Below are 55286 nucleotides of genomic sequence, written 5' to 3' on the forward strand. Positions count from 1 at the left end.
GGCTCGACACCCGGATGTCGATCGCCGGGAGGGCGGCGAAAATCGCCTGACACACCGCGAGCGCGCCAAGCAGCCAGAGGAGCCAGTCGCGGGGCTTCAAGGTTCGAACGCCGCCGTCGCGCATGTGCCATCCCGTGCCGTGACATGCATTGGAGGGGGTGACGGGCGGCGGACGCCTCGGTTCCCGCCATCTGGAGCGGCGTCTTCGATCTCTTCGCGGAGCGCCGGAAGTGCGCGGGTGGCCCGCCGGGGCGGGAACCGCGAAGGCGCGCGATCGGAGTCGCGCCGGATAACCGCTCCAGCGAAGCCATGGCGGCCTCCTCGGTCGCAATCGCGATGAGCCGGGGGCGCCGGAGCGCCGCGAAAGCAGGTGAGCCCGGATCATTGCCCGGAAAACCCGCCTGGCGCCGGAGCGCCGCGAGCAGGTCATCCGGTCGTTCTCGATCAGCGGGATTCGCATGCATGCTATTCGGCGGCGTCGGGCAGCCGGGCGCGGCCGGTCTCCGGCGGGGGGAACATCAGCCGGACCGGGGTTCCGCCTTCCGGGCCATCGTCGATTTCCACCGCGCCGCCATGCAGCTGCATCGTGGCGGCGACGATCGCGAGGCCGAGCCCGACGCCGTCGGAGCCGCTCCGGTCCAGTTTCCGGAAGCGCCGGAGTACCGCGGCGCTCCGGTCGGCCGGAATGCCCGGGCCACGGTCGCGCACGCTGATCTCGGGGCCGGGTCCTGCGGTCACCGTCACCACCTCGCCGGCGGGGGAATGCGAGAGGGCGTTCTCGATGACGTTTCGCAGCGCCCGTCCGAGCGCCTCGGCATGGCCATGCACCGGGACCGCCGCCGCGTCCTCGAAGGCGATCCGGCGGTTCCGGTTGAGGGCGAGGGGTGTCAGCTCCGCGACGAGCGCGCGTGCGACCTCGCCGAGGTCGACCCGGGCCTCGGGACCGAATTCGAGCGCGGTCGCCTGGGACATGTCGAGCATCTGGTTGACGAGCCGCCGCATCTTCTCGGCGTCCACCTCGAGCCTCGCCTTCTCGGGACTGTCGGGCAGCCGCCCGATGCTCAGCATCATGACCGAGAGCGGGGTCCGCGACTCGTGGGCCGCGTCTCCGGCGAAGTCGCGCGGCGCCGTGACCGAGGTCTCGATCCGCGCGAGCATCCGGTTCACCGAGGCGACGAGGGCCTGGGCTTCGCGCGAGGTCCGCGCCTCGCGCTCGATCGTGTCGAAGACGGGGTTGCCGAGTTCCAGCGTGGCCCCGAGACAGGCGCCGGGCCGACGCAGAAACGCCCGGCAGCGCGCGACGGACTCGGGCATCGCGAGGGGCTTGACCACGTAATCGTCCGCCCCCGAGTCGAGATCCGCGACCCGGTCTCCGAGGCCGTCGCGCGCGGTCAGGACGAGGATCGGGGTCACACCCGCCAGGCCACGACGCAGCACAGCGCGATGCAGTTGGCCAAGCGATCGGCTGTGGCCAGGCGCAGATCCTCGATCCGGCAGCCGGTCTTCAGGGTCCTGAAGAAGGTCTCTATTTTCCAGCGCAGGGCATACCATTCGAGCTTGCGCACGGCCTCGGCGTGGGTCGTCACCGGCAGGTTCGTGATCAGCTTCCAGAGGACGGGGGCCCTGTCCTCCGGCGGGTCGAGTTCCTCGGCATGGATGATCTGGAGCTCCTGGTGCCGGTATTTCCGCTGCTTTCCTATCGGCGGGCGGACCGTCGTCGTCGCATGCCGGACGGACAGAACGGCACAATGCTCCTTGCCCTGCGCGTCCCGGAACCGCACCTCGTGGGTGCCGCTGGACTGCACCTGCGTCATGACCTTGGCGATGGTCGTGCCGCCATCCTCCGCCAGGCGGTCGACACAGCTCCGGACCAGGAAGCCGGTCCCAAGTTCCTCGGCCAGGCTGTAGAGCTCGTAGATGTCGCTCTCGCGGTCGCCGACATGCACGCAGCGCTCCGGCGCGCCTGCCAGCTCGGTGGATAGGCGCAGATTGTCGAGCCAGCGCATGCTCTCCTTTTGCTCAATGGGGACACGGATGGGATTGATCTTGCGCTTGAGCGCAGCGGTGCGAAGGTGAATTCCGTGGTGTCCTGAAGGATCAGGATGGGACCATCGGTGGCCTTCATGCGCAGGGCAGAGGCAGCGAAATGGTCACCCAGGGTCTTATCTTCGCTGACATTGCCGTTGGAAAAGAACCGGTAGGCCGCCTTGGTGTTCGACCAGTCCTGGAACGCCGGGGGCGGCGATTTTCCCGGCCGCTCCCCGAGAGCCTCGAGCATCGCCCCGAGTCTGCGGTTCAGCCGCTCACCGCCCAGATCGCACCCGGCAGTTTCCGTTGCCACCCAGCTTTGCGCCATGCTCGCACCTCACGCGTTCGGTGCACATGACGAATCATGATCCTATCATTGTTGCCAAGGCCAATCTGGAAGGTGATTCAATTCACCGCACCAACTTGTGGGTAACTGCAAGCCAAGCCGGATGCTTACCCATCAGGCGCTCGGCGGCAAAGCCGATCATTTCGCGCAACAGGTCCGCATCGGCGCTCTTTCCACCAGAGCGCGCAGGTCCATCATGGGTTTGGTCATCGGGGGCATGCCTCGGTTCAGGTTGGCTCAGCAACCCGACCCTACCGGGAAACCCGATGACCGCCGCGAGCTACACCATCAGATGGGGCACGATGGCCGCCTCCGCCAACGTCACCCCGCGCCCCACGGAACGCTCCAGCTTCCATCTGGTGATGAATGTGCCTCAAGCTTCCCAAACAAGCCGCGCGGTGTACCTCGAGTGGAGGACCGGCGGGTGATCTCGGGGATCATCCATGTCATCCGGGGCGGGCTGATGTGGCGGGACGCGCCCGCCGTCTACGGACCGCCGAAGACGCTCTACAATCGCTTTATCCGCTGGAGCAGGATCGGCGTCTTCGACAGGATCTCGACCCGCCTCAAGGTCCACCGCACCGCCGCCAGCCTGCTCAAAGGGAGCTGTACCCTGCCGTATTGGGCGCACCAAGGGTGCTCTGAACCCGAAGCTGCACGCGGTGTGCCACACCGCAAGCCCTTGATCCTGCGCCTCACCGAGGGTCAGGTCAGCGATTATCGTGGCGCGGCGACCGTGCTGCCCGACGCGGACGTTCTTACCGCTGACAAGGGCTATGTCAGCGACCGGTCCCGCGTAGGCTTGTCTGAACTCGCGATCGCCCCCTGCATCCCCGGCCGGGCGAACCGCAAGGCGCCCCTGCCTTACGAGGCCGACCTCTACAAGCAGCGCAATCGGATCGAGGGCATGTTCGGCATGCCACCGATTGGCACCGCATCGCCACCCGATACGACCGCTGCGCCCACCTCTTCATGAGCGCCATCTGCATCGCCGCGACCGTCTATGGATACGACAAGTGTCCACAGATCCTGATCGGATCCACCTCCGGGGTCAGCCCAGGTCGGCGTAGTCCGGCGTTTCCCGGCCGATGATCCGCCGGACGCTCGCGAGATGCAGCCGCGCGCTTTCGGCGTCCCCCGCGCGGATCTGCCGCGCCGTCTTCTCAGCCAGCTGTGGTGGCACAGGAACCAGCGGCCGGCCGGTCGAGAGCGCCTTGATCTGCGCCTCGGCGGCGCGCTCGAGATAGTAGAGGTCGTCCCAGGCCTCGGCGATCGTGGGCGCGATCACCATCACGCCGTGGTTCCGCATGAAAACCACGTCGGCGTCGCCGAGCGTGGCGGCGATGCGCGCGCCCTCCTCAGCGTCGAGCGCAAGGCCGTTGTAGTCGCGGTCATAGACTACGCGGCCGCGGAACTTCAGCGCGGTCTGCCCGGCGTAGACGAGTGGCTCGCCCTCGGTCATCGCCAGCGCCGTCGCCCAGGGCATGTGCGTGTGGAAGGCGGCCGCCGCGCGCGGCAGCAGCCGGTGCAGCTGGGCGTGGATGTGGAAGGCGGTCGCCTCGGGGGCGCCTTCGCCCTCGAGCACGTTGCCTTCGAAGTCGCAGATCACGAGATCCGCCGCGCGCACCTCCTCGAAGGCGAGGCCGTAGGGGTTGACGACGAAGAGATCGGGGTGAGCGGGCACGACGGCGGAGAAGTGGTTGCAGATCCCCTCCTGCAGCCCGAGCCGGGCGGCCATACGGAGGCAGGCGGCGAGGTCGCGCCGGGCCTCGCGGATCTCGGGGGTATCGAGCCCCGCGCGGGTCGCGCGCTGGACGTCGAGCTCATGCGCCATGGGTCTTCTCCATTTCCTTCTCGGGCTCCGGCTCCGGGTCGACCGCCGGCGACGGGCCGGGGCGGCGGAGCTTCACCGCGCCCAGGAGCCCCTGCGGCCGGACCAGCACCACGAAGAGCAGGAGCCCGCCCGCGATGTAAAGCCGGTAGTCCGAGATGCCGCGCGCGCTCTCGAAGATGCCGATGATCACGGCGGCGCCGAGGATGGTGCCGGGAACCGAGCCGAGCCCGCCGACGAGCACGATCGCGAAGACTAGGGTGCTTTCCCAGTTGGTGAACATGTCGGGCCCGACATAGCTCAGGAAATGCGCGACGATGGCGCCCGCGACGCCGCTGATTCCGGCGCCTAGGCCGAAGGCGAGCAGCTTGTAGCGGGCGACGTTGATCCCGACCGCGCGGGCCGCGATCTCGTCCTCGCGCACCGCGAGGAAGCAGCGGCCGATGTCGGAGGCGCTGATCCGGTTGGTGATCGCCACCACGACCGCGAGCAGCGCGAGCGAGAGCAGGAAATATTCCTGGTTGGTCCATAGCTGGTGCCCGAAGAGGCTGATCGGCGGGATGTTCGGCAGGCCGACGGCGCCGTTCGTCACGCTGTCCCAGTTGAGGAAGACGAGGCGGCAGATCTCGGCGAAGCCGATGGTGACGAGGAAGAGATAGTCGCCGCCGATCCGCGTCGCGGGATAGCCGATCAGCAGGCCGAAGGCCGCCGAGAGCGCGACGGCGCAGATGAGCGTGATCGGGAAGGGCAGGCCCAAGTGGATCGTGAGCAGCGCCGAGGTATAGGCGCCGATCCCGTAGAAGGCCGCCTGCCCGTAGGAGAGTTGGCCGCAAAAGCCGGTGATGATGTTCTGCCCGAGCGCCAGGATCGACCAGATCGCGATCATCGTGAACATGCGGAACAGGTACTGGTCGGTGATGACGAGCGGCGAGAGCGCGGCGAGGCCGAAGCCCAGGGTCCAGAGGACGCCCGGCGGGATGGAGCGCAGCGTGCCCACGAGCGAGCGGCCTTCGGTCGGTCCGGTGGTCATGTCGGTCATCCCCTCAGACCTTCACCTGGATCGGCCGGCCGAACAGGCCCTGCGGCCGCACGAGCAGGACGAGGATCAGGAGCCCCATCGCGATCCCGTCGCGATAGCCGGTGTCGAAATAGGCCGCCGCCAGCGCCTCGGCGACGCCGAGCACCAGGCCGCCGACGAAGGCGCCCTTGATGTTGCCGATGCCGCCGATCACCGCCGCGACGAAGGCCTTCATCATCACGGTGAAGCCCATCATCAGGTAGACGGTGTTGTAGTTGATCGCGAAGAGGATGCCGCCCGCGACGCCGAGGAGGCCCCCGAGCACGTAGACCATCGCGATGGTGCGGTTGACCGGGATCCCCATGTAGCCCGCCGCGTCGATGTCCTGCTGCACCGCGCGCATCGCCTTGCCGATCATCGTCTTGCGCACGAAGAGGTCGGTCGCGAGCATGAGCGCGAGCGCCACGCCGAAGACCGCGACCTGGGTCGAGGTGACGCCGATACCGAAGACCTCGGCCCGCGCGACCGGGATGTCGAGCGGGAAGGGCTCGGTCGTGGTGCCCCAGATGAGCTGGGCGGTGTTGCGGATGATGAGCGCCACGGCGATCGCGCTCACCGTCGGCACCATGCGGTGCGCGGTCCGGGTCGGGCGGAAGGCGATGCGCTCGATGAAGAAGCCCATCGCGCCGCCGAGCAGAATCCCGAGCGGGATCGCCGCGATCGCCGGGACGCCGACGAGCATCAGCGCCATGGCGACATAGGTGCCGAACATCAGCGTGTCGCCATGGGCGAAATTGTGCATCTGCAGGACGCCGAAGACCATGCTGTAGCCGACGGCGATGAGCGCGTAGATGCTGCCGGCCGAGAGGCCGTTCAGGATCTGCGCGAAGAAATACTCCAGTCCGGTCATCGCCCCCTCACGCCCGCGGCAGGAATTGTCCGGCGCCCGGCCACGCCGCGAGCCCCGCGTGCGAGAAGACCTCCGTGCCGCGCAGGAAGGTGGCCCGGATCCGGCCGGTGCAGCGCGTGCCGTCGAAGGGCGACCATTTCGCCTGGCCCTCGAAGGCGGCCGCGTCGATCACGGTCTCGCCCTTCGGGTCGAGCAGGATCAGGTCGGCGTCGAAGCCGGGGGCGATCGCGCCCTTGCGGCCGTAGAGGCCGAAGATCCGCGCCGGGCCGGTCGCGATCATCCGGCCGATCAGCGCAGGATCGAGCCCCCGGTCGAGCGCCGCGCCGATGAAGATCGGCGTCGTGGTCTCGATCCCCGTCAGCCCCATCGCCGCCTCCCAGATCGACGCGGTCTCCTTGAGCGCGATCGGATAGGGGCAGTGGTCGGAGGTGAGCGCGTCGATTGTCCCGGTCGCGACCTCGGCCCAGAGATCCTCGACCGTGGCGCGCGGCCGGATCGGCGGGCCGCAGCGGGCGATGCCGCCGATCCGCTCGAGGTCGTCCTCGTCGAGCACGAGATACTGTGGGCAGGTCTCGACCGTGACGATCCGGCCGGCGGATCGCGCGGCGTCGATGATGCGCGCGCCGTTGCCAGTCGAGAGATGCACGATGTGGAGCCGCGCGCCGTGATGGCCGGCGAGATGGATCGCACGCGCCACCGCCTCGGTCTCGGCGATCTCGGGCTGGGCGGCGCCATGGGCGCGGCCGCCGTCGGCGCCGGCCGCGCGCAGGCGCGCCATGCTGCCCTGGATGATGTCGTGGTTCTCGGCGTGGAGCCCGAGCAGGGAGCCGACGGCGGCGATCTCGCGCAGGGCCTCGCTCAGCGCGTCGTCGTCGAGGCCGGGCAGGCCGCGCGCGTCGCCGGCCGCGCGGTCGGCGCGGCCCGAGCAGCTGAACGCCTTCATCGCCACCGCGCCCGCCTCGTGCATCGGCGCGATCTGGTCGAGGTTGGCACCGGTGAGCCCGCCCCAGAGCGCGAAATCGACGCAGGCGTGCGCGGCCATCGTCTCGCGCTTCGCAAGGAACCGCTCCAGCGTGGTCGCGGGCGGGTTCATGTGCGGCATCTCGATCACCGTCGTGACGCCGGCCTTGGCCGCGCCGGCGGTGCCAGCCTCGATCTCGGGCAGGATGTCGTCGTGGCCGGCGGTGAAATGCGTATGCGCGTCGATGGCGCCCGGGAGCAGCATCAGGCCCTCGGCGTCGATGACGCGGGTCGCGGAGGGGACGGCGGCGGCGCCGTCGACGAGGGCCGCGATCCGGCCGTCGCTTACTCCGACGTGAAGGCGCGCCGCTCGATCCTCGAGAACAACGGTGGCGCCGGCGATGACGAGATCCATGTCAGCCTGTCCGTTTCAGAAGTCGTAGTTGGTTTCGGGGTCGGCGAGGAAGTCGAGCCAGGTGCCGATCCCCGCCGCAGCCGCGCGGGTCGCGACCAGCCGGCCGAGGATCATGTCCTCGATCGGCATGCCCTCGTTCATCGAGAAGATGAATTCGTCCGCGCGTTCGCGCCCCGGCTTGGCGCCCGCCGCGATCTCGTGGAGTTCCGCGTGGAGTTTCGGCAGGCCGTTCGGGAAATGCCCGCCCTCGGCGACCCAGGTCAGCATGTCCCAGCGGTCGGTGACGAACTTGTCCGCCGAGAGATAGGCCTCCGGCTCCCAGACGGTGCCGACGTCGATCGGCATGACCAGCGCGCCCGGGGCGATCCAGTCGCGACGGAGGCAGGGATCGGGCAGCATCGCGAACTTGGTCGCCGAGACGACTACGCCCGCGTCGCGCACCGCCGCCTCGGCGCTCGGGGCGATAGTGATCGCCCGGCCGGTGCGCCGCTCCATCTGGTCGCGGAACCGCGCCGCGGCCTCGGGGCGGATGTCGTAGGTCGCGATCGTTTCTGGGCTCAGCACTTCGAGCAGGCCGAGCAATTGCGTCCGCATCTGGACGCCGCAGCCGATCAGCGCGAGCTTTTCCACCTTCTCCGGCGCGAGATGCTTCGCCGTCACCGCCGAGGCGGCGCCGGTGCGCATCGCGGTGATCCAGGTGCCGTCGATCACCGCGACCGGTAAACCGGTCTCGGGATCGTTGAGAAGCACGAGCGCGGTGAGATTGGGCAGGCCCTTCGCGACATTGGCCGGAACCTCGGCGTTCCACTTGATGCCGAGCCCGCCGCCGTCGCGGAGATAGGCGGCGTTGCCGTTCAGCCGCCCGCCGTCCTTCCAAGGCAGGCTCGCCTTGCCCGGCATCAGCGCCGTCCCGGCGTGCTGGACGGCGAGGCAGTCCTCGACCGCCGCGATCACGTCGCCCATGCCGACGCCGAGTGCGACGAGATCGGCGCGGGAGAGATAGAGCAGCCGGCCGGGCGGAAGCGCCGCGGCGCGCGCGGTCTCGCGGAAGGCCAGCGTCACGCGCCTGCTCCGGCGGCGACGTCGGTCGCGACCAGCGCCTCGTAGGGGACCGGGGTCTCGAACCAGCCGGTCTCCATCAGGAGCGTCCGGAAGCGCTCGAAATCAGCGCGGGAGATCACCGGCGCGGTGGCCCAGAGGCCGAGATCCTTGTAGGCGCCGATCCCGTGGATGAGTGCCGCGCGCGGATAGCCGGGGTAATAGGCGCCGACCTGATCGGCGATCGCCTCGGGGTCGGTCGCGGCGACCCAGTCGAGGGCGCGGCCGATCGCGGCGGCGAAGGCGGCGAAATCCGCGCGGCGCGCGTCGAGCGTCTCGGCGCGGGTGATATAGGCGCTCCAGGGCACGTCGCCGGTGAACCGGGCGAGGTCGGAGAGCGCGTGAAGCTCGCCCGCCGCCAGCGCCGGGGCGAGGGCGTGCATCGAGTGGTAGATGACATCCGCCCCGCCGCCCGGGCCGCGGCCGGCGATGAAATCGGTGATCGCCTCGGGGTCCTCGTGCGCGAGCTCGATCACCTCGACCGCGTCGCTCAGCCCGGCTTGGCTAAGCGCGTGGCGCAGGCTGAGCGTCGAGGTGGTGATCGAGGCCGCGTCGAACACGGTCCGGCCCGCGAGGCTTTCGAGCGTGAAACCCGGTTCGGCGGCGCGGCCGGTGAGATACCAGGGGTTCTTCGCTACCAGCGCGCCGAAGTTCACGAGATGGGCGGAGCCCTCGGCGAACATCCGCATCGTGACCATCGGGCCGCCGACGGTGAGGTCGGCCGCGCCGCTCAGCACGGCGGGAATCTGGCCGCTCTTGGCGAGATGGTCGCCGTGCTCGGCCCAGACGAATTCCACTTCGAGCCCTTCGTCGGCGAAGAAGCCTCGGTCCTGGGCGACGAAGTGCGGCAGGAAATAGATCCGCCCCTCGGTCGGGTCACCCTGGTTCATCCTGAGCTTTCGCATCGGCGCCTCTCGTCGGAATCCTGGCGCGCGGTGCGCCTTGAGTTCGCATAATGTATACTTTCATACTTGTGTCAACGTCTGCTGGCCTGTAACGTGCGGCTCGACGATCCGGCGATTAACATGTTGAAATATATTCATTATATTTCCATGATCTCACTCGCTCCGCCTGCTTTCGACTCGCGCCGTAGCCAAGAGTTTTTGGTCGAGGCGTCCGCAACCCGCGAATTGAGGGATTCGAAACTATGACCCGACCCGACCCGAAATCCCTCGCCGAGGCGCTCGATACGGCGCGCGACGCCTATCGCGCGCGCAACCCGCGCAGCGCGGAACTGCACGCGGCGGCGCGGGCGACGATGCCGGGCGGCAATACCCGGACCGCGCTCCACTTCGCGCCCTTCCCGCTCTACGCGGCGCGGAGCGCGGGCGCGCGGATCACCGACGTCGACGGGCACGACTATCTCGACGCGCTCGGCGAATACACCGCCGGCCTCTACGGCCACAGCCATCCGGTGGTGGTCGAGGCGGTGCGGGAGACGCTGGCCGCGGGGGTCTCGAACGGCGCCCCGGGGCCCGCCGATGTTGCGCTGGCGCGGCTGATCGCGGAGAGGTTCCCAGCGGTCGAGCAGCTGCGCTTCTGCAATTCGGGCACCGAGGCCAATCTCTACGCGCTGACGCTGGCGCGGATCGCCACCGGGCGCGGCGCGGTGATGGCCTTCGAGGGCGCCTATCACGGCGGGGTGCTGAACTTCGGCGGCGGCGCGGCGATGCGGGCGGCGATGGACTGGCGGGTGGAGCGGTTCAACGATCCCGCCATCGGCGACAGGATCCGCGCGGCGGGCGACCGCCTCGCGGCGGTGATCGTCGAGCCGATCATGACCAACGCCGGCTGCATCCCGGCCGAGCCCGCCTTCCTAGCCGCGCTGCGCGAGGCCTGCGACGCGACGGGCGCGCTGCTGATCTTCGACGAGATCGTGACCTCGCGGCATGGGCCGGCCGGGGCGCAGGGGCTCTACGGGCTGCGTCCGGACCTGACGACGCTCGGCAAGTATCTCGGCGGCGGCTTCAGCTTCGGCGCCTTCGGCGGGCCGGCGGAGCTGATGGCGCGGTTCGATCCGTTCCGGCCGGACGGGCTGCCGCACGCCGGCACCTTCAACAACAACGTCTTCTCGATGCGGGTCGGCGCGGCGGCGCTGGAGCGGGCGTTTCCGCCCGAGCGGGCGGAGGCTCTCTTCGCGGACGGCGAGCGATTGCGGTGCGAGTTGAACGCGATCTGCGCGGGGCTCGATCTTCGGGTCCGGTTCACGGGGCGCGGCTCGATCATGGCGGTTCACTTCACAGCCGATCCGATCCTCCGCCCGGACGATCTCCCCGCGCAGACCGAGGAGCGAGCGCTCCTTCATCTCGATCTGATCGAAGCCGGGCTCTACAGCGCGCCGCGTGGGCAGTTCGCGCTGTCGCTCGCCATGGAGGCGGCGGATATGGCTGAGATTTCCACGACGATCTCCGCCGCGCTCGAGCGCCGCCGCGCGCTCTACCCTCAGGACGCGGGGCTCGGCGCCCGGGCCTGAGCCTGGCGCGCGAGATAGACGCGCAGAATGTGATCCTCGATCAGCTCGTCGAGCACGCCGAGCTTGCCGACCTCGATCGCCTCGAGCAGGATCTCGTGATCGCGGATGTTGCTTTCGTTGTCGTAGTAGGCGTCCCGCTCCTGGGCGAGAAATACGAGAATGCCGCGCGCGAGCATTTCCCAGACGGTCATCAGGGTGGCGCTTTCCGAGAGCCGCACGATGGACTGGTGGAATTCGAGATCCGCCTGACAGGCGGCGACGCGGTTCTCGGTGGTGGCCGGGACGCGCATCTGTTCCAGCGCGCGCCGGAGAGGGCGGAGGTTGGCCGGGTCCCTGCGGACAGCGGGGATCGCACGCCGCAGCGCGAGACGCTCGACCGTCAGGCGGATCCGCAGCATCTCGGTGGTCTCGTCCGAGCCGTGGTGCCGCACGAAGTTGCCGCGGTTCGGCTCGGTCCGGACCACCCCCTGCGCCTGCAGGAGCCGGAGCGCCTCGCGCACTGGGACACGGCTGACGCCGAGCGTCTTGCAGAGTTCGTTCTCGTAGAGCCGGTCGCCGGCGCTGATCTCGCCCTTGGCGATCAGGATCACGATATGGTCGGCGACCTGGTCGGGCAGACTGCGATGGCGAAATTCCTCGTTGTCGTAAGACAAAATGTCACCTTTGACTTCAGAGTCTTGTTACGTGGTCAGAACTGAACGCGCCGACTCGGTCCACGCCCATCCAGAAACAGATCGTGTAGAAGTCATCCAAGAATTTCGACAGAAAATCACCAACCGCGTCCTCTCCCTCGGCGATCGCCATGTATACGATCGGCCGGACCATGGTCACAAGATCGGCGCCGAGGCAGGCTGCGACCACCGCGTCGGCGGCGTTCCGGACCCCGCCGTCGAGCACCACCGCGCCGCGCGTCCCGACCGCCGCCGCGACGGTTGGGAGCCGGGCGACCGCCGGAGCCCAGCGGTAGAGGTTACGGACACCGAGGTTCGAGATCGCGACCCCGGCGCAGCCGGCGTCGAGCGCGCGGGCCGCGTCGGCGGGATCGAGCACGCCCTTCAGATGCACCGGCAGGCCGAGCGCCGCGGCTTCGGCGACGAAGGCGGCGAGGTCGGCCCAGCTCCAGGCGGGGGAGGCGTGGACGGTGTGATCGCCGCCTTCGGCCGCGATCGGACGGAGCCCGCGCTCGCGGGTCGCGGCCTGGATGTCGAGGCCGCCGGGGAAGAGCCCGGGGCGGGGATGCGCGGGGGCGAGCGCGGTCAGCACAATGCCGCGCGCGCCGGAGTCCGCCGCGTGGCCCGCGAGCGCCAGCGCGCGGTCTAGCGGCCCCGCGCCCCGCAGCTGCAGCGCCACGCAGCCGTTGACCGCGGTGATCTCGGGCAGCGGGGTCAGGCATTCCTCCGAGATGACGATCGGTAGCCGCAGGCGCCCGGCGGCGCGGGCGATCGGCACCACGCCCATGGGATCGAGGATCCGGTCGGCGGCGAAGGCGCCGACCAGCAGCGGCGCCGCGACCCGGTGGCCGAGCCAGTCGACGCCGATATCGGTGTCGGCGATCCCGGTCAGGAGCCGGGGCACCAGCCGGTAGGCGTCGAAGGCGGCCTCGTTCGGGTCGCTGGCGCCGGGGTCCATGTCGCGCGGGCGGCCCTCGAGATAGCGTTCGAGCTCCGGGCCGATCCGGTCGCGGACCGCCGCCCGCAGCGAGGACGGGATCTCGCCCATGTCAGAGCTTCCCCAGATAGGCGTTCTTCATCTCCGGGTCGTTCAGCAGGTTCGCCGCCGTGTCCGCCATCACGATCTTGCCGGTCTGGATCACATAGCCCCGGTGCGCGATCGAGAGCGCGGCGTTGGCGTTCTGCTCCACGACGAAGATGGTGACGCCCATCTGGTTGAGCTGCTTGATGATCTCGAAGACGCGCTGCACGAGAAGCGGCGAGAGGCCCATCGAGGGCTCGTCCATACAGATGAGCTTCGGGTCGGACATGAGCGCCCGGCCGATCGCGAGCATCTGCTGCTCGCCGCCCGACATCGTGCCGGCGAGCTGGCCGACGCGTTCCTTGAGCCGGGGGAAGAGGGTGAAGACCTTGTCGTAGCTCGCCGAGAGGTCGCCGCCCCGGGTATAGGCGCCGAGCTCGAGGTTCTCCATCACGGTCATTTCGGGAAAGACCCGCCGCGCCTCGGGCACCGGCGCGATGCCGGCCTTCACCCGCGCGCCGGTCTCCCAGCCGTCGATCCGCTCGCCCCGGAAGCTGATCGAGCCGCCCCGGAGCTTCGTGATGCCGAGGATCGACTTCATCGTGGTCGACTTGCCCGAGGCATTGCCGCCGAGCAGGCAGACGATCTCGCCCTCGTAGAGCTCGTAGTCGACCGAGCGCAGCACGTGGTGCGGCCCGTACCAGACGTCGATCTTCTCGACCTTAAGCAGCGGTTGCTGGGTGTCCAAGATAGGCCTCGATGACATGTGTGTCGTTGCGTACGGTTTCGGCGTCGCCCTCGGCGATCTTCTTGCCCTGGTCGAGCACCACCACGAAATCGGAGACCCGGTTCACCACGTCGAGCTTGTGCTCGATGATCGCCATGGTGAGGCCGGAGGCGCGGATCTCCTGGATGTTCTCGACGAGTTCGGCCGTCTCGTAGGGGTTCATGCCCGCCGTCGGCTCGTCGAGGAGCAGGAGCTTCGGATTGACCGCGAGCGCGCGGGCGATCTCGACCCGGCGCCGGTTCGCGTAGGACAGGGTGAAGACTGGATGATCGAGCCGGGGGAAGAGCCGGTGCCGGAAGAGCGAGAGATGCGCGAGCGCGGCCTCGCGCGCGGCTTCCTCGCGGCGGCGCAGGCCCTTGCGGCCGATGACCGTCTCCAGGAGGCCGGCGCGCACCGAGGTGTGCATCCCGATCATCACGTTCTCGATCACCGTGAGGTTGTTGAAGAGCCGGATGTTCTGGAAGGTGCGCGCGATCCCGGCCTGGGCGATCCGGTGCCCGGGCAGGCCGGTCAGGTCGACCCCCTCGAGCCGGATCGCGCCGGAATCCGGCGCGTAGATCCCGGTCAGCAGGTTGAAGAAGGTCGACTTCCCCGAGCCGTTCGGGCCGATGATCGTGACGACCTCGCCCCGCTCCAGCCGCAGGTCGACGCCTCCGACGGCCTGCACGCCGCCGAAGGCCTTGCCGAGACTCGAGACCTCGAGCAAGGGCGCCGCGTCGGAATGCGCGCGCTTGGTCACGCGGCCCGCCGGTGGGCGATGACCTCGATCTCGACCAGCAGCGTCGGATCGGCGAGGACGATCCCCACGGTCGAGCGCGCCGGCTTCGGATCGGCGAAGTAGGTCTTGTAGACGCCGTTCATCGCGGTGAAGTTCGCGACGTCGGTGATGAAGCACAGGCTCTTAACGACGTGGTCCGGAGTCAGACCCTCGGCGGCGAGCAGCGCCTTGATGTTCTCCATCGTCTGCCGGGTCTGCTCCTCGATCCCGCCCTCGACGATCTTGCCCGTGGCCGGATCGATCCCGACCTGGCCCGAGAGATAGACGAAATCCTCGATCACCACGGCGGGCGAGAGTGGGGCGGGACCCATCGGCTTTTCGCCGTCGGCGACACCGGGATAATTGAGCGCTTTCTTGGCCATCACAGTCTCCATTCTCCTGCCCCGGGGGCCCGTGCCCCCGGGCGATCGACGGCCGGTCCCATGGCCGGCCGTCCCGCGTCTCATTTGACGTAAGGGACGAACTCGCCGTTCTTGACGGCGAAGATCACCATCTCCTTGCCCTTCACGTCGCCGTTCTCGTCGAACTGGAGATGGCCCGAGACGCCCTCCATGTTCATCGTGCGCATCACCTCGGACATCGTCTCCTTGGTGGCGCCCGCCTCGATCGCCGCCTTGTAAAGATAGGTCACGTCGTAGTTGTGCGCTTCCTGCTCGGTCGGCGGATGGCCGAAGAGGCGCATGGTCTTCTCGCGGAACTCCGCCGTCTTCGGCGCGTCCGAGAGCGAGTTGAACGAGGCGAAGATCAGCAGCCCCTCGACCGCGTCGGCGCCGGCGAGGTCGATGAACGGCCCCTGGCGCAGCCCGTCGAATCCGGCTTTCAGCACCGACCCGTCGGTGGTCAGGCCGAGGCGATAGGCCTGGTTGAAGATGGCCCCGCCCTCGCCATACTGGCCGACGAGGAAGAGCGCGTCGGGCGAGGCGGCCATGATCTTGGTGAGCTGCGCCGCGAAGTCGCGGTCGACGGCCGGCTGGTAGGTCTCGGCGGCGACGATCTCGGCGCCGAGCGCGTGCGCGGTCTCGGTCGCGGATTCGAGCGCGCCTTTGCCGTAGTCGCTGTTCTCATAGATGATCGCGATCTTCTTGCGGCCCTCGACCTCGACGAGCTGCTGGATCACCACCGGCGCCTGGCCCTGGTCGTTGATGATGACGCGGAAGATGTTGTCGAAGCCCATGTGGGTCACCTTCCAGGCGGAAGAGTTCCCCGAGACCTCGGTCAGCCCGGCGCGCTTGTAGATCGGGAGCGCGGCCATGGTGGCGGAGGAGTTGATATGACCGATCACGCCGATTACCTCGGAATCCGAGGCGATTCGCTGCGCGACGGCGGCGGCGCCCTCGGGCTTGCCCTCGTCGTCGTAGAAGTCGACGACCAGCGTCTTGCCGCCGACGCCGCCCGACGCGTTGATCTCCTCGACGGCGAGCTCGATGCCCGCCTTCATGCGCTGGCCCGTCTCGGCCGAGGGACCGGTCATCGGGCCCGCGGCCGCGAGCTTCACGGTTTCCTGGGCCATGGCCCGGCCAGGCAGGACCGCCGCCATGGCGAGCGCGGTGGCGGTCATCGCTCCATAGAGAAGCCGCCGACGCTTGGTATCGATCATTCTCGTGCACCCTTTTTCACTGCGCGGCCGTCGCCCATCGCGCGGCCGGATCTGGACGATTGCCGGAGGCCTCCCTTTCCGTCCGGTGCAACCTTGAATATCTTCATAATGTATACTTTGATACGGAGGTCAACCACGGAAGCGCGCGGGATTTCTCGCGGGCAGAGACGTTAAAGCCATGAAATACATGCATATCCACCTCGCATACGATCCAGATGGCCCCGCGGACCTTTGTCCGGTCGAGGCGCGAATCCGGAAAGAAATCGAATCCTTGGCCTCGGACGAGGCCCGGATCGCCTTCACGGCGGCGCCCGAGGCGGCGGGGATTCCGCCCGAAACGGAGGTGCTCTACGCGGCGGGCGGGATCACCGCCGCCGGCGCGCGCGCGGCCGCGCCCGGCCTCGCCTGGATGCAGATTACCTCCGCCGGGGTCGAGAAGCACATGAAGGGCTTCCCCGAGGGGCTCGCGCTCACCAACGCCTCCGGGGTGCACGCGGCCAAGGGCGGCGAATACGCGCTCGCCGCCGCCCTGATGCTGACCTACCAGGTTCCGAAATTCGTCGATGACCGCGCCGCCCGCCGCTGGGAGCCGGTCTTCGGCCCGACGCTCGGCGCGAAGACGGTGACGCTGCTCGGCACCGGCGCGATCGGGGCCGGCGCGGCGCGGGCGCTCCGGCCCACCGGCTGCCGGCTGATCGGCGTCAACCGGAGCGGCGAGACCGAGGCGCCGGTCGATCACTGCCTCCGGACCGACGCGCTCGACACGGTGCTCTCGGAAACCGACATCCTGATCTCCACCCTGCCGCTCACGCCGCTGACCGAGGGGCTGGTCGACCGGCGCCGGATCGATCTCCTGCCGGAGGGGGCGGGCGTCGTCGTGCTCGGGCGGGCGCGGGTGCTCGACTACGCGGCGATCTTCGACCGGCTCGACGCGGGCACGCTCGGCGGCGCGGTGCTCGAGGTCTTCCCCGTGGAACCGGCGCCGGAGCATGACCGGATGTGGACCACGCCCCGCGTCATCGCCTCGCCGCATTGCAACGTCGACGACCACGCCACCTATATCGCCTCCTGCGACGCGATCTTCCTCGACAACCTCCGGCGCTATCTCGCGGGCGAGTCGCTCGCGAACCGCGTCGATCCCACCCTCGGATATTGAAGGCCGCTCCATGAACGTCGAAATCACCGCCCCGGCCGCGCATGCCGCCACTCTGCCGCCCGCGCGGATCCGCCGGATCGTCGCGGCCCCGCTCGCCGGCGCCAGCCCGAAGGGCGGCTGGTCAGAGGAGATCCAGCCGCAGGATTCGGTCCATACCCTGATCGCGGTCCATACCGACGCCGGCGTCATCGGCCATGGCAGCGTCTTCACCGACGGCCGGCTGGTCGCGGCGGGGCTCGAGGTGCTGGAGCCTCTGTTCCTCGGGGAGAACGCGCTCGAGCCCGAGCGCGTCGCCGAGAAGCTGCACCAGAACACCTTCTGGATGGGGCGGGGCGGCACGCTCACCCATGTGATCAGCGGCATCGACATCGCGCTCTGGGACATCCTCGGCAAGATGACCGGCCTTTCAGTCGGCCAGCTGCTCGGCGGCCGCTATCGCTCGAAGGTGCAGCCCTATTGCTCGCTGCTGATGGACGAGCCCGCGGTCATGGCCGAGGAGCTCGCCACCTTCCGCGAGCGCGGGGGGTTCCGCGCCTTCAAGATCGGCTGGGGCCCATTCGGCCGGCGCGACAGCTATGCCTCGGACGAGGCGATCATCCGCGCCGCGCGCGAGGCGATCGGACCGGAGTCAAAGCTCTTCGTCGACGCGGGCGGGTCGGACGCACATTGGAACGCCAATCTCAAATGGGCGACGCGCACCGCCGAGATGCTCGCGGATTACGACGTGGCCTGGTTCGAGGAGGCGCTCCGGCCCGACGCGATCGAGGATTTCATCGCCCTGCGCCACGCGAGCCCGGTGCCGATCGCGGGCGGCGAGGTGCTGACCCGGCGACAGACCTTCCTGCCCTGGCTCGCGCGCGGCGCGCTCGACATCGTGCAGCCCGACGTGACCAAGGTCGGCGGCATTTCCGAGCAGCGGCGGATCGCCTGGATGGCGGATGAATTCGGCGTGACCTATGTCGGCCACGGCTGGAACACCGCGCTCGGGGTCGCGGCGGATCTGCAGATGGCGGCGGCGTTTCCGAAGGTCGACTACGTCGAGTTCATCGGCGGCAGCGCCTATGTCGACGGGATCCTGACCGAACCGTTCCGGCTCGACGCCGACGGCTATCTCGAGATCCCCGACCGGCCCGGCCTCGGCGTCGAGCTCGACCTCGACCGGCTCGCCGCCTACGCGCCGAACGCGCGCGAACTCGGGACCGGGTGAGTCAGGCGAGGTCCGGCCCTCGGCCTCGCCGTAGCTGACGACGTGGCCGAGGGGGCGGATGAGCTCGAAGCTGCGGTCGAGGATCGTCGCACCGGTCGAATCGTAGATCTTGTCGAGCGGCCGGCCCGCCAGCTCCGCGACCACCGGCACGAAGTTGGTCTCGCCCCGGTTCACTACCGCCGTGAGCCCGGCCGCGAGCGCCGCGGCTTCCTTCCCGGCGGTGCCCACGGTTCCGAGGACCGTCGCCCCGGCCGCGACGGCGAGCTGGATAAGCTGCGGCCCGACGCCGCCACCGACCGCGTTGACGAGGACCACCTCGCCCGGGCGGATCGTCGAGACGGTATGGAGCATGTGCCAGGCGGTGAGCGCCTGGACCGGGAAGGCGGCGGCGGTGTCGAGCGGCATCGGGTCGGGCACCGGGACGATGCGCTCCACGGGACGAGGCAGAAATTCGCGAAGGCGCCGGCGTCCTTGAGGAAGGCCGCGCCGCGCGCGCCGGGAGCGGGTCCCGCGGCGCCGGGGCCGAGCGCCGCGACCCGGCCCGAGAGTTCGAGCCCGCCGACGAGCGGATAGCCCTTCGGGTGCGGATAGGTGCCGCGCCAGGTCATCGTGTCGGCTAAGTTGCAGCGGCGTGGGCGACCTCGACCAGCACCTCGCCCGGGCCGGGCACGGGGATCGGATGCACTACCACCTCGACCGTGCCCGGCCCGCCGGGTCCGGGCGCGCCGATCAGGACGGCGCGCATCGCGCTCATCGCGCGGCCCGCCAGGCGGCGGTGGCGGCGGCGTCGACCGCGTCCCCACTGATCGCCACGCCATAGACCACGAGCGCGGTCTCCGCCGAGAGATAGCCGTCGCGCACGTCCTCGAGCACCGCCTCCGGGTCGCGTGCGCGCGGGTCGCCGTAGCCGCCGCCGTTCGGGCCGAGCGCCACGATCCGGTCGCCGGCGCGGGCCGTGTGATAGGCGACCTTGGAGGGCAGGGGCTCGGTCGCGCCGTCGGCCCGCGCGAGCGTGAGCTCGCCCGGCCGGCCCGGCTCGCCCGCGCCATAGGGCCAGGGGCGCTGGCCGTGGCCGTCGCCCTCGACCGAGAAGGCGCCGTCGGTCAGCATGGTGAACTCGCGGACCGAGCCGATGCCGCCGCGCCATTCCCCCGCCGCCGGCGCGTCGGAGCGGAGCTCGTAGCGCTCGACCCGGATCGGCAGATGGGTCTCGATATCCTCGACCGGGTTGTTGCGGGTGTTGGCGTAGAGCGTGTCGACCGCGTCCATCCCGTTCATCCCGTGCCGGCCGCCATAGGCGCCTTCGAGGATCTCCATATGGACCCAGTGCGCGCCGCGGCGCAGCCCCGAGAAGGAGACGACGCGCAGGTTGCCGACCCCGGCCGAGACCTTCTCCGGCACGACCTGCGACAGGGCGCGCATCATCGTATCGGCCATCGCATTGCCCGGGGTGAAGCGCGCGATGGTGGGCGCGGGGAAGATCGGATTGGCGATGCAGCCCTTGGGCGCCACGATATGGATCGGGCGCGTCAGCCCGGCATTCTGCGGCACCTCGCCGAATTCGGCGCTGTCGAGCAGGATCGAGCGCAAGGTGAGCCAGATCGCGCAGTCGGTGGTGCCCTCGAAGGGCATGTTGATCGGGCGGTCGGGCACCTGGTCCGCCGTGCCGATGAGGTCGATGGTGATCTCGTCGCCCGCGACGGTGACGGCGACCTTGATCGGCAGGTCTCGCCGCGAAGGGTCGGGGTCGTCGGAATAGCCGTCGTAGATCCCCTCGGCCGTATAGGTCCCGTCCGGCAGGGCGGCGATCGCGGCGCGCATCAGCCGCTCTGAATAGTCCATGAGATCGGCCGCCGCCGCGCGAATCGCGGCGATGCCGTAGCGGTCCGCGAGTTCGAGGAAGCGCGCGGCGCCGATCTCGGCCGCCTTGATCTGCGCCTCCATGTCGCCGACGACGAGCGCCGAGGCGCGGATGTTGTCGCGCAGGATCTGCCAGATGGCGCGGTTGGTCCGGCCTTCGTCGACCACCTTGATCGCCTTGAACTGCAGCCCCTCGGCATAGGCGTCCACCGCCTCGACGATCCCAGCGCTGCCCGGGGTGGCGGCGCCGACGTCGAGGTGGTGGGCGGTGGTGACCGAGAAGGCGACGAGCGCGCCGTCGAGGAAGATCGGGATCACGAAGGCGATGTCAGGCCCGTGCGAGGCTCCGCCGTAGGGGTCGTTGTGCAGGATCACGTCGCCCGGTCGGATCTCCTCGCCCCGCGCCGCCATGGCGCGTCGCACGCCCCGGATATAGCCCGGGATCGGTCCCGATTGCAGCGGGGTCGACATCTTGCACTCGCAGAGCTGGTTGCCCTCGGCGTCGGTGAGCGCGGCGCCGAAATCCTCGGATTCGCGGATGATGCTCGAATAGCTCATGCGCATCAGCTTGTGGCCCATCTCGATCGCGATGTTCTCGAGCGCGCCCTGGATGACGGCGGCGGTGATCGGGTCGATGCTGGCGGTCATTCCGCGCCTCCGAGCGTGATGAGGATGCTGCCGGCGGGCTCGACCGCGGCGGTGGCGCCGGGCGGGATGACGGTGGTCGAGTCGCTCTGGAGCACGATCGCGGGGCCTTCGAAGATCTCGCCGACCGGCAGCGCGCGACGATCGTAGAAGGCGGTCTCGAACGAGCGGAGCGCGCCTTCGACGCGGAAGACGCAGGGCGCCGTCCGGACCTTCGCCGCGACGAGCGTTCCGCCGGTGACGGGGCGGAGCGCGGTCAGCTTGTCGATCGCGCCGATCCCCGTCACCTTGATGTTGACGAGCTCGATCGGGCTCTCGCGGAAGGCGTGGCCGTATTCGGCGGCGTGGCGGGCGTGGAACGCCTCCCAGACCGCCGCGATCACCGTCGCGTCGAGCGGTCCCGCGGGCAGCGGCACGCGGAGCTCATAGCCCTGGCCGACATAGCGCAGGTCCCCCGCGCGTTCGAACCGGGTCGCGGCGGCCGCGATCCGGTCGGCTTCGAAGCGCGCGGCGAGATCCGCCTCCATCGCGTCGAGATCGGCGTTGAGCCGGTCGAGGTCGATGGTGGTCGAGACCTGGAACTGCGTTCGGGTCGCGTCGTACTTGACGTCGGTGGTGAGGAGGCCCATCGCGGAGGTGATGCCGGGATAGGGCGGCACGATCACCTCGCGGATGCCGAGCATCGCCGCGACCTCGGCGCCGTGTAGAGGCCCCGCGCCGCCGAAGGCGACGAGCGCGAAGCCGCGCGGGTCGATGCCCTTCTGCACCGTGCGCGAGCGGATGGCGTTCGCCATATTGGCGTTGATCACGGTCAGGACGCCCTCGGCGGCCTCTTCGAGCGGCAGGCCGAGGCCTTCGGCGAGGCCGGCGACGGCGGCGCGGGCGGCCCCGGCGTCGAGCTTCATTCCGCCGCCGAGGAAATCCTGCGCGTCGAGCCGGCCGAGCACGAGGTTCGCGTCGGTCACGGTCGGCTCGGTGCCGCCCCGGCCATAGGCGGCGGGGCCCGGCACCGCGCCGGCCGAGCGCGGCCCGACCCGGAAGGCGCCGCCCCGGTCGAGATGCGCGATCGAGCCGCCGCCAGCGCCGATCGTATGGATGTCGATCATCGGCGAGAGCAGCGGGAAGCCCGCGATCGAGGACGAACGCGCGTCGGTCTCGGCGAAGACGCCGTCGACGACGATGCCGATATCGGCCGAGGTGCCGCCGATGTCGAAGGTCATGAGATGGCCGCGCCCGGCTAGCTCGCCGATCCAGGCGCCGCCGAGAACCCCGGCCGCGAGGCCGGAGAGCAGCGTCAGGGTCGGCTTCTCGGAGACCATCCCGGCGGTCGCGGCGCCTCCGTTGGAGGCCATGATCCTGAGTTCGCCCGCGACCCCCGCCGCGCGGAGCGCGGTTTCGAGCCGGGCGATGTATTCGCGCACCTTCGGTCCGATGAAGGCGGCGAGCGCGGCGGTGGTGAACCGCTCGAACTCGCGGAACTGCGGTGCCACGAAGGCCGAGGTGGTGACGAAGGCCTCCGGCATCACCTCGGCGACGATCGCGCGGGCGCGCTCCTCATGCGCCGGGTTGAGATAGGAGAAGAGGAAGCAGATCGCGACCGAGCCGATCCCCTCGGCCCTGAGCTCCTCGGCCGCCGCGCGGACCGCCGCCTCGTCGAGCGGGACGATCTCGGCGCCGGTCGGGGGGCGAGGCGCCCCCGCACGGTCTTGCGGTGGCGGCGCTTCACCAGCGGCCGGTCCTGCCAGGGCAGCTCCTGGCGGATCGAATAGTGCTGGACGCGCTGGTGCCGCGCGATGTGGATCACGTCGCGGAAGCCGTCGTTGGTGATCATCCCCGCCGGGACGCCCTTGTGCTCCAGCACCGCGTTGGTCGCCGTCGTCGTGCCGTGGAAGACATAGTCGATCTCGGCGGGCGCGATCCCGCTCGCCGCGCAGAGTTCGAGCACCCCCTGGAGCACGCCGCGCGAGGGATCCTCGGGCGTGGTCGAGACCTTGTGGATCTCGAGCTTGCCGGTCGCGAGGTCGCAGTAGGCGAGGTCGGTGAAGGTGCCGCCCACGTCGACGCCGATGGTCTTCATGCTCTTCCCTTACTTCAGCGCGTAATCGCTGAAAGCGCCGACATATTCTTTCGGGAGCGGCCGGGCGTAGCCGTGCCGCTTCGAGGTGCCGAGCCCGAGCCCTACCAGCGCCTCGACCAGTTTCACGCCCGCGGAAACCCCGTCGATGGCCGGGGCGCCGATCTCGGCGGTGACCTTCTTCATCAGGTCCGACATGCCACCGCAGCCGAGCAGCACGCAATCGGCGTGGTCCTCTTCGATCGCGGCGCGGCAGGCCGCGATCACCAGCGCCTGGGCGTCCGAGCCCTCTTCCTCGAGGTCGAGCACCGGGATGTCGGTCATCCGGATCGAGCGGCAGCGGCCGTGCATGCCGTAGGCGTGGACGAGATGCTCCATCGAGGCGCGACCGCGCTCCAGCATCGAGACGATCGAGAAGCCGGTGCCGATCAGGCTCGCCGCGTGCATCGCGGATTCCGCGATGCCAACGACTGGGCCCGAGGCGATCTCGCGCGCCGCGGCGAGGCCGGGATCGCCGAAACAGGCGATCACATAGCCGTCGCAGCCCTCGGCCTCGCCCTTGCGTACCTCGTCGATCACGCCTACGGCGGCGAACGCCTCGTCGTAGAAGCCCTCGATCGAGGCCGGCCCCATCGTGGGCGAGACCGCGACGATTTCGGTCTCCGGCGCCGCGACCGCGCGGGCGGCGGCGCCGATCTTCTCGGTCATGGTCCAGGTAGTGTTCGGGTTGATCACCTTGATCTTCATGCGACGGTCAACGGCTCGGCTTCGACCTCGGAGATCAGCCCGTAGTGCCGCGGCTGGCGGTGGCGCTTGAAGTTGAAGATCTCGTCGCGGATGTGGCGGCAGGCGTCGAGGTCGCAGGCCGCCGTGATCACCTCGTCGCCGAGCGTCGAGGACAACGCCACGATCTCGCCCGTGGGCGCGCAGATGCAGGAATGACCGAGCAGCATCGAGCCTTCCTCCATCCCGGCCTTGGCCGCCGCGGCGCCCCAGACGCCGTTCTGGTAGGAGCCCGCCTGCATCGAGAGCAGGTGGTGGTAGGAAGTGAGGTGGTCGTGCTGCGGCACGGGCGGGTTGTGCGTCGGCGTGTTGAAGCCGCCGCAGATGATCTCGGCGCCCTTCAGCCCCATCACACGCCAGGTCTCGGGCCAGCGGCGGTCGTTGCAGATGAACATGCCGACCTTGGCGCTGTCCATCTCGTAGACCGGGAAGCCGAGGTTGCCGGGCTCGAAATAGCGCTTCTCGAGATGCTGCCACGGCCGGTAGGCCTCGTATTCCGCGTGGCCGGGCAGGTGCACCTTACGGTACTTGCCGACGATCCGGCCCTTGGTGTCGACCAGGATCGAGGTGTTGAAATGCCGGACCGGGCCGTCCTCGGTGGTGAGTTCGGCATAGCCGAGGTTGAAGCCGACGCCGAGTTCCGCCGCCGCCTCGAACAGCGGCAGGGTCGCGGCGTTCGGCATCTCGGTCTCGAACCAGGCGTCGACCTCGGCCTGGTCCTCGAAGAACCAGCGCGGGAAGAAGGTGGTGAGCGCGGTCTCGGGGAAGACCACGAAGGTCGCGCCGCGCCCGGCCGCCTCCCTGAGCATCGCGAGAAGCCGCCTCACCACCTGCTCCCGGGTCTCCGCGCGGGCGATCGGCCCGAGCTGCGCGACCGCGAGAGTGAGCTTTCTGGTCATGATCCGTTTCCTTCGGTTCTTCGGGCTCCCGGGCGGCTCAGCCGCCGAGGTAGAGCGCCCGGACATGGGCGTTGTCGATGAGCTCGGCCGAGGCGCCCTCGAGGCCGATCCGCCCGGTTTCGAGCACATAGGCGTACTGGCTGATCCGGAGCGCCATCCGCGAGTTCTGCTCGACCAGGATCACGCTCACGCCCTCGTCGCGGTTGATCTCGAGGATGAGCCGCGCGATGTCGCGCACCACGAGCGGGGCGAGGCCGAGCGAGGGCTCGTCGAGCAGCAGGAGCCGGGGCTTGGTCATCAGCGCGCGGCCGATCACCAGCATCTCCTGCTCGCCGCCCGAGAGCGTGCCCGCGTTCTGCCGCAGCCGCTCGCGCAGCCGCGGGAAGCGCGTCAGGATGCGTTCGAGATCGGAGGCGACGCCGGCCTTGTCCTCGCGGGTATGCGCGCCCATCAGGAGGTTGTCGCGCACGCTCATGTGCGGGAAGACCCGGCGCCCCTCGGGCACCATGGCGATGCCGCGCTCGACCAGCTTCGCCGGGGCGATCTGATCGATCCGCTCGCCCTCGAACCAGATCTCGCCGCGGCCGGGCCGCTTCAGCCCGGTGATGGCGCGGAGCGTCGTCGACTTGCCAGCGCCGTTCGCGCCGATGAGTGCCACGACCTGGCCCTCGTCGAAGCCGATCGAGACGTCGCGGATCGCGGCCACCTTGTCATAGGAGACGGTGAGGTCGCGGGCTTCGAAATAGCGTGTGCTCAATGCCCCAGCTCCGCGTCGTCCTCGCCGAGATAGGCGGCGATCACCGCCTCGTCGGCGCGGATCGCCTCGGGTTTGCCCTCGGCTATCTTCGAGCCGAAGGAGATGACGACGATCCAGTCCGAGATCCGCATCACCGCGCGCATGTCATGCTCGACGAGCAGCACGGTGATGCCGCGCGCGCGGATCCCCTGCACCATCTCCATCGCGCGGTCGGTCTCGTCGGGGTTCATGCCCGCGAAGGGCTCGTCGAGCAGCAGCAGCCGCGGCCGCGCCGCCATGGCAATCGCGATCCCGAGCCCGCGCAGGTAGCCGTGCGGCAGGTTCACCGCCGTCTCGTCCTTGACATGGCCGAGGCCGAGATAGTCGAGGATCTCCGCCGCGCTGTCGCGGATGCGGAGCGTGTCCGCGCGCGCCCGGCGGGAGCCGGCGAAGATCCCGAAGGGCCCGGCGGTCAGGCCGAGCTGGTGGGCGACGACGACGTTCTCGAGCGCGGTCATCTCCTTGAAGACCGTGGTCTCCTGGAAGGTCCGCACCACGCCCATCCGCGCCACCCTGTGCGGCTTCAGCCCGCTGACCTGCCGCCCGTCGAAGCGCACTCGGCCGGCGGTGGGGGCGAGGAAGGAGGAGATGAGCTTGAAGAGCGTGGACTTTCCCGCGCCGTTCGGGCCGATCACCGAGCAGATCTGGCCCTGCTCGACGACGAAGCTCACGTCGTTGACGGCGGTCAGCCCGCCGAACTGCTTGGTCAGGCCCTCGACTTCCAGGAGGCTCATTCGCGGCCTCCGAGCAGCCGACGCAGGCTGAGAAGGCCGTTCGGCAGGAACAGCATCACCACGATCATCAGGATGCCGTAGAGCAGCGCCTGATATTCCTGGATGGCGCGCAGGAGTTCGAAGGCGATCACGAGCGCGAAGGTGCCGACGATCGGGCCGAGCACGAATTCGAGCCCGCCGAGGAAGCAGTAGAGCATGAAGTTGATGGAATCCGACACGGTGTAGGTCTGGGGATAGACGTTCTGCTGCAGGCTCGCGAAGGCGCCGCCGGCGATCCCGCCCATGAAGCAGCAGATTGTGAAGGCCATGGCGCGGTAGAGCGCCACGTCGATGCCGATCGAGGCCGCGAGCTCCTCGTTCTGCCGCATCGAGCGGAAGACCCCGCCGATGCGGCTCTCCTGCAGCCGCCAGATCCCGGCGTAGCCGACTAGGAGCAAGACGGCGGCGAAGAGGTAGAAGTCCATCGGGCTGGCGATGCCGGGCGGCGTCGGAATGTTGGTGACGCTGCCCGCGCCGCCGAGATTGCCGATGTTGAGGAAGACGAGGCGCACCGCCTCGGTCAGGCTGAGTGTGACCATCGCGAAATAGATCCCGCGCAGCCGGAGCAGCGGCCAGCCGATCACGAAGCCGATCACCGCCGCGAAGAGCCCGGCGAGCGGCAGCGCCACCCAGAAGGAGAGGCCGAGCGCGGTGGTGAGGAGCCCGACGGTATAGCCGCCGATGAGCGCGAAGGCGCCCTGGGCGATGTTCACCCGGCCGATCGAGAAGGTGAGCCAGACGCCGAGGCTGCCGAAGGAGAGCAGGCAGGCGTTGGTGACGACGTTGAGCCAGTAGGGCATGCCGCCGAGAAAGAGCGGCACGCCGATCAGGAGCAGGGCCGCGAGCGGCGCGAAGACGAGAAGGAACCGGCCGGCCCCGCTTCGGGCGGGCGGCTGGACGACGGCGGGCGGGGAGGTATCGATCTGCGCCATGGTTCAGCCCCAGGGCTTGCCCATGATCCCCTGCGGGCGGATCAGGAGGAACAGGATCAGCGCCACGAAGATCATCAGGTAGGTGAGGGAGCCGGGCAGATAGGCGTAGCCGAAGGCCTCGATGAAGCCGAGCGCCACCGCCCCGAGCAGCGCGCCCGAGACGACGCCGGCGCCGCCGATCATGATCATGATGAAGGCCTTGGTCGAGATCGCGGTGCCGATACCCGCGTTGACGCCGGAGACGGTGATGAGAAGGCCGCCGGCGATCCCCGCGAGCGCCGCGCCGAGGCCGAAGCCGAGGGTCGAGATCCGCGCCGTGTCGACGCCCATCAGGAGCGTCGCGGTCCGGTCCTGCGCCAGCGCGCGCATCGCGCGGCCGGTCTTCGAATAGGTGACGAAGAGCAGTATCGCGACGATGAGCACGAGCGAGATCCCGAAGACGAGCGCGCGGTTCGCGGGCAGGAAGGCGTCGCCGATCCGGTAGACGCCGGTGACGATCGGCGGGATGCCGCGCTGCTTTTCGCCGAAGAGCGAGAGCGCCGCGTTCTCGAGCAGGAGCGCCGTGCCGACCGCGAGCAGCATCGTGTTCTCCTCGCGCGTCGAATCGCGCATCACGCGGCGGAAAAAGAACACCTCGAAGGCCATGCCGATCAGCCCGACGGCGACCGCGGCCATGGCGAGTCCCACCGCGTAGGGCAGGCCGAGCTGGGCGACGGTCCAGTAGACGATCAGGCCGCCGAACATGAACATCTGGCCATGTGCGAAATTCAGCACGTTCATGATGCTGAAGATGAGCGTGATGCCGAGGGCGATCAGCGCGTAGTTGGCGGCGAGGATCGCGCCATTGACGAGGATCTGTTCCATGCGGTTCCCGGAGCAGGTGCGGGACGGGTCAGGGGCCCGTCCCGGTCAGGTCAGGACGCCACGCTGCCGATCGAGAGCGTGGTGAAATCGCCGCCCTTCGTCTCGGTGATGACCATGGGCACGCCGATCTGACGCTTCTGCCCGTAGTCGGCCATGCCGACATAGGTAAGCGCGGCGTCTTCCTTCAGGAACGGGTTCCTCTCCGAGAAGCCGTCGACCGCCTTCTGGAAGAGGGCGATGTCGCCGATGCCGGCGGCGCCGGTCCGCCGCAGCGTCATGAGGATCATCTCGAGCGCGTAGGCCTTCGTGCCGGCCTCGTCGTTCCACTCGCCGGCGACGGCGTTATACTTCTCGATGAAGTCTTCCATGTAGGCCGAGCGGATCTCTGGCGTCGAGGCGCCGCCGATCGAGACGAGCCCGTCGCCGTACTCGCCCGCGACTTCGCGGATGATCTTGATGTCCTGCGCCGCCTCCGACGAGAAGAGGCCGACATAGCCCATTTCGCGGGCCGAGCGCATGATCTGCGGGCAGTGCGCCGGGGCGACGGCCGACATCACGATGAGATCGGGATTTTGGCCGACGATGTTCGCGACGACGGGGAAGAAGTCGGTGACGCTCGGCTCGTAGGTGTCCTGGGCCAGGATCTCGAGCCCGAGCCCCTCGGCGACCTTCACCGCTTCGTCGCGCTGAAGGAGGCCGTCGGAATCGTTTCTGGCGAGGAAGGCGACCTTCTTCACGCCGCGCTCGTCGCGCAGGATCTTGTACATGACCGGCGCCACCTGATAGCTCGCGATCATCCCGAGAATGGCGTTCCGGGCCGGGGCCGTGTAGAGCGAACGGTCGAAGGCGTAGGGAATGTACATCGCCTGGTTCTTCTCGGCGATCGGCCGGACCGAGGTCGCGGTCGTGTCCATGTTCGGGCCGATGAAGTAGCGGATACCCTCCTCTCCGGTCAGGCGCTCGGCCCCCGAGACCGTGAGCTTCGGGTCGTTGCGGTCGTCCACCGAGACGATCTCGATCCGGTAGAGTTCGCCGTCGATCTCGACGCCGCCCCTGGCGTTGTACATCTCCGCCGTCGCCATCGCGGAATACTTGTTCACGAGGCCCCAGGAGGCCTCGGGTCCGCTCATCACGCCGAGCTGGCCGATCTTCAACACCTTGCCCTCGGCGCGCACGCGCATCGGCGCGCCGATCGCGCTTGCCAGTGTCAGCGCGCCGGCGCCTTTGAGGATATCGCGGCGGGTGGTCGTCATCTGTCTGCCCCTCTGTGTTCAACGGAGTTCAGGCTGTGGATATTCCCGTGAGTGGAATATTGTCCTCTGGATAGAACACATGCTGTTGAGGCGAGGGGCGCGGTGTCAACCAGGTCGAAGGGACATTCGGGGCAAAAGGAGAAGATTGCGCGCCAGGGAGGCAGTGCTGCTCAAACAGCGCGCAGCGGGAGGATCAGCCGAGGGGAAGGCCTGTCGGCGCGACGGGAAACCCCGACGGAACGCGCCCGAGCACGGAGGCGTTGATCGCCGCGGCGGCGCGGATGATCTCCTGCGCCAGCACGGGTTCGCGCGGCGCCATGTTGCTCAGGAGACCCGAACACGTGAAGACGTAGGCGACCTCACCCTGCTTGTCGAAGATCGGCATGCCGAGCGCCATGAGCCCCTCGGTGAACTCCCCGACGCTTCGCGCATAGCCTCGCCGGCGCGTCTCGGCTATCTCGTGGCGGACCTCCCCCTCGCTCAGCAAACTGGAGCGGGTATAGCGCACGGGCGACCAGCCCCGCATCCAGGCCTCGATCCTCTCCTCGGATTGCCAGGCGATGTAAGCACGTGAATTGGCTGTTGAATCCCGAGGGAAATGATGGCCGATCGGGAAGGAGACCTCCATCGCATTCGGCAGGTTGAACTTGTCGATCACGACGAAACTGTCATCCGGCAAAGGCTGCGCCAGCACCGATGGAATGCCGATCCGCAGCACGAGCCGCGTCAGTTCCGCGCGGATTCGGTCGAGCACGGGACCTCCGTGCAGCGACGAGGCGACCGCGATGATCCCGGAGCCGAGTTCGTAGGTCTTGAGCCGCCCGTCAAACCGGAGCCATCCGAAATGGGCCAAAGTCTTCAAGATGTTATGGCAGTGGCTCTTCGAAATCGCGAGGGTCGACGAAATCTCGGCCAAGGTCGCGACATGGGGGGGTGTCCGATTGATGTAGTCGAGGATCAAGATCGCATTTTCCAGCGCCGGGACAATCCCCGGCGCCCGCGTGCGCGGAAGCGCCTGGTCCTCGGCGATGAGCTGCCAGCGATTGCCCTCCCGGCGCAGCTGCGATCGGTAGAGCCCAGCCGGGTCGTCCCGCGGTCCGTCTTCCTCCACCATGCGCGCTCCTTTCGTCGTTCCGTCCCGGGAAGGCGATTCCGCCGGTCGCGCCGTGTCAAGTTTCGCGGCGCCACCGCTTTCGTTTCATCCCCTCTTGACGTGTCTCGCCGTCTCAATCAATCCTTCAGTGGAACAACGTCCTTCATATAGTACAAATTCGCCCTTCCGGCGATTTTAACCCCACCCCGCAGGAGCAGCCCATGGATCTTGTCGTCCGCAACGGAACGGTCGTGACCGCGAGCGGTGTGTCGAAAGCCGACCTCGGCATCGCCGATGGGCGCATCGCCCAGATCGGCGGAGATTTCGCCCGGGACCTGCCGGCCATCGACGCGGCCGGCTGCTTCGTGATGCCGGGCGGCATCGACGTGCACACCCATCTCGATTCGACCGACTTCAACACCCAGTCGGCCGACAATTTCGAGACCGGCACCATCGCCGCGGCCTGCGGCGGCACCACGACGGTGATCGATTTCTGCGCCCAAGCGCATGGCCAGAGCCTCGCCGACGCGATCGCCAACTGGGATTCGAAGGCCGGCGACAAGGCGGCGATCGACTACGGCTATCACATCATCATCGTCGACATGAACGACGCGGTGTTCGAGGAGCTCGGCACGTTGCCGGAGAAGGGCATCACCTCGTTCAAGCTCTTCATGGCCTATCGCGGCATGAACATGATCGACGACGTGACGCTCCTGAAGGCGCTCGACCAGGCCAAGCGCTCCGGCGCGCTCGTCATGGTCCACGCCGAGAACGGCGACGCCGCCGACTACCTGCGCGACAAGTTCGTGGCCGAGGGCAAGACCGAGCCCTACTACCACGCGCTGAGCCGGCCGTCGCGGGTGGAATCCGAGGCGACGGCGCGCGCGATCGCGCTGGCCGAGATCGTCGGCACCTCGATCTATGTCGTGCATCTCACCTGCGCCGACGCGCTCGACGAACTCATCCGCGCCAAGCGCCGCGGCGTCGATGCGATGGCCGAGACCTGCACCCAGTATCTCTACCTCACCAAGGAAGACCTCGCCCGGCCCGACTTCGAGGGGGCGAAATTCGTCTTCACCCCGCCGGCGCGCACGGTCGAGGATCAGGAGGTGCTCTGGGACGCGCTCGCGAACCGGGTGCTGGAGACGGTTTCCTCGGACCATTGCTCCTGGCTCTTCAAGGGCCACAAGGACAAGGGCAAGGATGACTTCCGCAAGATCCCGAACGGGGCGCCGGGCGTCGAGGAGCGGCTGATGATGGTCTATCAGGGCGTGAACGAGGGGCGGATCTCGCTGACCGAATTCGTCGACCTGGTGGCGACCCGGCCGGCGCAGGTCTTCGGCATGTTCCCGAAGAAGGGCACGATCGCGGTCGGCTCGGACGCGGATATCGTGATCTGGGACCCTGAAGCGGAGTTCACCATCACCCAGAGCGCGATGAACAACGCGATGGACTATTCCTCCTACGAGGGCCACGCGGTGAAGGGCCTGCCGCGCGACGTGCTGCTGCGCGGCAAGCAGATCGTGCGCGACCGGGAATACATCGGCACGCCGGGCGAGGGGGAGTTCCTCCGCCGCGACCGCTACGTGCCCCGCAACTGACCAGTGCGCGACGTCCTCGTCATCGGCGCCGGCATCGTCGGCGTCTCGGTCGCGCTTCACCTGCGCCGCCGCGGGCTCGACGTGCTGCTCGCCGACCGGGGGCGGCCGGGCCACGGCACCTCCTTCGGCAATTCCGGCATCATCCAGCGCGAGGCGGTGGCGCCCTATGCCTTCCCGCGCGCGCCCCTGGATCTGCTCGCGGCGCTGGCGCGGCGGGGCGTCGACATCAGCTACCACCCCTCGGCGCTGCCGGCGACCGCCGGCGCGCTCCTGCGCTACTGGTGGCATTCGGCGCCCGCGCGGCACCGCCGCATCACGGCGGTCTATGCGACGCTGATCGCACAGTCGCTCGCCGAGCACGCGCCGCTGGTCGAGCTGGCGGGAGCCGGGGATCTGGTCCGCAAGGCGGGCTGGCTCGACGCCTACCGCACGCCGCGGCGGCTCGCCGAGGCGGCGGCGCGGGCCGAGGCGAACGCGCGGAGCTATGGCGTGCTGAGCGAGGCGATCGACGGCGCGGAGCTCGCGCGCCGCGAGCCGCATCTGATGGAGCCGATGGCCGGGGCGATCCACTGGTCCGATACCTGGACCATCCGCGACCCCGCCGCGCTGGTGGAGGCCTACGCCGGGGCCTTCGAGGGGCTCGGCGGCGCGCGCGCGACCGGCGAGGCGACGGGGCTCGCGCCGCGCGGCGCGGGCTGGAGGCTCGCGGTCGACGGACGCGAGGAAAGCGCGGAGGCGGTGGTGGTCGCGGCCGGGCCATGGTCGGACGGGATCACCCGCGGCCTCGGCTACCGCCTGCCGCTCTTCGTGAAGCGCGGCTACCACATGCATTACGGGACCGATCCCGACCGGCCGCTCGGCAACTGGCTCGCCGATCTCGAGACCGGTTATCTCATGGCGCCGATGCGGGCCGGGATCCGGCTCACCACCGGCGCGGAACTGGCGCGCCAGACGGCGCCGGCCACGCCCCGGCAGCTCGCCGGCGCCGAGAAGGTCGCGCGGCGGCTCTTCCCGCTCGGCCTGCGGCTCGACCCGGCGCCCTGGCTCGGCAGCCGGCCCTGCACGGTCGACATGCTGCCGGTCATCGGGCCGGCGCCGAAGCACGACAAGCTCTGGTTCGCCTTCGGGCACGGGCATCAGGGGCTGACGCTCGGCCCGGCGACGGGCCGGCTTCTCGCCGAGCTGATGACCGGCGAGAAGCCCTATGTCGATCCGGCGCCCTTCGCGGCGACGCGGTTCCGGGCCTGACGGCTCAGGCGGCCGGCGTCGCCTCGAGATAGGCGATCACCTCGGCCCCATCGACGACGTCGGCGTAGCGCAGGTCGATGTCGGTGAGGTTCGCCTCGTGCGCGATCGGGGACCGCTCGCCAACCGCGTCGCGCACCACGATGCCGTGCAGGTTGCGGTTATGCGCCGATTCCGCCGTGGCGCGGACGCAGCCGCTGGTGCTGCAGCCGGTGATGATCAGCGTGTCGATCCCGCGGGCGTTGAGATAGGCGTCGAAGGGCGTGCCGTAGAAGGCCGAGGCGCGCGGCTTGTTGAAGAGGGGCTCGTCGTCGCGCCGCTCGAGGCGCGGGTCGAGCTCCGCCATCTGGTCCGCGAGCGGGTTCGCGGCGCCGCTCCGCATCTGCGGCAGCTTGGCGCCGATCGGGCCCTTCACGTCGACCCGGTCGGGGCGCATCGTGGTGAAGAACACCGGATGCCCCGCCGCCCGCGCCGCCGCGAGAATGTCGCAGGTCCGCGTGACCACGGATTCGAGCCGGGTCGTGCCATGCTGCGACTTCTTCGGGTCGAGCCAGGAGCCGGCGAGGTCGATCACCACCACCGCCGGACGCTTGCCGAAGCCGTTCCGGCCGCCGAACCCATGCTGGACGTAGAAGTCGCGAACGTCGTCTTCGTAGCTCATTTTCGCCTCACGCCTTCAGAGCCGTCACCTGGATCTCGACCTTGAGACGCGGATCCGCGAGCCTGGCCTCGACGCAGGCGCGGACCGGCGCGCCGCCCTCGGGCAGCCAGGCGTCCCAGACCGCGTTCATCGCCTCGAAATCACCGATGTCGGGCAGCCAGACATAGGCGCTGAGGAGCGCGGTCTTGTCGGTGCCGGCCTCGGCGAGCAGCGCGTCGATCTTCGCGAGCGTCTGTTCGGTCTGGACGGTGATGTTCGCCTCGGGATCGTCGGCGACCTCGCCCGCCGTCATGACGAGCGTGCCCGAGAGCGGGAAGGTCACGGCATGCGAGAGGCGGGTGCCGGGTTGGATGCGGGTAATCATGGATCGTCCTTTGGGTCTTCGGTCAGGCGGAAAGGGGCTCCGCCGCGACGGCGGCGGGGTTGGCGCGCGCCCAGGCGGCGTAGCTCGCGATCTGGGCCGCGATCGGTCGGGGCTCCCAGCCGGTGTCGCGCCGGAGTGCTCCAATATCGTACCAGGCGTGCTGGCCGTGGCGCAGGGCCGGATCGAAATCGGCGTCGGCCGGCGCGTCGTCCGGCACCCAGTCGACCGCGACCGGCACGGCGGCGAGCATCTCCGGGAGCGGGATCGGGCGGCCGGTCGCGATGTTGTAGATGCCGTTCGCGCCCTCGGTCCCGAGGATCGCCAGCATCGCCTCGGCCACGTCCTCGACGCTGATCCAGTCGCCGGCGGTGTCGCGGCTACGCTCGGTGACGCGGATCGGCGTGCCGGCGAGCAGATGCGCCATCATCGCGCGCGGCAGGTGCATGAGCTTGCGCCCGCCGGTCGGCCGCTCCATCGGGCCGAATACGCGGGTGAAGCGCACCACCGGCGCCGGGATGCCGTGGAGTTCGGAGAACCGCTTCGCGACGAGTTCGCCGCCGAGCTTGCCGATGCCGTAGTATTCGGAGGGGCGGAAGAACCGCTCCTCCTCGGCCAGCGCGGCGGGGGCGACCGCCGGGTCTCCCACGCCGTAGACCGCGGCGCTGCTGACGTGGAGGACGCGCCGGAGCGCGCCCGCCGCGCGCGCGGCCTCGAGCACGTTGAGCGTGCCCGAGATGTTGACGTCGATGAAGCCGTGCGGCCGCTCGTATTCCCAGGCGGGCACATGCGTGATCGTCGCGCCATGGACCAGGATTTCCGGCGCCGCCGCGCCCACCATCTCGGCGAGCGCGGCGCGGTCGGTGACGTCGCAGAGCACGAAGTCGATCCGGCCCCGCCAAGGCGCGAGATGGGTGACCGCCGCCGCGTCGAGTGGTGCCAGGTCGAGCGCCGTGACGCGGGCGGAGGGCATGGCCTCGAGCAGGCGCGCGATCAACACGCTCATCACGAAGCCGCCCGCGCCGGTGACGAGGACGCGGGGGCCCTCGGGGTCGGTCCCGGCCATCAGTAGGCGAGCTTGTGCAGGCCCGCGGCCAGTACGCGGATGCCCTCGACGATATCCTCGATCGAGGAGAATTCCTCCGGCGTGTGGCTGCGGCCGTCCTTGGAGCGGACGAAGATCATGCAGACCTTGGCGATCGCCGCCATCTGCTGGCTGTCGTGGCCCGCGCCGCTCGGCATCGTCATGAAGGGCACGCCCTGCTCCTTCGCCGACTGCTGGAAGGTCTTCACCAGATCGGGGTCGGACAGGCAGGGCTCGTGGTCGACGTAGTGCTCCCAGGAGATCCCGAGACCGCGCCGCGCCGCGACCTCGCGCATCAGCCCCTCGTGCGCCGCGTACATTTCGGCGCGTTTCTCGGGCACCGGATGGCGGGCGTCGATGGTGAAGCGGACCTCGCGCGGGATGACGGCGGGGCGATTCGGATAGGGCACGATCCGGCCCACGGTCGTCACCGCCGGGCGGCCCATCCGGTGCGCGGTGTTGAGGACGCCCGAGGCGATCTCGGCGAAACCGGCGGCCGGGTCGTTGCGGATGTCCATCGGGAAGCCGCCGGCGTGGTTCTGCACGCCGGTCAGGAGCACGTCGTAATGCCGGATGCCGGTGATCGCGTCGACGATCGCGACCGGAAGGCCCGCCTGTTCGAGAATCGGCCCCTGTTCGATGTGGAGCTCGACGAAGCTTTCGATGTCGTCGCGCTTCGCCTCGGGGATGCGCGCAGGATCGAGGCCGATCGCGAGCATCGCCTCGGCCATGGTCTCGTCGTCGTAGCCCTTCATCGCCTCGGCGTCGCCCGGCGCGATGCGGCCGGTGATCCCGCGCGAGCCCCAGAAATTAGTGCCGGGGAAGCGGCTGCCTTCCTCCTCGCAGAGGCTGAGCGCCTCGAGGCTGCGCTTCGGCTGGCCGAACTGCTCCTTGAGCGCCTTGATCGCGATGAGGCCAGCGAGCGCGCCGAGCGTGCCGTCGTAGCGGCCGCCGGGGCGCTGGGTGTCCATGTGCGAGCCCGAGACGATCGACTTGCCTCCCTCGGAGCCTTCGATCCGGCCCCAGACGTTGCCGACCGCGTCGCGGGTGACGGCGAGGCCCGCCTCCTCGCACCAGCGTGCATAGGCGTCGTTGGCGGCGACCCATTCGGGCGAATAGACGGTGCGCCAGACGCCGGTCTCGCCGTAGGCGCCGAAGGCCGCGGTCTCCATGATCAGCCGCTCGACATAGGCGGCGTCGATCTCGACGCGGGGGGAGGTCATGACGTTCATCTCTGGTCCAGTTGTTTGTTGGGCAGGTCGGGCGCGGCGCGCGTCACCACATCACGTCGCCGCCGTTCGGCGAGATCGACTGGCCGACCATGTAGCCGGCCTCGTCGGAGGCGAGATAGACATAGGCCCAGGCGATCTCCTCGGGCTGGCCGATGCGGCGGATCGGCAGGGTCGAGAGCTTCCACTTGTTCCAGTCGTCGTCGCCGGCGTTCCACATCGGCGTGTCGGTCGGCCCCGGGCAGACGCAGTTGATCGTCACGCCGCGCGCCGCCACCTCCTGCGCGACCGAGACGCTGAGCCCGACGACGCCGGCCTTGGCGGCGCAATAGACGGCGTTGCCCGGCGCGGGCTTGTGCGAGAGTTGCGAGGCGGTGTTGATGATCCGTCCCTTGCCCCGCGGCAGCATGTGCGCGAGGGCGGCCTTCATGCCATAGGCGACACCGTTGAGATTGATGTCAATCACCCGGTGCCACTGTTCCCAGTCCTGATCGGGGAAATCGGCGTTGGCGCCGAGGCCGGCGTTGTTGACGACGATGTCGACCGCGCCGAACCGCGCGACCGCCGCCGCGACCGCCGCCTCGACCTGGGCGCGGTCGGTGACGTCGCATTCCAGCGCGAAGGCGTCGACGCCGAGGCCGGTCAGCTCGGCTACGAGCGCCTCGCGCGGCTCGGTCCGGCCGAGATCGGCGAGCGCCACGTCGGCGCCCTCCTGGCCGAACAGCCGGCAGACGGCGGCGCCGATCCCGGTCGCCGAACCGATCACCAGCGCCTTCTTCCCTTCGAGTCTCTTCATCTTGCTTGGTCCATTCACGGGTTCGATGTCAGGCGCCGGGACGTTTGGGCGTCCAGGCGAGGACGCGCTCCTGCAGCTTGCGGCAGAGCGCGAAGCTCGCCATCGCATAGGCGAGGATGACGAGGGTGATGAGCGCCATGCGGCCGGTGTTGGAGAAGTATTCCGACCAGATCACCATCCGGCCGATGCCGCTCTCGACTCCGATGTATTCGGCGCCGATCACCGCCGACCAGGCGAGGCCGAGGGTGAGGAACACGCTCGAGAAGAGCTCGGGCAGGATCGCGGGCAGGATGATCGAGCGATGGATCCGGAGCCGCGAGGCGCCGAGGACGCGGGCGTTCTCGATGTATCTGGCCGGCACGTTGGCGACGGCGTTGACCGTGCCGATCAGGTAGATGACGCCGACGCCATAGGCGACGAAGACGATCGCCGCCCAGTTGGTCGCGCCGAACCAGAACTGGAACAGCGGGATCATTGCGAGCAGCGGGCACATCCGCGCCAGATGGAGCGAGGGCGCCACGAGCTTGCGCACCCGCGACGACCAGGACAGCGCGAGGCCGAGAAGGACGCCCGCGAGGCCGCCGAGCACGAGGCCGACCGTCAGCCGGAACAGCGTCAGCGCCGAGTGGAACACCAGCGCCAGCACCGCGCCGAGCAGGGTCTGCGCGCCGCCGAGCTGCGGCACCGGCGCCCACATCTCGATCTTCCAGTAGTCTGAGAGGCCGGTCAGGGCGCGGCCGAAGATGAACTCCCAGGGCGGCACGATCGGCGATTCCCGGAGCGGGCTTCGCGGCGCCATGTGGCCCGCGATCTCCCAGCCGACGATGAGCGCGATCACCACCATGGCGCTGATCCAGTCGCGGCGCAGGCCCGCGCCGAGGCGGCGGATCGCGCCCATCACGCGGCCCCCGGCGTGTGCTGCTCGAGCTCGAGATGGCCGAGGATGGTCTTCGAGATCGCGATGCCGCGCGGGCTCGCGCGTTCCTCCTCGTCGCGGGGGCGGGTGAGGTCAACGCGGATGTCGTCGACGATCCGCCCGGCGCGCAGAACGAGGGCGCGTTCCGCGAGGACCAGCGCCTCCTCGATGTCATGGGTGACGAAGATGATGGTCCGCCCGGTGCTGCGCCAGAGGTCGATCAGCAGGTTCTGCAGGTCGCGCCGGGTCACGTAGTCGAGCGGACCGAAGGGCTCGTCCATCAGCAGGATCGGCGCGCCGCCGGCGAAAGCGGTGGCGATCGCCACGCGCTTGCGCATGCCGCCCGAGAGCTCCTTCGGCCAGCTGTCGCCGAAGCGGCCGAGCCCGACCTTGTCGAGCCATTCGCGCGCGACGCCCTGGCGCTCCGCCGCCGGGATCCCCTGGGCGAGCAGGCCGAATTCGACGTTGGCCTGCACCGTCATCCAGGGGAAGACCGTGTCCTCCTGGAAGACCATGCCGCGGTCGATGCCGGGCCCCTTGACCGGCCGGCCGTCGACCGCGATCTCGCCGGCGGTCAGCGTGTTCAGCCCGGCGAGCGAGCGCAGGAGCGTCGACTTGCCGTGACCGGAACGGCCGAGCAGGCAGACGAACTCGCCGTCGCCGATCGTTGACGAGATCCGGTCGAGCGCCCGGACCTCGCGGCCCGAGGCGTGGCGGAAGACGCAGGAGGCGTTGGTGATCGAGATCATCGGTCTCTCCGGTTCAAAGCGCGCCCTCGGGCATCCAGCGGGTCGCGGCGCGGCGGGCAAGCATCAGGAGCGCGTCGGCGATGACCGCGATCAGCGCGAGCAGGAGCAGTCCGCCCATCATCGAGGCGATGTCCTGAACGCCCCAGGTGGTGATGATGACCCGCCCGATGCCCCGGTCGGTCCCGAGCAGCTCGGTGATCGCGGCGAGCCCCCAAGCGGCGCCAAGCGCGGCACGCAGGCCACCGAAGAGCTCGGGCACCGATCCGGGCAGCGAGACGCGGTGGAAGATCATCCAGGGCCCCGCGCCGAGCGTGCTCGCGCTCTCGGCGAAGGAGGGGTGCAGGTGCTCGACGGCGCGGAGCGCGTAGAGATGCAGCACCACGGCCGAATAGAAGGCGACGAGGATGATCTTCGAGTTCTCCGAGACGCCGAACCAGATCAGGAAGAACGGCGCCGCGACCAGGATCGGCACGGTGCCGAGGATCGCCACGATCGGCCGGGTGATCTGGTGGATCACGTTCGAATGCGCGCTGCCGAGCCCGGTCAGCGTGCCGATGACCGCGCCGACCGCGCAGCCGAGGAGCGCGGTATAGGTGGTCGAGACCAGATGCGGCCAGTAGCCGCCGGGCGGCAGGCCGAGGCCGACGAAGTATCGGCTGTCGAAGAAATGCGTCACCGCCGCTGCGATCACCTGCCAGGGCGGCGGCAGGTAGCGCCCGATCACGAGGTGACCGAGCGTCCAGACGATGAAGAAGAGCGCGATCCCGCCGAGCGTCCACCAGATCTCGGGCGACGGCCGCGCCGGCGCGGTGGCCTTGTCCGCCACCGGCATCGCATCCCGCGTCGCGTCTATGTCGGTCATGCCGCGATCTTCCGTCGCGGGGACCGGCGGGCGCGCCGCCGGTCCGCCGGGGTGGGGGTCAAGCCGTCGCCGCCTGGGCGAAGCGCTCGGCGTCGAGGAAGTTGAAATTGGCGAGATGAACCTTCGCCTGGTCGAGCATCGCCTGCCGCTCCGGCCCGACAGTGTCGGTGGCCGAGACCTTGCCGAGCATCGCCTCGGTCCGGTCCTTCATCCCGGCCATCTCCTGCCAGATGCCCTTGGCCGCGAAGATGCGGTCGAGATCGTAGGGCTCGTCCGGGATGGTGCCGGCCTTCACGAACTGCTGGATCTGGTAGGTGTAGATGTTCCTGTAGTTGAGCGCATAGCTCTCGTCTTCCCAGACCTTGGACTGGTCCTTCCACTGGAAGAACGGGTCGAGGTCCTCGAAGATGAACTTGATCGATTCCGCGTCCATCTGCGCGCCGGTCTGCGCGTTGATGAAGGGCGCGTATTCGGTCAGCGCCTGGGTCTGGTTCGGCCCGAAGATATAGTCGAGCGTGCGGTACATCCCCCCGACGAAGCGATAGACGGTGTCGCGGTTGTTCTCGAGGTAATCCGTCGTGGTCTGGATCAGGTCGTAGTTCAGGAGGCTGTTGAGCGGTGAGCCGGTGCCGCTCGCCATGTATTTGACCATCTGGCGGGTCGACATGATCGGCTTCCAGCCCGCCTGGAACTGGAGCTGGTAGATCTGCACCGCGCCGCCCGGGGCGGCGAAGTCGATGCCGTTCGAGATCGCGAGCTGGACCGCCTTCGGATCCTCGACCGGGATCGTCTCGGTATCGGCCATGCTCATGCCGCCGAGACTGAGAGCGAATTCGTTCCAGGGATGCGTGCTCGGGCTCGCGGTGATCGCGAACTTCTTGCCGCGCATCTGCTCGACGGCGGCCTTCGCTGCGTCGTCCCAGCTCATGCCCTCGGCGATGAACTCGTCGACCGACTTGTACTTCGCCGGGTCGCCGACGATCGTGGAGCCTTGGAAGTAGCTGTAGACGAGGATCGGATGCAGGTTCGGCACCCGGTCGAGCTGCTGGATCGCGAGGCCGAACCAGTAGCTCGTGATGTCGAGCTCGCCGTTCATCAGCTGCGGCACCACCTGGGTCTCGAGCAGCGAGCGCGGCACGCCGCCCGCCATGGTGATGCCGTTGTCCTTCAGGAAGTCCTTCTGCGATGCGAGCACCGTCCAGCAATGGTTTGTCACCGCGAAGCCGCCGAAGCGCACCGTGGTCTCGGGAATGGCCGGCACCGTCTGAGCCCGCGCCCAGACCGGCGGCAGGGCGGCGGTCGCGGCGAGCGCCGCGGCACCGGTCTGCAGGAACTTGCGCCGTCCGACCGGCGCGCTCGGGAACCCGCTCATGAATCGCTCCTATGTACTTTACTGAATATGATGTACTGCATAAAGAATGTTTTGGGCCAAGCCGGAAGCGCCTCCCCGAGCCCCGGCAAGCGCGAGACTGTTCAAACGGGTCGCAGAGCGCCCAAATCTTCGCCGCCTTGAAAACGCGCGCGGCGCCCACGTATGATGCGGATCGCGCCGGGCTGCCCCGGGGCAAAACCGAACCCAGGCAGCAGGCGGAGGTCTATGGAATGAAGTCGGAAGGTCAGTCGCTGAGCCTGATCGAGCGGATCCGGGAAAACGATCGGACAAATGCGATGCGCGAGATCATGCTGCGCGCTCCGGCTGGAAAGTCGCGCGCGGATCTGCTCGCGGGGGAGGAGGCTTGCGCCGCCGAGGGGCGCCGCGATTTCCCGCAGGGTGTGGTGCCCGCGCTGGCCAATTCGCTGCTGATCATCTCGCTGCTGAACAGTCGGGCTCCCGAACCCCAGACGCTCGCCGACATTTCCCGGCTGTTGGGCATTACCAAGAGCCATTGCCACTCGATCCTGCGCACACTCGTCTATTTCGACTGGGTGCGCTTCGACGACCGGCGCAAGACCTACGAGCTGCAGCCGAGCGCGCTTTCGGACGTCTCGTCACTACTGAACTCGCCGGCCCTCGAGACCATCCGCGTCGAACTCGCCACGCTCGTCGAGGAGACGGATGTTCCCTGCGTCCTGGCTCAGCCGCTCGCGGACCGCTCCTTCGTCGTGATCGACACGTTCCGGAGCCGCAACTACGTGCAGGTCTACTACCCGGTGGGTCATCGCTTCCCGAGTGATGCGGTGGCACACCTGCGCGTGATGCTGGCCTGGAGCGACGCCGCGGCGACGGAGGAATACATCCGCACCTGGCGGCCGCACCGATATACCAGCAGGACAGCGACCGAGCTCGAGGAGATCCGCGCCGAAGTCGCGCGCACCCGCGCCCGCGGCTACGCGCTCAGCGTGGGCGAGTTCACCGACGGCATGACCGCGATCGCCGCGCCGATCTTCGGCACGGACGGAGGGATCGCCTACATCGCGAGCTTCTCCTTCCTGCTCGCCGACCGGACCTTCGACGAGAAGCAACTCGCGGCAGCGCTGCGCAAGGCGCTACAGCGCATCCACGCGGGGACGCGGGCGCTCACCCCGTCCGACTGGATTTCCTCCTGAGCGCGGCCGTTGGCTCTGCCGCACGCCCTACGGTCTGGGGAGATCCTAGGGATTCCTGTTGGGGATGGGACGTGCTTCACGGTTGTCTCCATGGAGGAGGCGGCGTTGGGAATTCGGCTTGTCTTGAGCGAGCGTGAGTGGGAGCGGGTCGCGTCGCGCATCATCGGAGACGAGCGGAGGCGGGGGAGCAGAGGTCGCGACAGCCGACTGTTCGTCGAGGCGATGCTTTGGCTGGGGCGCACCGGCCGCGCGCGACGGACAAGCCGTCCCCGCGGCGGCGGCTGGCCCCGCTGGCGCTGATGGGCATGCGGTCGTCAATTTCGGCCTCCGCCTCCGATGAGCGACCGAAGACTTTCGGCGGGGCCGCGGAGCGCGCAGGGCGCGGCGGGGTAGCACTAGCGAGCGTCATCACGCGGGATCGCGAGGCCCTGCCTGTGTTTCGGCGTGCAATTGAGTCAGAGCCCTTATTGCATGCCTTTCCACAGTCATGGGGGTTCCGACCGATGTCGCAAGGGCCTCCCGGCAGTCCCTCGCGCGAGCCTGGTCGCTCGCGTTTCACGAGCATCCCGCCAAACCAGACGGCATCATCTATCCGTCACGGCTCAACGGGCAGACGAACATCGCCGTGTTCGAACGAGCCATCGGGAAACTCGGAGCGGTTCGGACGACGAAACTGCTCGCCGCGCCGGGATTCGCTGCCACGCTGAACGAGCTGAGGGTCAGCATTGTCGTACCAGACCGCTAGGGGCGCGGTCAGCGCTCCGGTGCGCTGGCGGCAAGGGGAACCGCCTGCGCGGCCGGTGTGAAGTCCCCGCGGCCGGCGGACAATTCCGTCCTCCCGCGGCGAGTGCCAGCCTTTGCGAACACGTCCCGTCAGCGGGACCGGGAGGCCAACCTGCGCGCGCTTCCGGGCTCCGGATCCGGCGCGAACTTCCTGAGCACCGTCGAGAGAGAGTCCTCGTTGTCAGGCGATGCGTCGAGGTCGAGCATCGCTTCGAGGTCGTCGAGGTGGTGCGACATGGCCGCGTTGGCGGCGGCGCGGTCGCCGGAGCGGATCGCGGCGAGGATGGTTCGGTGATCGACGGCGCCGCATTTGCGGCCGTCGTCGCGTTCGTAGAGAGAGGCCACCAGCGAGAGGCGCGCGAGAACGTTGCGCAGCATCTCCTCCATGACCGCGTTCCCGGCGGCGCGCGCGAGTTCGACATGGAAGTTGCCGGAGAGCCGTTGTTTCGCGCCATCGTCCGCGCCCGAGTGGATCGCTTCTTCCTCGAGCGTGAGCCGCGCGAGGCGCTCGAGATCCTCCGGCGTGGCCGAGGTCATCACCGCGGCGACCGTGGCCATCTCGAGCACGCGCCGGGTCTCGAGCAGCTGCTTCGCCTCCGCGCGGTCCGGCGAGGCGATGAAGGAGCCGTGGTTGCGGCGCAGCTCGACCAGATGCGCGCGCTCGAGGATCGCGATGGCGCCCCGCACCGCCGTGCGGCTGACCCCGAAGTGGCGCGCGATCACGTCCTCCATCAGCTTCGTGCCAGGGCGCAGCGCGCGCTCGGAGACGGCTTCCATCAGTGTCGCGCAGATCCTCTCGGACGCATCCTCGGCGGTTTGTTCGAAGCTAGTTCTGGGCGCGGCCAAGTGAGGTCCTCCTGATATCGAATAGTGTTTTCGCATGCGTACCATGATTCGGCGAGATCGCCATTGCCGGGTACATCGAATGCCCAAGTTCTGGCCAGCGGTGGCCAATGGATGAGCGATCGTTCATGGTGGCGGCATCTTTGATGGAAATGTACGAACAGGAATCACTAAAAGTTTGCGAATGAATTTTCGAAAATGCCATCATCAAGCTGTAAGGCGCGGAGCTCGACCTCCCGAATGCCGCGCACGGAAGGCATGGAAAGGGATAGCATGAACGGCATCCGGAAATACCTCGGCTCGGCGCTCGTCGGAGCGACGGCCGCGCTGATCGGAGCCACGGCCTTTGCCCAGGGCTCGGCGGAAGTGATGAAGCCGAGCGCCGAGATCGCGGCGCTGCCCGGCGTCGCGCTCAACGAGACGCTGGCAGCCACGCTTCCCGACTCGGTCAAGTCGGCCGGCGTGCTCAAGGTCGCGACCGACCTCACCCCGCCGATCAGCTTTCATGGCGAGAGCGGCGGGCTCGTCGGCATCGACGCCGATCTCGCCGCGGCGCTCGGCGTGATCCTCGGCGTCGAGGTTCGCATGACCGACGTGGGCGCGGGGGCGGCGATCGTGCCCTCGATCATGTCGAGGCGGTTCGACGTCTCGATCTCCGGCATCAACGACGATCCGGAGCTCGAGAAGCAGGTCGATGTGATCGACTACATGTACGACGCGACAACGATCATGACGATCCAGGGCAACCCGCTCGGCATCGCCGCGATGGCGGATCTCTGCGGCAGGAAGGTCGCCGTGCCGGTCGGCACGTTCCAGAACCGTCTGGTTACCGCCGCCTCGGAGAAATGCGAGACGCCGATGGAGATCATGTCGCTTCCGAAGATGCCGGACGTGCTGCAGGCGGTCCGGACCGGCCGGGCGGATGCGACGGTCAACGGCTATGCGACCAGCGTCTACACCACCGCGAACCAAGTCGGGAACGGCAAGGGGCTCGAGGCGCTGCCGGATATCCGGCTCGCCGTCGGCTATCTCGGGATGCTGACCGCGAAGGACAACGCGGAACTGCGCGACACGCTCGTCGCGGCGCTCCAGCAGATGGTCGACGCCGGCGGCTACAAGGCGATCATGGAAAAATGGGGCCTCGGCCCGCTCGCGGTCGAGACCGTGAAGGTCAACGACGCCGCCAGCATGCCCGTGGAGTGAGCGGGATGGCCGCCACCGAATCCTCGACCAGTCAGCATCTCATGCCGCCCGTCGCGACCAGGATCCGGTGGGGGCAGGTCGTTACGGGCAGCGTCGCGATCTTCGTCGTCCTGTGGATCGGCTGGTTCCTCAGCCAGAGCCCGAACGTGCTCTGGGGCGAGATCCCCGCCTATCTCGTCGATCCGCGCATCCTGGGCGGCATCGTCCTGACGCTGGAGCTGACGGTCGGCGCGATGATCTTCGGCATCGCCGCCGGCGGCGCGCTCGCGGCGATGGCGACGAGCCACAACATCGTCTTGAAGGCGATCGCCGCCGCCTTCGTCTGGTGGTTCCGGGGCGTGCCGCTGCTGGTGCAGGTGTTCTTCTGGTACAACATCGCGCTCTTCGTTCCGATGATCGGCTCCGGCGACTACGCGATCTCGGTCAACGACCTCGTGACGCCCGCGGTGGCTGGCTTCCTGGCGCTTGGGCTCCACGAGGCGGCGAACATGGCGGAGATCATCCGGGCGGGCCTGCGCGCGGTCCCACAGGGCCAGCGCGAGGCGGCGGCGGCGCTTGGCCTGAGCCCCCTGAAGACGCTCTGGACCGTGGTGATGCCGCAGGCGATCCGCATCGTCATCCCGCCGACCGGCAACCAGGCGATCGGCCTGCTGAAGGCGAGCGCCATCGTCTCGGTCATCGGCATGAAGGACCTCTTGACCATGGCGCAGCAGATCTACGCGGCGAACTTCATGGTCATCGAACTCTTGTTCGTCGCCTCGATCTGGTACCTCGCGCTGACCACGGTCGCGTCGATCGGCCAGCACTATCTCGAAAAGCATCTTGCCGCCAAGGACCGCCGCTGAGGCGGTCCACAGGCCGGCAACCAACTGGGAGTCCTGAGACATGAAGCTTGGAATCGACGCGCAGAAGCTGCCCGAGTTCCGCAAGCGCGGGCCCATGGCGAGCCTCGATCTGGTCCGGGACCTCGGGCTCGGCGGGATCTTCTTTCCCACCGCGCTCGACATGAGCCCGACCCTCGACGCGGGCTTTCTGCGCGAACTCCGGGCCAAAGCCGATGACCTCGGGCTCTATCTCGAAAGCGGGCTCGGCAAGATCAATCCCTACTGCAGCGCCGAGGCGCCGGAACTGCGCGCGGCGGGCGGCGGGGACATCATCGCGGGGCTCATCCGCATGATGGAGGCGAGCGTCGCGATCGGCTGCGCGGAACTCTGGGTCTCGCCCGGCAACTTCAAGGCCGCCTATCGCGGCCGGCTCGCCGTCGACCGGTTCCGCACCGACGTGACCTGGGACGAGCAGCTTCTGGCGATCGAGAAGGTCCTGAAAAAGCTCGCGCCGGCGGCGCGCGCGAACGGCGTTCACATGAACGTCGAGACCCACGACGAGATCACCTCCTTCGAGATCCTGCGGCTGATCGAGGCGGTCGGGGAGGATTGCGTCGGCGCGGTCTTCGACACCGCGAACATGGTCCAGCGGGGCGAGCATCCGGTCTGGGCGGCGAAGCGGCTCGCGCCGCATATCCGTCAGACCCATGTCAAGGACGCGCTCGTCGCCCGCGCGCCCGGCGGCCTCGATTTCCAGCCCCGGACCGTCGGCACCGGCGTGGTCGATTTCACCGCGATCCTGCCGATTCTCGCGGGAGTGAATCCGGATCTGACGCTGTCGCTCGAGATCGCGCAGTCGACGGCGGACAACCGGCGCCAGGCGAACCCCCGCCAGTGCATCGAGATCGACGATCCGGTCTGGCGGGCCGGGCACCCGGACCTGACGCCGGAGGAGCTGGATGCCTATTTCGCCATGGTCGACGCCATCGAGGCGCGTATCGCCGCGGGCGAGGTAGAGAGCTGGGAAAGCTACGAGACGAGCCGCTACGGCTATCCGACCTACGAGCATCAGTCCTACGGCTTCGGCGAGGCGGTCGCGCTCATTCGCGACTCCGCGCGCCATATCGAGGAGGTCTGCGCGGAGCGGGGGCTTCCGCTCACGCGCCAGCGGCAGCCCGAGAAAATGGCCTAGCCGGGGTTCACCACCCAAAACGGTCTTCGCAGAACCGGGCCGGCGCCTTCCGCGAAACGGAAGGCGCCGGCCTTTTCAGCTGACCTTGGCCGACATCCGCTCGAGGATCGCGAGGAGGCCGCCCTCCTCCGTGGAGGCCGCCCGGAAGACGATGCCGGCCTCCATGTCATCGAGATGCACCGCCATCGCGCGGCGCGCGCCCGCGAGGTCGCCACGCTCCAGATGCGACAGGATCGCCTCGTGGTGCGCCGTGCCGCAGGAGCAGGCCGTGGCGCGCTCGTAGAGCGCGTTGACGAGCGACAAGCGCGCGAGAATGTTCTCGAGCATGCGGTTCAGCACCGTGTTTCCGGTGAACTCGGCCAGCAGATAATGAAAATCCCCGGCGATCCGCTTCTTCGCGGCGCGGTCATGGCCGGCGTGCACCTGGTTCTCGTGGGCGATCGTCCGCGCGAGCTGGCTGACCTGCTTCGGTCCGAGCTTGCCCTTCAGCGCGTCCATCACCGCGATCTCGAGCACCCGCCGCGTCGCGAGCAGGTTGCGCGCCTCCGCCTCGCCCGGCGTCGCCACGAAGGAGCCGTGGTTGCGACGACGCTCGGCCAGGCTCTGCTGCGCCAGCATCGAGAGCGCCCCGCGAACCACCGTGCGCGACGTCCGGAAGTGACGGGCGATGGTCTCCTCGACGAGCTTGTCGCCCGGCTTCAGTTCGCCCTCGAAGATGGCCGCGCGCAATGTCGCGCAAATATCTTCGCAAATGTCGTCACTGTGAATCGGGGCTTCTTTCATCGCGAATCGCGCCATATCTGGAATCATCCACTTGCGCAGATGTACCTTGGCGACGCCTTTCGCCGCAAGCCGAAGCCGCGCTCGCTGCCGCAGGTTTCGACAAGTATGGACAGACTCTGCACAGGATATGATCATCCTTTATGCGGATAAAGTTTCGAATATCATTTCGCATTGATTTGCGATCAGAAGGCCGTCAAGCCTCGACTCAACCGAGGACGATGGAATGGCGAGGACAGGACAGCGGATATGACCGAGACGGGACTTTGGATCAGCGACGTCAATCACAGCTACGAGGGCAAACAGGTCCTCCACGGCGTGAACTTCAACGTTCCGGCGGGCAAGGTCGTCGCGCTGCTGGGGCCGAGCGGTTGCGGCAAGTCCACGATCCTGCGCGCGATCGCCGGCCTGATCGTGCCGGACCAGGGCCGCATCACCCTCGACGGGCGCGACCTCACCCGCGTCGCCGTGCGTGACCGCAAGCTCGGCATGGTGTTCCAGAACTTCGCGCTCTTCTCGCACATGACCGTGGCCGAGAACATCGCCTACGGCCTCGCCGGGCTCCCGAAGGCGGAGCGGGTGGCGCGGGTCGAGCGGCTGCTCGATCTCGTGCGGCTCCGGCCCTTCGCGGCCCGCTTCCCGCCCCGGCTCTCGGGCGGGCAGCAGCAGCGCGTCGCGGTGGCGCGGGCGCTGGCGACCGACCCGGCCGCGCTCCTGATGGACGAACCCTTCGGCGCGCTCGACCGCGCGCTCCGTTCGGAGCTGCAGGCCGAGCTCGTGCGGATGCAGGAGGACGTCGGGATCACCACCGTCATGGTCACCCATGACCAGGAGGAGGCGCAGGCCGTGGCCGAGCAGCTCGTCGTGATGAACGAGGGGCGCGTCGAACAGGTCGGCTCCCCCGAGGAGATCTACGACAATCCCGCGAGCCTTTTCGTCAATGGATTCATCGGCCATGCCAACCGGATCCCGGCGACCGTGACCGGTCCCTCCCGGCTCAAGGCGCGCGACGAGACCGAGCTGGGGTTCAACCGCGCGCTGAACTTCCGGCCGGGGAGCGAGATCGTCGTCACCTGCCGCCCCGAGGACCTGGCGCTCTCCACCCGGCCGGAGCAGGGCGCCTTCGCAGCGCGCTTCGACCGCGCGGTGATGATGGGACCGCTCCTGAACATCGAGGCGACCCTGCCCGAGGGCAGCCAGTTCAAGGCGCAGGTGCCGCGCGACGGCACAGCGCGCCCGGACCGGGGCCAGACCATCTGGCTCCGACCCAACCCCGCCCGCCTGCAAGTCTTTCCCGCACCCCAAGCCTGATTGGAACCGAGATGACCTTCAACCTCTCCCGCCGCGCCTTCACCCTCACCGCGCTCTCGGCGCTCGCCGCCCCGGCGCTGATCAGCCCGACCAAGGCGCTCGCCCAGTCCGGCCGGGTCGTCGCCGCGACCTTCCCCGGCACCTGGGAAGACGCATACCGGACGATCCTGACCCCTATGGTCAAGGAAGCCGGCTACGACCTCACGATCGCGCCCGCGCTCGCCCAGGACCAGATCGCCAAGCTGATGGCGAGCCCGGGCCAGCCGCCCTATGACGCGCTGCTCGTCTCGCCGGGCCAGTCGGCGATCCTGATCGAGGCCGGGCTGATCGAGAAGATCGACCCGACCAAGCTCAAGAACTGGGACAAGCTCGCCCCGATGGCCCAGAATGAATGGGGTCCCTACGTCACCGTCGAGGTCAACGGCATCGCTTACAACCCCGAAGTCGTCGAGAAGCCCTCGGGCTACAAGGCGCTCTTCGAGGATCCGCAATACGCGGGTCAGGTCGCGCAGATCGGCTTTGGCTCCAACACCGCGACGATGGCCTGGACGGAGATCAACAAGCTCTACGGCGGCACCTACGACAACATGCAGCCGGTTTTCGACCTCATCAAGGACCACCTCAAGGACCTGATCATCGCGACCTCCGGTTCGAACCAGATGACGATGTACCAGCAGGGCGAAGTAGCCGTCTTCATGGCTTCGACCGGCAACGTCGCGAAGCTCAAGGAGCTCGGGATGCCGGCCGAATTCGCCCACCCGGAAAGCGGCTCCCCGGCGGTCCCGGTCTCGATCCATCTCGTCAAGGGCGCGAGCGATCCGGACGCGGTCTACGCCTACATGGACGCGGCGATCTCCGCGGCGGCGCAGACCCAGCTCGGTGAGGCGCCGACCGCGATGATCCCGACCAACACCGAGGTGCCGTTCTCCTCCGTCGTCGCGGAATACGTGACGCCCGAGCAGCTGGCGGCGGCGGTCTATCCGGACTGGGCGGCGATCAACAAGCACCGCGCCGAATGGACCGAGACCTTCGACCGCATCGTCTCCCAGTAAGCCGGAGAGGGAGGACAGCACCGATGATCCGCAAAGACACACTCCTGGCCTGGCCCATGATCGCCTTCATGGTGCTGTTCTTCCTCGCGCCGCTCCTGCTCCTCCTCGGCATCAGCCTGAGGGGAGCGGAGGGCGGCTGGGGGATCGGGAACTTCGTCGCCTTCCTCGACGACCCCTTCGAGCGCGGCGTGCTGGTCCGCACGCTGCTGCTCGGGGCCAAGGTGACGGGGCTCGTGAGCCTGCTCGCGCTGCCGCTCGTCATGCTCTACTGGCACGCGGGGCCGAGGCTGCGCGGCGTGATCCTCGTCTGCGCGCTCCTGCCGATGCTGACGGCGAACGTGGTGCGCACCTTCGCCTGGGTGGTGATCCTCGGCCGCAACGGCCCGATCAGCCAGACGATGCTCGCGCTCGGCCTCGTCGACCGGCCGTTCTCGCTGCTCTACACCGAGATGGGGCTCATCATGGCGCTGGCGCAGATCGAGCTTCCGCTCCTGCTCCTGCCGGTCTTCTCGGTCCTGAACCGCGCCGACCGCGCCACTCTCGACGCCGCCGAGGTGCTCGGCGCCGGTCGCTGGCGCGCCTGGTTCAGCGCGATCTTCCCGCAGATCATCCCCGCGGTCCTCGCCGGATGGGTGCTGGTCTTCGCCTCCGCCACCACCTCCTACGTGACGCAGAGCGTCATCGGCGGCGCGCGGCTCATCTACCTGCCGCGGTTCGTCTATCGCGAGGTCGGCGTGCTCTTCCAGTGGCCCTCCGCCGCCGCGATCTCGATCCTTCTGCTGATCTCCACCGGTATCATCATGCTCGGGCTCACCATGCTCGCCAGACACGAAAGGCTCCGCGCCCATGGCTGACACCGCTCTCATCCCCGCCGAGCGCGCCCGCCCTGACCTCGGCGCCATCCTCTACTGGGGTTTCGTCTGGGGCGCCGGGATCCTCGTCCTCATCTACCTGATCGGCCCGATCCTGCTCGCGCTGCTCATGTCCTTCAACTCTGGCACCACGCTCGCCTTCCCGCCGAAGGGCCTGTCGCTGCGCTGGTACGCGGCGCTGCTCGATCCCGTCCAGTCCGAGCCGATCCACACGGCGGCGAAGAACTCCTTCGAGATCGCGCTCTGCGTCGTGGTCATGGTGACGCTGATCACCGCCCCCGCCGCCTGGGCGCTCGCCCGAGCCCCGCGCAAGATGGTGAACGCGGTCGAGCCGATCCTGCTCGCGCCCTTGGTGCTCCCGAGCCTCGTCTACGCGCTCGCGGCGCTCCTCGCGCTCAGCCTGCTCGGTCTCGGGCCGTCGTTCATCGCAGTCCTGATCGGACACAGCGCCGTCTTCGCCCCGCTCATGTTCCGTACCGTGCTCGGCCTCGCCCAGCGGATGAACCCCGCGCTCGAGGAAGCCTCGGCGACGCTCGGCGCCTCCCGCGCGCGGACCTTCCTGCGCGTCAGCCTGCCCGGGATCGCCCCCGGCATCCTCGCCGGCGCCTTCTTCGTCTTCATGCAGTCGCTCGACAATGTCTCGGTGACCCTCTTCCTCGGCGAGCCTGGACGCACGATGCTGCCGCTCCGTCTCTTCGCGATGCTCGAGGAAAGTCTCGACGGACGTGTGGCGGCGGTCTCGGGCCTGCTGATCCTCGCCGCGGCGCTGCTCATGTTCACGCTGCGACGCTTCACCGGCCGCGCCGCGCGCTGAACCTCGAACCAACAAGAAAAAGGATGCTCCGATGACCACCCTGACCGCCAGCCGGCCCCGTTCGATCGAGACCCTTCTGGGAGACTTCGCGCCTGATTTCGATTTCGTCCCGGCGCCGCCGATCCCGGTCGCGGAATACGCGGAGCGGATGCGCAAGGTGAAGCGCGAGGGCGTCTCGGCGGGCCTCGACGCGCTGATCGTCCACAGCGACACAGTCGGCTGGTTCCACGCCTCGAACCATTACCTGCGCTATCTCTGCGACTGGATGCGCGAGGGCGTGCTCATCATCCCGATGGACGAGGACAAGGCGCCGGTGCTCGTCTCCTTCTTCACCCAGTCGGTGATCCTGCCCCCGGGGGGCGAGCCGGTCGGGGTGGAGCGGATCCTCCAGGTCGGCGCCGTCGGGCGCGAATACGCCGACATCCCCGGCGACAGCGGCGTGAAGACGATCCAGGCGGTGACGAAGGTCCTCGCCGAGTTCGGCCTCTCGCGGGGCAGTATCGGGATCATCGGTGACAAGCGCTCGGCGCCCTTCAAGGCGGCGCTCGCGGGGGCGATGACGGGGGCGCGATTCTCCGACCAGCACGCGATCATCGACCGGACGCAGCGGATCCGCAGCGCCGCCGAAATCGCCGTGACCCGGACCGCGGCGCAGCTCATCAGCATCGCGACCCAGGCGGCCTATCACGTCGCGCGGCCGGGCGTGACGGACTACGAGATCTTCGCCGCCTTCACGATGGCGCAGATGGCGCGCGGCGGCGAGACCGGCGACGGCTACCAGATCGGCGCCAACGAATGGGGCACGCATTGCGGCAAGCCCTACGGCCGGGTGATCCGGAGGGGCGACCTCATCAACCTCTATGTTTCGAATGTCACCTACCAGGGCTATACCGCGCAGACCGCGCGCATGATCGCCATGGGTACGCCAACCGAACGGCAGGAACTGGTGCTCGACGCCTGCGCGCGCGGCGTGAAGGCGGCGGAGAAGCTGATCCGCCCCGGCGCCACCTTCCGCGACATCAACAACGCGGCCTTTATTCCCTACATCGAGGCTGGGCTGATCAAGGATTCCGAGGCGCGCACCATGCCCTACAACTGGAGCACCGCCGAGGACGGCGGCTTCCGCGAACTGCCGGTCCAGTACGTTCCCGACGCTGACTACGAGGCGCAAGGGAGGCGGTTGACGCACGTCTATCCGGCGACGCCAGGCCCGCACAATCCGAACCTCGGTCACGCGGTGGGGATGGCGGGCGGGCAGAACGCCTATAACATCTCCTCGCACAATTACGACCGGCTGGAGGAGGGAATGATCTTCGTGCTGCACACCCAGTGGCTCGAGCCGATGTCGGCGGGCTGCAACATCGGCGACCTCTATCTCGTCACCGCCGACGGATTCGAGAACCTGAGCCGGCACACGCCGCTCGAAACCCACCGCGTCGCCGTCTGAAATCCGGGAAGCGCCGATGAACAAGACCCTGATCCTCTCCCGCTCGCAGGTGGAAGGCCTCGTGACCATGGCCGAGGTCATCGAGGCGGTGGAAGCCGCCCATGCCGACATGTCGCGCGGCACCGCCGCCCAGCCCGCGCCGGGCGCGATATCGCTCCCCTCCGGGACCGGCGCCTTCCTGACCATGACGGCGCTCGCCGACCGCCAGGGGCTCGCCGCCGTCAAGCTTCTCGCCGACATCCCCGACAACGCCGCCCGCCGCCTGCCGACGCAGCGCTCGGTGCTGATGCTGGTCTCGAAGGAGACCGGCGCCTGCGAGGGGATCATCCACGGCCAGATCCCGACGCGCATCCGCACCGCCGCCGCGAGCGCCGTCGCGACCCGTCACCTCGCGCGGGAGGACAGCCGCGTGCTCGGCCTGATCGGCGCCGGGGACCTCGCCGTCGAACATGTGAGGGCGCTGACCCACGTCCGCCCCTTCGAACGCGTCGTCTTCTGGACCCGCAACCCCGAGACCGCCGCGCGCTTCGCGGGCCGGATCGCCGAGGCGCATCCGGGCCTCGAAGTCGCCGCCATGGCGACGCCGCGCGACGTCTTCGCGGAAGCCGACGTCGTCTCGACCCTCACCCCCTCGCGCGAGCCGGTGGTCGAGGGGGCCTGGTTCCGGCCGGGCCAGCACGTGAACGCCGTCGGCGCGCCACCGAGACCCGATCACCGCGAGATCGACGCCGCCGGGATGGCCCGCGCGCGGGTCTTTCTCGACAGCCGGGAGACCGCGACGCATGAATCGGGCGACCTGCTGCTCGCGATCGCCGAGGGTGCGCTCGCCGCGGCCGACGTGGGACCCGAGATCGGCGACGTCATCACCGGCGTGGCCCCCGGCCGGACCTCACCCGCGGAGATCACCCTCTACAACTCGGTCGGGATCGCGATGCAGGACGTCGCCATCGGCGCCCTGCTTCTTGCGCGGGCCCGCGCGGAGGGAGTGGGTCTCGAGATCGACCTCGCGGGATAGGCGCGCGACCGGAAGGGCCGGCCATGCATGATCCCGCCCCTGAAACGCGCTCTGCCATCCGGCCGCATCCGTGCGTGGTGCCGGTCGGGTTGACGGGCTGCTCCAAGTCGGGCATCGGCAGCGCGGCTGGCGTCCCTGCGCGGGATACCGTTCCACGACTTCGACGTCGATGCCGCGGCGGCCGCCGGCATGCCGGGAACGGACATCTTCACCTCCTTGGGTGAGCGAGCCTTCCGGAGCGCCTCGTCATCTTCTGGGAGCGCGTCCGCGCCCGCCCAGGCCGACCGCTCCTGAAGGTCGACGAGTTGCGCGCCGATCAGGCCGATCTCCCTTCGGCGCCGGATCCCGATGTACGTCCAAGGCCGACACAGTGGTGGGCAGTCGGCGCGAGTCCGATGCATCGGAAGTCGCTTGAGCGACCTTGAGGGCGACCTGTCTCTCACCGCTCCGCCGGGAGCGAAATGACCGCCCTCGTTGTCGTCATGAGCTGAGGCCGTTGGCCCCAAGGACAGCGCGGGACCCCGCGGTGCAACAATGACCTCATTCTGATCGGCGTCTTTGGGCCGCTCGCGATAAGCTGGTCGCACGCGTCGGCTTGATGAAGTCGATGCCGGAAAAGTCTCTTTCGTTGCCTGAACCCGAGCAAGGCGAATGGCAAATGCTGGATGCTGCTCCGCGCTCCCGAAGGCGGTCCGGCGCCGTGAGCAAGGCGCCGGACGCGGGGAGCCTGCTCCCCGCGCCGAACGGGCTGATTTGGGACCCGCGTGGGTTCAGTTGGTCGCAGGCGCGATGCCGAGCGTTCGCGCCGCCGTCGCCCACCTCCGGCGCTCG

General features: G+C 68.8%; 53 protein-coding genes and 5 pseudogenes (1 of these 58 running past the window's edge). 17 read left to right on the top strand and 41 right to left on the bottom strand.

Annotated elements, in window-relative coordinates; all coding sequences use genetic code 11:
• Nucleotides 1–465: 465 nt before the first annotated feature.
• From FJM51_RS24830 to FJM51_RS25350, 3 genes and pseudogenes are all read right to left on the bottom strand, one after another.
• On the bottom strand, nt 466–1437 hold the full coding sequence (locus FJM51_RS24830; protein WP_210240343.1) for a hybrid sensor histidine kinase/response regulator: 972 nt from the start codon (nt 1435–1437) through the stop codon (nt 466–468).
• Nucleotides 1410–2006, bottom strand: coding sequence for an IS4 family transposase (locus FJM51_RS18580; RefSeq protein WP_140455635.1), 597 nt, complete (start codon nt 2004–2006; stop codon nt 1410–1412). The genes FJM51_RS24830 and FJM51_RS18580 overlap by 28 nt, the downstream gene beginning before the upstream one ends.
• A 227-nt stretch (nt 2007–2233) precedes the next feature.
• Nucleotides 2234–2356 (bottom strand): annotated as a pseudogene (locus FJM51_RS25350) (IS4/Tn5 family transposase DNA-binding protein); the annotation flags it as partial.
• A 397-nt stretch (nt 2357–2753) separates the two neighbouring features.
• On the opposite strand from FJM51_RS25350, the pseudogene FJM51_RS18590 reads away from it, so the two are divergent.
• Nucleotides 2754–3376, top strand: a pseudogene (locus FJM51_RS18590) (IS5 family transposase); the annotation flags it as partial.
• Nucleotides 3377–3425: 49 nt separating this feature from the next.
• On the opposite strand, the gene FJM51_RS18595 reads toward FJM51_RS18590, so the two are convergent.
• From FJM51_RS18595 to FJM51_RS18620, 6 genes are read right to left on the bottom strand one after another with little or no spacing between them, the layout of a single operon-like run.
• A complete protein-coding gene (locus FJM51_RS18595) occupies nt 3426–4208 on the bottom strand; it encodes an aldolase (RefSeq protein WP_140455637.1) in 783 nt (260 codons plus the stop codon).
• On the bottom strand, nt 4198–5235 hold the full coding sequence (locus FJM51_RS18600) for a branched-chain amino acid ABC transporter permease (protein ID WP_181164630.1): 1038 nt from the start codon (nt 5233–5235) through the stop codon (nt 4198–4200). Before FJM51_RS18600 ends, FJM51_RS18595 begins: the two co-directional genes overlap by 11 nt.
• Before the next feature lie 13 nt (nt 5236–5248).
• Nucleotides 5249–6133, bottom strand: coding sequence for a branched-chain amino acid ABC transporter permease (locus tag FJM51_RS18605; RefSeq protein ID WP_140455639.1), 885 nt, complete (start codon nt 6131–6133; stop codon nt 5249–5251).
• A gap of 7 nt (nt 6134–6140) precedes the next feature.
• Nucleotides 6141–7508 (bottom strand): allantoinase AllB, encoded by a 1368-nt coding sequence (gene allB / locus FJM51_RS18610; protein WP_140455640.1) that lies wholly within the window; start codon nt 7506–7508, stop codon nt 6141–6143.
• Between the two features lie 15 nt (nt 7509–7523).
• Nucleotides 7524–8570 carry an ornithine cyclodeaminase family protein gene (locus tag FJM51_RS18615; RefSeq protein WP_140455641.1) on the bottom strand — a complete coding sequence of 349 codons (1047 nt, stop codon included), beginning with the start codon at nt 8568–8570 and terminating at the stop codon, nt 7524–7526.
• Nucleotides 8567–9511 (bottom strand): ABC transporter substrate-binding protein, encoded by a 945-nt coding sequence (locus FJM51_RS18620; RefSeq protein WP_140455642.1) that lies wholly within the window; start codon nt 9509–9511, stop codon nt 8567–8569. Before FJM51_RS18620 ends, FJM51_RS18615 begins: the two co-directional genes overlap by 4 nt.
• 242 nt (nt 9512–9753) lie before the next feature.
• Here FJM51_RS18620 and FJM51_RS18625 point away from each other — a divergent pair, with 242 nt between their 5' ends.
• Nucleotides 9754–11079 (top strand): aspartate aminotransferase family protein, encoded by a 1326-nt coding sequence (locus tag FJM51_RS18625; protein ID WP_140455643.1) that lies wholly within the window; start codon nt 9754–9756, stop codon nt 11077–11079.
• Here FJM51_RS18625 and FJM51_RS18630 read toward each other — a convergent pair.
• The 6 genes from FJM51_RS18630 to FJM51_RS18655 form a co-directional block, all read right to left on the bottom strand.
• A complete protein-coding gene (locus tag FJM51_RS18630) occupies nt 11049–11732 on the bottom strand; it encodes a GntR family transcriptional regulator (RefSeq protein WP_140455644.1) in 684 nt (227 codons plus the stop codon). The genes FJM51_RS18625 and FJM51_RS18630 overlap by 31 nt on opposite strands.
• 16 nt (nt 11733–11748) lie before the next feature.
• Nucleotides 11749–12798 carry an alpha-hydroxy acid oxidase gene (locus FJM51_RS18635; RefSeq protein ID WP_140455645.1) on the bottom strand — a complete coding sequence of 350 codons (1050 nt, stop codon included), beginning with the start codon at nt 12796–12798 and terminating at the stop codon, nt 11749–11751.
• A gap of 1 nt (nt 12799) precedes the next feature.
• On the bottom strand, nt 12800–13519 hold the full coding sequence (locus FJM51_RS18640; RefSeq protein WP_210240344.1) for an ABC transporter ATP-binding protein: 720 nt from the start codon (nt 13517–13519) through the stop codon (nt 12800–12802).
• Nucleotides 13494–14297 carry an ABC transporter ATP-binding protein gene (locus FJM51_RS18645; RefSeq protein WP_140455647.1) on the bottom strand — a complete coding sequence of 268 codons (804 nt, stop codon included), beginning with the start codon at nt 14295–14297 and terminating at the stop codon, nt 13494–13496. Before FJM51_RS18645 ends, FJM51_RS18640 begins: the two co-directional genes overlap by 26 nt.
• Entirely contained in the window at nt 14294–14698 is a 405-nt protein-coding gene (locus FJM51_RS18650; protein WP_210240345.1) for a RidA family protein, read from the bottom strand. Before FJM51_RS18650 ends, FJM51_RS18645 begins: the two co-directional genes overlap by 4 nt.
• Before the next feature lie 80 nt (nt 14699–14778).
• Nucleotides 14779–15933, bottom strand: coding sequence for an ABC transporter substrate-binding protein (locus FJM51_RS18655; RefSeq protein WP_140455648.1), 1155 nt, complete (start codon nt 15931–15933; stop codon nt 14779–14781).
• Nucleotides 15934–16204: 271 nt separating this feature from the next.
• Here FJM51_RS18655 and FJM51_RS18660 point away from each other — a divergent pair, with 271 nt between their 5' ends.
• Nucleotides 16205–17089 carry an NAD(P)-dependent oxidoreductase gene (locus tag FJM51_RS18660; protein ID WP_140455649.1) on the top strand — a complete coding sequence of 295 codons (885 nt, stop codon included), beginning with the start codon at nt 16205–16207 and terminating at the stop codon, nt 17087–17089.
• 10 nt (nt 17090–17099) lie between these two features.
• Nucleotides 17100–18296: a mandelate racemase/muconate lactonizing enzyme family protein gene (locus tag FJM51_RS18665; protein WP_140455650.1), complete on the top strand. Its 1197-nt coding sequence runs from the start codon at nt 17100–17102 to the stop codon at nt 18294–18296.
• Between the two features lie 24 nt (nt 18297–18320).
• Here FJM51_RS18665 and FJM51_RS25355 read toward each other — a convergent pair.
• The 14 genes and pseudogenes from FJM51_RS25355 to FJM51_RS18720 form a co-directional block, all read right to left on the bottom strand.
• Nucleotides 18321–18701: pseudogene (locus FJM51_RS25355) on the bottom strand (zinc-binding dehydrogenase); the annotation flags it as partial.
• A gap of 211 nt (nt 18702–18912) precedes the next feature.
• Nucleotides 18913–19050: a hypothetical protein gene (locus tag FJM51_RS23865; protein WP_181164631.1), complete on the bottom strand. Its 138-nt coding sequence runs from the start codon at nt 19048–19050 to the stop codon at nt 18913–18915.
• A complete protein-coding gene (locus tag FJM51_RS18675) occupies nt 19047–20804 on the bottom strand; it encodes a hydantoinase B/oxoprolinase family protein (protein WP_140455651.1) in 1758 nt (585 codons plus the stop codon). The genes FJM51_RS23865 and FJM51_RS18675 overlap by 4 nt, the downstream gene beginning before the upstream one ends.
• On the bottom strand, nt 20801–22324 hold the full coding sequence (locus FJM51_RS18680) for a hydantoinase/oxoprolinase family protein (RefSeq protein WP_233713183.1): 1524 nt from the start codon (nt 22322–22324) through the stop codon (nt 20801–20803). Before FJM51_RS18680 ends, FJM51_RS18675 begins: the two co-directional genes overlap by 4 nt.
• A 60-nt stretch (nt 22325–22384) precedes the next feature.
• Nucleotides 22385–22546, bottom strand: a pseudogene (locus FJM51_RS24750) (hypothetical protein); the annotation flags it as partial.
• Nucleotides 22546–22878 (bottom strand): annotated as a pseudogene (locus FJM51_RS24515) (hydantoinase/oxoprolinase N-terminal domain-containing protein); the annotation flags it as partial. The pseudogenes FJM51_RS24515 and FJM51_RS24750, both read right to left, overlap by 1 nt.
• Before the next feature lie 9 nt (nt 22879–22887).
• A complete protein-coding gene (locus tag FJM51_RS24520; RefSeq protein ID WP_140455652.1) occupies nt 22888–23622 on the bottom strand; it encodes an aspartate/glutamate racemase family protein in 735 nt (244 codons plus the stop codon).
• Complete coding sequence (locus FJM51_RS18690; protein ID WP_140455653.1) at nt 23619–24557, bottom strand: N-carbamoyl-D-amino-acid hydrolase; 939 nt, start codon at nt 24555–24557, stop codon at nt 23619–23621. Before FJM51_RS18690 ends, FJM51_RS24520 begins: the two co-directional genes overlap by 4 nt.
• Nucleotides 24558–24594: 37 nt before the next feature.
• The gene (locus tag FJM51_RS18695) at nt 24595–25314 is read right to left on the bottom strand and encodes an ABC transporter ATP-binding protein (protein WP_140455654.1); all 720 of its coding nucleotides are present in this window, start codon (nt 25312–25314) and stop codon (nt 24595–24597) included.
• The gene (locus FJM51_RS18700) at nt 25311–26087 is read right to left on the bottom strand and encodes an ABC transporter ATP-binding protein (RefSeq protein ID WP_140455655.1); all 777 of its coding nucleotides are present in this window, start codon (nt 26085–26087) and stop codon (nt 25311–25313) included. Before FJM51_RS18700 ends, FJM51_RS18695 begins: the two co-directional genes overlap by 4 nt.
• Nucleotides 26084–27058 carry a branched-chain amino acid ABC transporter permease gene (locus tag FJM51_RS18705; RefSeq protein ID WP_140455656.1) on the bottom strand — a complete coding sequence of 325 codons (975 nt, stop codon included), beginning with the start codon at nt 27056–27058 and terminating at the stop codon, nt 26084–26086. The genes FJM51_RS18700 and FJM51_RS18705 overlap by 4 nt, the downstream gene beginning before the upstream one ends.
• Nucleotides 27059–27061: 3 nt before the next feature.
• Complete coding sequence (locus FJM51_RS18710) at nt 27062–27922, bottom strand: branched-chain amino acid ABC transporter permease (RefSeq protein ID WP_140455657.1); 861 nt, start codon at nt 27920–27922, stop codon at nt 27062–27064.
• 50 nt (nt 27923–27972) lie between these two features.
• Nucleotides 27973–29175 (bottom strand): ABC transporter substrate-binding protein, encoded by a 1203-nt coding sequence (locus FJM51_RS18715; protein WP_140455658.1) that lies wholly within the window; start codon nt 29173–29175, stop codon nt 27973–27975.
• A 193-nt stretch (nt 29176–29368) separates the two neighbouring features.
• Nucleotides 29369–30289 carry an IclR family transcriptional regulator gene (locus FJM51_RS18720; RefSeq protein ID WP_140455659.1) on the bottom strand — a complete coding sequence of 307 codons (921 nt, stop codon included), beginning with the start codon at nt 30287–30289 and terminating at the stop codon, nt 29369–29371.
• A 155-nt stretch (nt 30290–30444) separates the two neighbouring features.
• Between FJM51_RS18720 and hydA the strand changes: the two genes are divergently transcribed.
• Together hydA and FJM51_RS18730 are read left to right on the top strand one after the other, a co-directional pair.
• The gene (hydA, locus tag FJM51_RS18725) at nt 30445–31869 is read left to right on the top strand and encodes a dihydropyrimidinase (protein ID WP_267901457.1); all 1425 of its coding nucleotides are present in this window, start codon (nt 30445–30447) and stop codon (nt 31867–31869) included.
• A 3-nt stretch (nt 31870–31872) separates the two neighbouring features.
• Nucleotides 31873–33117, top strand: a complete 1245-nt coding sequence (locus FJM51_RS18730) for an NAD(P)/FAD-dependent oxidoreductase (RefSeq protein ID WP_140455661.1) — start codon at nt 31873–31875, stop codon at nt 33115–33117.
• A 4-nt stretch (nt 33118–33121) separates the two neighbouring features.
• Here the strand turns inward: FJM51_RS18730 and FJM51_RS18735 are convergent, their stop codons facing one another.
• Genes FJM51_RS18735 through FJM51_RS18775 form a run of 9 tightly spaced genes read right to left on the bottom strand, consistent with a single transcriptional unit; the run spans nt 33122 to nt 41144 of the window.
• Nucleotides 33122–33775 (bottom strand): isochorismatase family protein, encoded by a 654-nt coding sequence (locus FJM51_RS18735; protein ID WP_140455662.1) that lies wholly within the window; start codon nt 33773–33775, stop codon nt 33122–33124.
• A gap of 7 nt (nt 33776–33782) precedes the next feature.
• A complete protein-coding gene (locus tag FJM51_RS18740; RefSeq protein WP_140455663.1) occupies nt 33783–34139 on the bottom strand; it encodes a RidA family protein in 357 nt (118 codons plus the stop codon).
• Between the two features lie 22 nt (nt 34140–34161).
• Nucleotides 34162–35202 carry an NAD-dependent epimerase/dehydratase family protein gene (locus FJM51_RS18745; protein WP_140455664.1) on the bottom strand — a complete coding sequence of 347 codons (1041 nt, stop codon included), beginning with the start codon at nt 35200–35202 and terminating at the stop codon, nt 34162–34164.
• Nucleotides 35202–36443: a Zn-dependent hydrolase gene (locus FJM51_RS18750; protein WP_210240347.1), complete on the bottom strand. Its 1242-nt coding sequence runs from the start codon at nt 36441–36443 to the stop codon at nt 35202–35204. The genes FJM51_RS18745 and FJM51_RS18750 overlap by 1 nt, the downstream gene beginning before the upstream one ends.
• Nucleotides 36444–36495: 52 nt before the next feature.
• The gene (locus FJM51_RS18755; RefSeq protein ID WP_181164632.1) at nt 36496–37245 is read right to left on the bottom strand and encodes an SDR family NAD(P)-dependent oxidoreductase; all 750 of its coding nucleotides are present in this window, start codon (nt 37243–37245) and stop codon (nt 36496–36498) included.
• A gap of 28 nt (nt 37246–37273) precedes the next feature.
• Complete coding sequence (locus FJM51_RS18760) at nt 37274–38143, bottom strand: ABC transporter permease (protein WP_140455667.1); 870 nt, start codon at nt 38141–38143, stop codon at nt 37274–37276.
• Nucleotides 38143–38910, bottom strand: coding sequence for an ABC transporter ATP-binding protein (locus FJM51_RS18765; protein ID WP_140455668.1), 768 nt, complete (start codon nt 38908–38910; stop codon nt 38143–38145). The genes FJM51_RS18760 and FJM51_RS18765 overlap by 1 nt, the downstream gene beginning before the upstream one ends.
• Nucleotides 38911–38923: 13 nt before the next feature.
• On the bottom strand, nt 38924–39772 hold the full coding sequence (locus FJM51_RS18770) for an ABC transporter permease (protein WP_140455669.1): 849 nt from the start codon (nt 39770–39772) through the stop codon (nt 38924–38926).
• Between the two features lie 58 nt (nt 39773–39830).
• Nucleotides 39831–41144, bottom strand: coding sequence for an ABC transporter substrate-binding protein (locus tag FJM51_RS18775; RefSeq protein ID WP_140455670.1), 1314 nt, complete (start codon nt 41142–41144; stop codon nt 39831–39833).
• Nucleotides 41145–41374: 230 nt separating this feature from the next.
• Between FJM51_RS18775 and FJM51_RS18780 the strand changes: the two genes are divergently transcribed.
• Both FJM51_RS18780 and FJM51_RS25360 read left to right on the top strand, forming a co-directional pair.
• Complete coding sequence (locus FJM51_RS18780) at nt 41375–42319, top strand: IclR family transcriptional regulator (protein WP_181164633.1); 945 nt, start codon at nt 41375–41377, stop codon at nt 42317–42319.
• A gap of 487 nt (nt 42320–42806) precedes the next feature.
• Nucleotides 42807–43064 carry an RES domain-containing protein gene (locus tag FJM51_RS25360; protein ID WP_140455672.1) on the top strand — a complete coding sequence of 86 codons (258 nt, stop codon included), beginning with the start codon at nt 42807–42809 and terminating at the stop codon, nt 43062–43064.
• A gap of 128 nt (nt 43065–43192) precedes the next feature.
• On the opposite strand, the gene FJM51_RS18790 is transcribed toward FJM51_RS25360, so the two are convergent.
• Nucleotides 43193–43993: a GntR family transcriptional regulator gene (locus FJM51_RS18790; RefSeq protein WP_306419450.1), complete on the bottom strand. Its 801-nt coding sequence runs from the start codon at nt 43991–43993 to the stop codon at nt 43193–43195.
• A 225-nt stretch (nt 43994–44218) separates the two neighbouring features.
• Here FJM51_RS18790 and FJM51_RS18795 point away from each other — a divergent pair, with 225 nt between their 5' ends.
• From FJM51_RS18795 to FJM51_RS18805, 3 genes are read left to right on the top strand one after another with little or no spacing between them, the layout of a single operon-like run.
• Nucleotides 44219–45148 carry an ABC transporter substrate-binding protein gene (locus FJM51_RS18795; RefSeq protein WP_140455674.1) on the top strand — a complete coding sequence of 310 codons (930 nt, stop codon included), beginning with the start codon at nt 44219–44221 and terminating at the stop codon, nt 45146–45148.
• A 5-nt stretch (nt 45149–45153) separates the two neighbouring features.
• Complete coding sequence (locus FJM51_RS18800) at nt 45154–45993, top strand: amino acid ABC transporter permease (RefSeq protein WP_140455675.1); 840 nt, start codon at nt 45154–45156, stop codon at nt 45991–45993.
• Between the two features lie 40 nt (nt 45994–46033).
• Complete coding sequence (locus FJM51_RS18805; protein ID WP_140455676.1) at nt 46034–47164, top strand: sugar phosphate isomerase/epimerase family protein; 1131 nt, start codon at nt 46034–46036, stop codon at nt 47162–47164.
• Nucleotides 47165–47239: 75 nt separating this feature from the next.
• On the opposite strand, the gene FJM51_RS18810 is transcribed toward FJM51_RS18805, so the two are convergent.
• Nucleotides 47240–48082 carry a GntR family transcriptional regulator gene (locus tag FJM51_RS18810; RefSeq protein WP_140455677.1) on the bottom strand — a complete coding sequence of 281 codons (843 nt, stop codon included), beginning with the start codon at nt 48080–48082 and terminating at the stop codon, nt 47240–47242.
• 111 nt (nt 48083–48193) lie between these two features.
• Here FJM51_RS18810 and FJM51_RS18815 point away from each other — a divergent pair, with 111 nt between their 5' ends.
• From FJM51_RS18815 to FJM51_RS18840, 6 genes are read left to right on the top strand one after another with little or no spacing between them, the layout of a single operon-like run.
• Complete coding sequence (locus FJM51_RS18815; RefSeq protein ID WP_140455678.1) at nt 48194–49255, top strand: ABC transporter ATP-binding protein; 1062 nt, start codon at nt 48194–48196, stop codon at nt 49253–49255.
• 11 nt (nt 49256–49266) lie between these two features.
• The gene (locus tag FJM51_RS18820; protein ID WP_140455679.1) at nt 49267–50307 is read left to right on the top strand and encodes an extracellular solute-binding protein; all 1041 of its coding nucleotides are present in this window, start codon (nt 49267–49269) and stop codon (nt 50305–50307) included.
• 23 nt (nt 50308–50330) lie between these two features.
• Nucleotides 50331–51161, top strand: coding sequence for an ABC transporter permease (locus FJM51_RS18825; protein WP_140455680.1), 831 nt, complete (start codon nt 50331–50333; stop codon nt 51159–51161).
• The gene (locus tag FJM51_RS18830) at nt 51154–51993 is read left to right on the top strand and encodes an ABC transporter permease (protein WP_140455681.1); all 840 of its coding nucleotides are present in this window, start codon (nt 51154–51156) and stop codon (nt 51991–51993) included. Before FJM51_RS18825 ends, FJM51_RS18830 begins: the two co-directional genes overlap by 8 nt.
• Before the next feature lie 31 nt (nt 51994–52024).
• Nucleotides 52025–53440, top strand: coding sequence for a M24 family metallopeptidase (locus FJM51_RS18835; protein WP_140455682.1), 1416 nt, complete (start codon nt 52025–52027; stop codon nt 53438–53440).
• A 16-nt stretch (nt 53441–53456) separates the two neighbouring features.
• Nucleotides 53457–54455: an ornithine cyclodeaminase family protein gene (locus tag FJM51_RS18840; protein ID WP_140455683.1), complete on the top strand. Its 999-nt coding sequence runs from the start codon at nt 53457–53459 to the stop codon at nt 54453–54455.
• Nucleotides 54456–55225: 770 nt separating this feature from the next.
• On the opposite strand, the gene FJM51_RS18845 is transcribed toward FJM51_RS18840, so the two are convergent.
• A protein-coding gene (locus FJM51_RS18845; protein ID WP_140455684.1) for a Bug family tripartite tricarboxylate transporter substrate binding protein crosses the window boundary here: on the bottom strand, nt 55226–55286 show its final stretch. Its footprint extends 917 nt past the window's final position; 61 of the gene's 978 nt are visible here — the last part of the coding sequence; its start codon lies off the right edge, out of view; it ends in the stop codon at nt 55226–55228.

The organism is Amaricoccus solimangrovi (assembly GCF_006385685.1).
GTDB classification, from domain to species: domain Bacteria; phylum Pseudomonadota; class Alphaproteobacteria; order Rhodobacterales; family Rhodobacteraceae; genus Amaricoccus; species Amaricoccus solimangrovi.

Bases quoted from the DNA above. Each gene is read 5' to 3' on its own strand.
- FJM51_RS18580 (WP_140455635.1), bottom strand. From the start codon at position 2,006: ATGCGCTGGCTCGACAATCTGCGCCTATCCACCGAGCTGGCAGGCGCG.
- FJM51_RS18595 (WP_140455637.1), bottom strand. From the start codon at position 4,208: ATGGCGCATGAGCTCGACGTCCAGCGCGCGACCCGCGCGGGGCTCGAT.
- FJM51_RS18600 (WP_181164630.1), bottom strand. From the start codon at position 5,235: ATGACCACCGGACCGACCGAAGGCCGCTCGCTCGTGGGCACGCTGCGC.
- FJM51_RS18605 (WP_140455639.1), bottom strand. From the start codon at position 6,133: ATGACCGGACTGGAGTATTTCTTCGCGCAGATCCTGAACGGCCTCTCG.
- allB (WP_140455640.1), bottom strand. From the start codon at position 7,508: ATGGATCTCGTCATCGCCGGCGCCACCGTTGTTCTCGAGGATCGAGCG.
- FJM51_RS18620 (WP_140455642.1), bottom strand. From the start codon at position 9,511: ATGCGAAAGCTCAGGATGAACCAGGGTGACCCGACCGAGGGGCGGATC.
- FJM51_RS18625 (WP_140455643.1), top strand. From the start codon at position 9,754: ATGACCCGACCCGACCCGAAATCCCTCGCCGAGGCGCTCGATACGGCG.
- FJM51_RS18635 (WP_140455645.1), bottom strand. From the start codon at position 12,798: ATGGGCGAGATCCCGTCCTCGCTGCGGGCGGCGGTCCGCGACCGGATC.
- FJM51_RS18650 (WP_210240345.1), bottom strand. From the start codon at position 14,698: ATGGCCAAGAAAGCGCTCAATTATCCCGGTGTCGCCGACGGCGAAAAG.
- FJM51_RS18655 (WP_140455648.1), bottom strand. From the start codon at position 15,933: ATGATCGATACCAAGCGTCGGCGGCTTCTCTATGGAGCGATGACCGCC.
- FJM51_RS18665 (WP_140455650.1), top strand. From the start codon at position 17,100: ATGAACGTCGAAATCACCGCCCCGGCCGCGCATGCCGCCACTCTGCCG.
- FJM51_RS23865 (WP_181164631.1), bottom strand. From the start codon at position 19,050: ATGAGCGCGATGCGCGCCGTCCTGATCGGCGCGCCCGGACCCGGCGGG.
- FJM51_RS18675 (WP_140455651.1), bottom strand. From the start codon at position 20,804: ATGACCGCCAGCATCGACCCGATCACCGCCGCCGTCATCCAGGGCGCG.
- FJM51_RS18680 (WP_233713183.1), bottom strand. From the start codon at position 22,324: ATGCCGGAGGCCTTCGTCACCACCTCGGCCTTCGTGGCACCGCAGTTC.
- FJM51_RS24520 (WP_140455652.1), bottom strand. From the start codon at position 23,622: ATGAAGATCAAGGTGATCAACCCGAACACTACCTGGACCATGACCGAG.
- FJM51_RS18690 (WP_140455653.1), bottom strand. From the start codon at position 24,557: ATGACCAGAAAGCTCACTCTCGCGGTCGCGCAGCTCGGGCCGATCGCC.
- FJM51_RS18700 (WP_140455655.1), bottom strand. From the start codon at position 26,087: ATGAGCCTCCTGGAAGTCGAGGGCCTGACCAAGCAGTTCGGCGGGCTG.
- FJM51_RS18705 (WP_140455656.1), bottom strand. From the start codon at position 27,058: ATGGCGCAGATCGATACCTCCCCGCCCGCCGTCGTCCAGCCGCCCGCC.
- FJM51_RS18710 (WP_140455657.1), bottom strand. From the start codon at position 27,922: ATGGAACAGATCCTCGTCAATGGCGCGATCCTCGCCGCCAACTACGCG.
- FJM51_RS18715 (WP_140455658.1), bottom strand. From the start codon at position 29,175: ATGACGACCACCCGCCGCGATATCCTCAAAGGCGCCGGCGCGCTGACA.
- FJM51_RS18720 (WP_140455659.1), bottom strand. From the start codon at position 30,289: ATGGTGGAGGAAGACGGACCGCGGGACGACCCGGCTGGGCTCTACCGA.
- FJM51_RS18735 (WP_140455662.1), bottom strand. From the start codon at position 33,775: ATGAGCTACGAAGACGACGTTCGCGACTTCTACGTCCAGCATGGGTTC.
- FJM51_RS18740 (WP_140455663.1), bottom strand. From the start codon at position 34,139: ATGATTACCCGCATCCAACCCGGCACCCGCCTCTCGCATGCCGTGACC.
- FJM51_RS18745 (WP_140455664.1), bottom strand. From the start codon at position 35,202: ATGGCCGGGACCGACCCCGAGGGCCCCCGCGTCCTCGTCACCGGCGCG.
- FJM51_RS18750 (WP_210240347.1), bottom strand. From the start codon at position 36,443: ATGACCTCCCCCCGCGTCGAGATCGACGCCGCCTATGTCGAGCGGCTG.
- FJM51_RS18755 (WP_181164632.1), bottom strand. From the start codon at position 37,245: ATGAAGAGACTCGAAGGGAAGAAGGCGCTGGTGATCGGTTCGGCGACC.
- FJM51_RS18760 (WP_140455667.1), bottom strand. From the start codon at position 38,143: ATGGGCGCGATCCGCCGCCTCGGCGCGGGCCTGCGCCGCGACTGGATC.
- FJM51_RS18765 (WP_140455668.1), bottom strand. From the start codon at position 38,910: ATGATCTCGATCACCAACGCCTCCTGCGTCTTCCGCCACGCCTCGGGC.
- FJM51_RS18770 (WP_140455669.1), bottom strand. From the start codon at position 39,772: ATGACCGACATAGACGCGACGCGGGATGCGATGCCGGTGGCGGACAAG.
- FJM51_RS18775 (WP_140455670.1), bottom strand. From the start codon at position 41,144: ATGAGCGGGTTCCCGAGCGCGCCGGTCGGACGGCGCAAGTTCCTGCAG.
- FJM51_RS18780 (WP_181164633.1), top strand. From the start codon at position 41,375: ATGAAGTCGGAAGGTCAGTCGCTGAGCCTGATCGAGCGGATCCGGGAA.
- FJM51_RS25360 (WP_140455672.1), top strand. From the start codon at position 42,807: ATGGGGGTTCCGACCGATGTCGCAAGGGCCTCCCGGCAGTCCCTCGCG.
- FJM51_RS18790 (WP_306419450.1), bottom strand. From the start codon at position 43,993: ATGGTACGCATGCGAAAACACTATTCGATATCAGGAGGACCTCACTTG.
- FJM51_RS18795 (WP_140455674.1), top strand. From the start codon at position 44,219: ATGAACGGCATCCGGAAATACCTCGGCTCGGCGCTCGTCGGAGCGACG.
- FJM51_RS18800 (WP_140455675.1), top strand. From the start codon at position 45,154: ATGGCCGCCACCGAATCCTCGACCAGTCAGCATCTCATGCCGCCCGTC.
- FJM51_RS18805 (WP_140455676.1), top strand. From the start codon at position 46,034: ATGAAGCTTGGAATCGACGCGCAGAAGCTGCCCGAGTTCCGCAAGCGC.
- FJM51_RS18810 (WP_140455677.1), bottom strand. From the start codon at position 48,082: ATGATCATATCCTGTGCAGAGTCTGTCCATACTTGTCGAAACCTGCGG.
- FJM51_RS18815 (WP_140455678.1), top strand. From the start codon at position 48,194: ATGACCGAGACGGGACTTTGGATCAGCGACGTCAATCACAGCTACGAG.
- FJM51_RS18820 (WP_140455679.1), top strand. From the start codon at position 49,267: ATGACCTTCAACCTCTCCCGCCGCGCCTTCACCCTCACCGCGCTCTCG.
- FJM51_RS18825 (WP_140455680.1), top strand. From the start codon at position 50,331: ATGATCCGCAAAGACACACTCCTGGCCTGGCCCATGATCGCCTTCATG.
- FJM51_RS18830 (WP_140455681.1), top strand. From the start codon at position 51,154: ATGGCTGACACCGCTCTCATCCCCGCCGAGCGCGCCCGCCCTGACCTC.
- FJM51_RS18835 (WP_140455682.1), top strand. From the start codon at position 52,025: ATGACCACCCTGACCGCCAGCCGGCCCCGTTCGATCGAGACCCTTCTG.
- FJM51_RS18840 (WP_140455683.1), top strand. From the start codon at position 53,457: ATGAACAAGACCCTGATCCTCTCCCGCTCGCAGGTGGAAGGCCTCGTG.